This is a genomic window from Streptomyces sp. NPDC001348, from assembly GCF_053597535.1.
This window is the reverse complement of record NZ_JBSFIK010000040.1, coordinates 1-57,671: the sequence shown is the minus strand read 5'-3', so window position 1 is coordinate 57,671 and position 57,671 is coordinate 1. Positions and strand designations below refer to the sequence as shown.

Genomic DNA, 57,671 nt, shown 5'->3' with positions numbered 1-57,671 from the left:
ATCCAGGCGGAGCCGTTCGGCGCCGATCCAGACCAGCTCGTCGTGCCACACGAGCTCGCCCTGCGGGTCCTGCGGACGGCGCTTGGCCAGCACGAGGTCCAGTTTCCCGGCGGCCAGCTGCTCGTGCAGGGTGCCCGACAGCTCCACCGTCAGCTCGAGATCGACCTCGGGGTGGTCGTACCGGAAGTTCTCGAGGATCTCCGGCAACCGGGTGAGGACGAAGTCCTCCGAAGCGCCGAACCGCAGCCGGCCGCGGACCCGCGTGCCGGTGAAGAAGGCCGCCGCCTGCTCGTGCACCGTGAGGATCCGGCGGGCGAAGCCGAGCATGGCCTCGCCGTCCTCGGTCAGTTCCACGGAATGCGTGTCCCGCAGGAACAGCTGACGGCCGACGGCGTCCTCGAGACGACGCACGTGCTGGCTGACGGTCGACTGACGCACCCCGAGCCGTCGGGCGGCCCGGGTGAAGCTCAGCGTCTGGGCCACTGCGAGGAAGGTGCGCAGCTGCACGGGGTCGTACACACCGCCAGCGTATATCACGCAACGTGATGACAGTGAGAGTGGTGTGCGGGTTTCCCGATCGGCCCGTCGGCAGGACCATGGAGAAGGCCCTCCCGGCACGGGGAGTACCAGCGAGGATGGGAGCACTGTGAAACGCCTGCACCGGCCGAGTCGGATGCCGATCGACCCGTACGTCCTGCTGCTGCTCGCGACGGTGGGTGTCGCCGCGCTGCTGCCGGCGCGGGGCGCGGCCGCCGATGTCGCCTCCGGTGCCTCCACGGCCGCGATCGCCTTCCTCTTCTTCCTCTACGGCGCCCGGCTGTCCACCCGTGAGGCATTGGACGGACTGAAGCACTGGCGGCTCCATGTCACCGTCCTGGCCTGCACCTTCGTGGTCTTCCCGCTGTTCGGGCTGGCGTCGCGCGCCCTGGTGCCGGTGCTGTTGACCCAGCCGCTCTACCAGGGCCTGCTTTTCCTCACACTCGTTCCGTCGACGATCCAGTCGTCGATCGCGTTCACGTCGATGGCCCGCGGCAACGTTCCAGCGGCGATCTGCGCGGGCTCCTTCTCCTCGCTGGTCGGCATCGTGTTCACGCCGCTGCTGGCGGCCGGTCTGCTCGGCGGGGACGGCGGGGGCTTCTCCGCCGACTCGTTGCTGAAGATCGTGCTGCAGTTGCTCGTGCCGTTCCTCGCCGGGCAGTTGCTCAGGCCCCGGATCGGGCATTTCGTCACGCGGCACAAGAAGGTCCTCGGTCTGGTCGACCGCGGCTCCATCCTGCTGGTCGTCTACACCGCGTTCAGCGAAGGCATGGTGCGCGGCATCTGGCACCAGGTGAGCGCGGGGCGGCTGGCCGAACTGCTGGCCGTCGAGGCCGTTCTGCTGGCCGTCATGCTCGTCCTGACCTGGTACGGCGCCCGTGCCCTGCGCTTCGGCCGCGAGGACCGGATCGCCATCCAGTTCGCCGGGTCGAAGAAGTCACTGGCCTCCGGGCTGCCCATGGCGAGTGTGCTGTTCGGCGCGCACGCCTCGCTGGCCGTCCTGCCCCTGATGCTCTTCCACCAGATGCAGCTCATGGTGTGCGCGGTCATCGCCAGGCGCCGGGCACGCGACCCGGAGGTGTCGGTGACGCCGCCGGCCGCGCCGGGCCCGGCGTCACGGGCCGCTGCCGGGACCGGGCCGAAGCGGTGAGGAAGGCCTGGCCGTCCGCTGCGGCGGCGACGGGGGTCAGGGCCGCAGCACCACCTTGCCGAGGTTGCTCCGCGACTCGATGACCTCGTGGGCGCGGGCCGCGTCCGTCAGCGCGAACTCACCGTGGACCGCGGGCTTCAGCGCACCCTCGGCGAACAGCCGCCACAGCTCCAGCCGCAGGCGCTCGTACAGGTCCGGCCGTCCGCGGGCGATCCGCGCCATCTGGAACCCGATCACGGACTTGGCGCCCACCAGCAGGTCGTACGCCTGGACGGTGCCGCCGCCCGAGCTGTACGCGACGAGCCGGCCGCCGGGTGCGAGGGCGTCGATCGCGGGTGTGAGCAGGTCGCCGCCGACTGCATCCACTATGCAGTCGACGGGATCGCCCCAGCTGTCGTCCGCATACGCAATGACGTCGTCGGCGCCCAGGGAGCGGACGAAGTCCGCCTTGGCCGGGTCCGAGACGGCGCCCACCACCCGGGCGGCTCCGCGCACCCGTGCCAACTGGACCGCGAGGTGCCCGACCCCGCTCGCCGCCGCCGTGACGAGGACCGCCTCGCCGTGCTCGGGTCGTGCCGCCCCCAGGGCGCCCAGTGCGACCAGCCCGCTGCGCACCAGTGTCACCGCGTCCACCGCGGAGGCGGTGTCGGGCACGGGGGAGGCCATCGTCTCGTGCAGGACCGCGAAGTCGGCGTAGCCGTGTCCGAAGCACAGCCCCGTCACGCGTCGGCCGACCTCGAACCGGGTGACGCCGTCGCCGACCGCCACGACCTCGCCGGCGATCTCGCCGCCCAGAGGGATCGGTTCGGCGGCTTCGGTGACCTTGCGCACGACCGGCAGGGTGACGCCGACGGCCTCGGTACGGACGAGGAGCTCGCCCGGGCCGGGCTCGGGAACGGGGGCGTCCTCCAGGAACAGCGGGCCGCCGGGAGACTCGTACCGGACGCGACGCATCGAACCTCCACGGGCAGCGAAGAGAGTGCGGGGTGCCTTGGCTGTGACCTCGTAATCGTTGGGAGCGCCAACGATATAACGCATTCGTTGGGAAGTCCAATGATTCTTGGGTAGGCTGTTCCCATGCCCGAAGCCCCTCTCCCCGCGATCCGGTCCCTCCCCAGCTGGCTTCTCGGCCGGGCGGCAGCCCGCGGCCGGGCCCTGGTCGCCGAGGCCCTGGCGACGCAGGGCATGAAGATGTGGCACCACGTCGTGCTCTCCGCCGTCCGCGACCTGGGTCCGGTCGCCCAGGCCGAACTCGGCCGCAGCATCGGGCTGGATCCCAAGGACCTGGTGGGTGTCCTCAACGACCTGCAGGCACAAGGCCTCGTCGTCCGCGCGCCGGACCCCCGGGACCGCCGCAAGAACGCTGTCTCGCTCACCGGCGCGGGGGCCGGGCTGCTCACCCGCTGCGAGCAGGCGGCCAGAGAGGCGAACGACACGTTGCTCGCCCCGCTGTCGGCGACCGAACGGGACGAGTTCATGGCCCTGTTGATCCGCATTTCCGGTACCGAGTGCTGACGGCGGCCAACGTGCAGGGAACGCTCGTGGCGCTCGTCCGGGTCGAACGACCCGGCGTCGCCGAGCAGCCGCCCGGCAGCGGGCTGGTGGCCGGCCTCTTCCGGGACGGCGCACGCTGGACTTCCCACGGCCGGGAAGGTGGCGCACGCAGGGGGTGCGGTTCCTGGCCCGACCCGCCGGGCCGGTCCTGATCAGTGCCGGGCGGCCGAGGCCTCCAGAGCGATGCGGTCCTCGCCCGCGTACACGTTCATGGAGCTTCCGCGCAGGAATGCCACCAGGGTCAATCCGGTCTCGGCCGCCAGGTCCACCGCCAGTGAGGACGGCGCCGACACCGCGGCCAGCACCGGTATGCCCGCCATCACCGCCTTCTGGGCCAGCTCGAAGGAAGCCCGGCCGGAGACCAGCAGAACGGTGCGGGACAGGGGCAGGTCCCCGTTCTGCAGGGCACGGCCCACCAGCTTGTCGACCGCGTTGTGCCGGCCCACGTCCTCCCGGACGTCCAGCAGTTCCCCGCCCTCGTCGAAAAGGGCCGCCGCGTGCAGGCCGCCGGTACGGTCGAACACCCGCTGGGCCGCCCGCAACCGGTCGGGGAGGCTCGCGAGCAGTTCGGGTGCGACCCGCAGCGGGGGAGTGTCGGCGATGGGCCACCGGGCCGTCGTACGGACCGCGTCCAGGCTGGCCTTGCCGCACAGTCCGCACGAGGAGGTGGTGTAGACGTTCCGCTCCAGCGTGAAGTCGGGGAGCGCGACGCCCGGCGCGGTCTTCACGTCCACCACGTTGTAGGTGTTGGAACCGTCGGCCGTCGCCCCCGCACAGTAGACGATGTTCAGCAGATCGTCTGCGGTGGCCAGGACGCCCTCGCTCACCAGGAAGCCCGCGGCAAGCGCGAAGTCGTCGCCGGGCGTGCGCATGGTGACCGCGAGCGATCTGCCGTTGAGCCTGATCTCCAGGGGCTCCTCGGCGACGAGGGTGTCCGGACGGGTGGAGACCGCCCCGTCCCGGATGCGGATCACCTTGCGTCGTTCCGTGACTCGTCCCATGCCACTCATTGTCCTGCACGTACGCCGTAAGGATGCGGCCCGCAGTACAGCAGCCCCCGGTACACACGTACTCGGACGCCGACCGTTCACCGCATTCTGCATACCGTTCAGCGCATACGGGCCCCGTCGGCTTGATCAACCACCTTCCCGCACCTACCGTCCGGCACCATGAGCAGCCCCCCTGTCGCACCCCCGGGCTGGAGCCGTTGGCTCGTTCCGCCCGCCGCTCTCGCCGTCCATCTCTCCATCGGTCAGGCCTACGCCTGGAGCGTCTTCAAGCCGGCTCTCGAAGCCGCCCTCCATCTCGACGGCACCGAGAGCGCCCTGCCCTTCCAGCTGGCCATCGTGATGCTGGGTCTGTCGGCCGCGTTCGGCGGCACGCTCGTCGAACGAAACGGCCCGCGCTGGGCGATGACCGTGGCCCTCGTCTGCTTCTCCTCCGGCTTCCTGCTCTCCGCGCTCGGCGCACAGACGCAGCAGTACTGGCTGATCGTCCTCGGCTACGGCTTCGTCGGCGGCATCGGTCTCGGCATCGGCTACATCTCGCCCGTATCCACCCTGATCAAGTGGTTCCCGGACCGCCCCGGCATGGCCACCGGCATCGCCATCATGGGCTTCGGCGGCGGCGCGCTGATCGCTTCGCCGTGGTCGGCCCAGATGCTCGACTCCTTCGGCGCCGACCACTCCGGGATCGCACTCGCGTTTCTCGTGCACGGTCTTTCGTATGCGGTCTTCATGTCGCTGGGTGTCCTCCTCGTCCGGGTTCCACGTACCGACGCGCCCCAGGACGCCGGCGTGCGCTCTCTCACGGGCGTTCAGGTGTCGGCCCGCAGCGCGGTGCGTACTCCCCAGTTCTGGTGCCTGTGGATCGTGCTCTGCACCAATGTCACCGCCGGCATCGGCATCCTGGAGAAGGCCGCCCCGATGATCTCGGACTTCTTCGCCGGCACCTCCACACCCGTGTCGGCCTCCGCGGCCGCCGGATTCGTCGCCCTGCTCTCGGCGGCCAACATGGCCGGCCGGCTCGGCTGGTCCTCGGCCTCGGACATGATCGGGCGCAAGAACGTCTACCGCGTCTACCTGGGCGTCGGAGCGCTGACGTACCTGCTCCTCGCACTGGCCGGCGACGCGTCCAAGCCCGTGTTCGTCCTGTGCGCACTGGTGATCCTCTCCTTCTACGGCGGCGGCTTCGCGACGATCCCCGCCTATCTGAAGGACCTCTTCGGCACCTACCAGGTCGGTGCGATCCACGGCCGGCTGCTCACCGCCTGGTCGACCGCGGGTGTGCTCGGTCCGCTGATCGTGAACTGGATCGCCGACCGGCAGGAAGCGGCCGGCAAACACGGATCCGCGCTCTACGGGCTGTCGTTCGCGATCATGATCGGGCTGCTCGTCCTCGGCTTCGTCGCCAACGAGTTCGTCCGCCCCGTCCACGCCCGTCACCACATCCCCGCGCCGAGGGAGGCCGCCGATGTCCAGCGACACCAGTCCGCCTAGCCGACGGGGGCTGATCGCGTTCGCCTGGCTGTGGGTGGCGGCGCCGCTGGGGTACGGGCTCTACGAACTCGTGCAGAAGGCGGCGCAGCTGTTCACCGGGTGAATGCTCGGGTATCCGAGGGTCTGACGGAAGCCGACAACAGGGGCGCCCGATTCCTGTGGCTTCACCTGCCGTCGTACCCGTGAGTCACTGCCCAGACTGGTGGATCCCGCTGCCCATGTCGAACGAGGGGGATTCCAGTTGAACGGCTCGCGCATCACCGCCATCGGCCACCACCAGCCCGCCAGGGTGCTCACCAACGAGGACCTGGCGGGCATGGTCGACACCAGTGACGAGTGGATCCGCAGCCGGGTGGGCATCCGCACCCGGCATCTCGCCGGCCCCGAAGAGCCGGTCGACGAACTGGCATCGTGTGCCGCCGCCAAGGCCCTCGCGGCGGCCGGCCTGGCCCCCGCCGACATCGACCTCGTCCTGGTGGCCACCTCGACGGCGATCGACCGCTCCCCGAACACCGCGGCCCGGGTCGCCGCCCGGCTCGGCATCCCGGAGCCCGCCGCCATGGACGTCAACGTGGTCTGCGCCGGATTCACCCATGCCCTGGCCACCGCCGACCACACGGTCCGCGCCGGTGCGGCCAACCGTGCCCTGGTCATCGGCGCCGACAAGATGTCCGCGGTCACCGACTGGACCGACCGCAGCACCTGTGTGCTCGTCGGGGACGGAGCCGGAGCCGTCGTCGTCGAGGCGTGCGCCGCCGGGGAGGAGCCCGGGATCGGGCCGGTGCTGTGGGGTTCGGTGCCGGAGATGGGCCACGCGGTACGGATCGAGGGCACGCCGCCGCGGTTCGCCCAGGAAGGACAGAGTGTCTACCGCTGGGCCACCACCCGGCTGCCGGCCATCGCCCGCCGGGCGTGCGAGCGTGCCGGAGTCGCCCCCGAGGAACTGGCCGGGGTCGTCCTGCACCAGGCCAACCTTCGCATCATCGAACCCCTGGCCGAGAAGATCGGCGCCGTCAACGCGGTGGTCGCGCGCGATGTCACCGAATCGGGCAACACCTCCGCCGCCAGCATCCCGCTGGCCCTCTCCAAACTGACCGAGCAGGGCGCGCTCTTCAGCGGGGACCGGGTGCTGCTCTTCGGCTTCGGCGGCAATTTGTCCTATGCCGGACAGGTCGTACGGTGCCCTTGAGATCACCAGTCACGCGCCCGGTTCACGGCCCACGGTCGGTTGTGCGCCGTAGATCGTAGACAAGACGCGATCGATACTGGGCGTCCACTGCATACACAGCGTGCCGTCGACGGCGGACGGTATGCCCAGAAGGGGGACCCGCGATGTTGTCGACCGGACTGCCGCAGGGAGCAGTGCCCAAGCTCGAACGCCCCGGCCCGCTGCGCGACCGCGTCTACGAGGCGCTGCTCGAACTCATCACCACCCGTGCGCTGCAGCCAGGCCAGCACCTGGTCGAGAGCGAGCTCGCCGGGCACCTCGGGGTGTCCCGGCAGCCGGTGCGTGAGGCGCTGCAGCGGCTGAACACCGAGGGCTGGGTCGATCTGCGGCCCGCGCAGGGAGCCTTCGTGCACGAGCCGACCGAGGCGGAGGCCGACCAGCTCCTCACCGTCCGTACGCTCCTGGAGGCCGAGGCGGCCCGGCTCGCCGCCGTCAACGCGGACGACAAGATTCGCGAGGTCTTCGAAGAGCTCCTGCTGCGGGGCAGGTCGGCCGTCGCGAACCAGGACACCGCCGGCTCAGTAGCCCTGAACAGCGTGTTCCACTCCAAGATCATGGAGTTGTCGGGCAACGCGGTGCTCGCCGAGCTGGGGCGGCAGGTCGAGCGCAGGGTGCGCTGGCTCTACACGCCGGTGGCCCGAACTCGCGGCGAACAGTCCTGGAAGGAGCACAAGCAACTGGTCGAAGCCATCGCCGACCGCGACGAGGAGCGCGCCGCCCTGTTGATGCGGCTGCACACCGAGCACACCCGGCACTGCTACCACGAGCGCGACAGGTCCTGACGAACGGGATCCAAGGCCGAGCCCGGCCCTGCTTCGGCCGACGCGGCCGGAGAGTGAGACGGTGTTCACGTGCCGTGAAGGGTCCGGGGCCATGGGCGCGGCGGACCCCGTGGTCCTGCCCACACGCCGCATACGCAGGTGAAACGCACTCCGAAAGCTTGGTATTGTTGTCCATGTCGCCGCGGGGAACCTCCCCGGAAAGGCGGCAGACACCTTGTCCGGGTGGCGGAATGGCAGACGCGCTAGCTTGAGGTGCTAGTGCCCTTTATCGGGCGTGGGGGTTCAAGTCCCCCCTCGGACACTTCACGGAAGGGTGCCGACCGGTAGCGGTCGGCACCCTTCCGCGTCGACGGTGTCCCCACGGCGTCCGCGCCGCCGGCATGGCCGGCCGGTCAGCCCGACGCCTCGCCGATCTTCGCCGGCGACTCACCGAGGAACGGCTGACCCCGGCGGAACAGGCCGAGCGTCGCCCACAGGGCGAAGGCCAGCGGGACGGCACCGGAGATGATCACCTGGCCTCGGCTGGGCACGAGGGCGTTCGGGGTGCCCAGCACGTAGCCCAGGCCGATGCAGGTCCGCGACAGGGCCTGATAGCAGGCCCACGCGCTGCCGTGCACCTGAGCCGGTACCTGAGTGTGCACCGCGTTTCGTAGACCGACATTGCATACACCATTGCCGAACCCGCCCATCAGGAACAGCGGGAAGATCACCGCCGCCACCGGCAGCAGCCCGGCCGTCAGCAGCGCGACGGAGATCCCCAGCACCCCGCCCAGGATGAGTGCCGTGTGCCGCCCGGACCAGCCGGCGCGTCCGGCCAGGAGGGCACCGGGGATGCTGCCCAGCGCCCAGGTGGCCAGGAAGAACCCGAAGAGGGTCTCGTTGCCGTCGGCCACGCCTCGCAGATAGAAGACGCCGGCGACCCCCTCGACACTGGTGGCCAGCATCGCTGCCGCGAGCGTGGGCAACAGCACGCCCACCACCGGGGCGTCGCGCAGGGCGCGGTAGCCGTCGGAGATCTTCGTGGCGGGGCGGCGGCCGACAGCCACGTCCGCACGCCGCGGGACGGCCACCGCCGTGCAACCGGCGAGTACGAGGAAGGACACCGCGTCGACGGCGAGCAGGAACGCCGTGCCCCGCGCGGAGTGCAGGAAACCCGCCAGCGGCGGGCCGATCAGCCCGGCCGTCGACAGTCCCGCGGTGAGGAAGCTGTTCGACCGCCCGGTGTGCTCCGAGCCGGCGACCACCGGCAGCATCTTGAAACCGGCCGTCACCGACGCCACACCGGCGAGCCCGGACAGCGAGATGAGCGCCACCCGCAGGTGGAAACCGTCGACCGCGGCGGCGGTTCCGAAGGACGCCGCCTGGACCGCCAGCGCCGACAGGCACACCGTGCGGGCGCTGAGCCGGTCCACGAGCGCCCCGACGAGCGGAGCGGCGAGGACGGTGGGGATCAGCTCGGCGAGGAACACCTCGGTGACTCCCCAGCGAATGCCGCGGTCGGCCGCGTCCAGCACCATGCCGAGGGAGGCGAGGGAGTCGCCGACGCGGGAGAGGAGCGTTCCCGCGATCAGTACCAGCGCGGGTCCCGGGATCACCAGGCCGCGGCGCAGCATGGTGAACCTCGTCCTCCGCGTTTTGTGCGTGTCCAATCGAGTCCCATCCATGTGCTTGCCGTGATCATTTCAAGGCTGCTGACGGAACAGGCTAGGCCTGCTCGATGAGCGGGAGGGCGTCGACCGGCCACCCCCCGACACCGCTCCGGCGGTGGCGGCGGAGCCTCGGCCGGGGCCCCGGAATCCCGGCTTCTCGGCCATGTCCGGTGCGGAGAGCGGGTTCGCGGCCGGCGTTCCGGTAACGCGGAAGGCCGAGCTCCGACGGCGGCCGGGTTCGCCCGCCCATGGGCGGCCGCGGGACAACTGCCGTGCGCCGGGCGGTGTGATCGCCACCATGGCGACGGGGGACCGGGTGCCCGGCCGCTGGCGGCCGGTGCTCCGTGAACGACCCGTGACCGTCGTTTTTCGGCCAGACGCGGATACGGAGCAACCCTCCCCTTGTGGTGGCACCGGATTGGTGCGCGAGGCGGGACAACGTGCCGCCCGCGTCGCGAAGTTGGCCGATGTCCGTCGGGTGGATGTCCGGAACATGTCGGCGGCGGTGGAAGGAATTCTTGGAAGAGCGAGGAAAAAGGGACGGAAGGGGAAAATCGCGGATTTCTCCGCCGGGTCGCCGGCTTCGGCAATGCCGGTGGTGGAGAAAAGCCCGTGCTGCCGGCCGGTCACCCTCCCTACACTCACGATGCGTCGCGCGCCGCAACCGCGGGTCCGCGCCGTCCATGACGGGTCGACAGGTGAGGGGGGCAGTGCCGTGCGTGACCGTTCCGCCGCCGCTCCCCGTTCCCGGTACGAGGTGATCCTCGTGTCCTCGTCCGCCCGGTGCCCGCAGCGCGGCCGGCACCGGAACCCCGTGGCACACGGCTGACACCTTTCGCATTCGCCCGCCGCATCCGTCACCTTGGTGACCACCGGACCCCCTCGGCGGCCGATCGGCTGTTGCCTGCCCGGGAATCGCGCCGCCCATTCCGTATCCCTTGTATCCCGCGAAAGGCATCGGGCCATGCGCACCGCACCCCGTCCGCACTCTGCCGCCCGGTCGGCCACCGTCCGCAACATCGGCATCCTCGCCCACGTCGACGCCGGCAAGACCACGGTCACCGAACGGATCCTGTATGCGACCGGCACCACACACCGGCGCGGCGAGGTCCACGACGGCACGACCGTCACCGACTTCGACCCCCAGGAACGCGACCGCGGCATAACGATCTTTGCCGCCGCGGTGAGCTGCGCCTGGGACGGCCACCGGATCAACCTGATCGACACACCGGGACACGTCGACTTCGCCGACGAGGTCGAGCGTTCGCTGCGCGTCCTCGACGGGGCGGTGGCCGTGTTCGACGCCGTGGCGGGGGTCGAGCCGCAGAGCGAGTCCGTGTGGCGGCAGGCCGACCGGCACGGCGTACCGCGGATCGCCTTCGTCAACAAGCTGGACCGGGCGGGCGCCGACCTCGACGCGGCCGTGGCGTCGATCCGCGAGCGTCTGCACCCGGCACCGCTCGTCATGCAGTTGCCGATCGGTGCGGAGGACACGTTCACCGGCGTGGTCGACCTGGTGCGCATGCGGGCACTGGTCTGGCCCGACGACGGCGACGCGGCCGCGGAGGGGCCGGTGCCCGAAGCGCTGCGGGAGGAGGCGTGGCGGCGGCGCCGGGCGCTGGAGGAGACCGTGGCCGAACTGCATCCGGCGGCGATGGAGGAATTCTGTATGCAGCCGACGGTCGACACGCCGCAATACCGGTCGACGGTGTCCACGCCCACCCTCGTCACCGCCCTGCGCGAACTCACCCGCACCGGGGACGGCCTCGTCGTCCTCTGCGGCTCGGCCTACCGCAACCGCGGCGTCGAACCGCTCCTGGACGCGGTGGTGGCCTACCTGCCGTCCCCGCTGGACGTCCCGCCCGTGCGCGGCACCCACCACGGAGCCGAGCAACTGCGCCCCGCCGACCCCGAAGCCCCCTTCGCCGCACTGGCGTTCAAGGTGAACGCGACCGCCACCGGGCGGCTGACGTACCTCCGTGTCTACTCGGGCACGATAGAGAAGGGAGACACTGTGCGGGACACGGGTACGGGGTGCACCGAGCGGGTCGCGCGGATCCTGCGGGTGACGGCCGACCGGCACGCCCGGCTGGACCGGGCGGTCGCCGGGGACATCGTCGCCGTGGCCGGACCGAAGTCCGCCCGGCCCGGTTCCACCCTGTGCGATCCGTCCGCTCCGCTCGTCCTGGAGCCACCGGCGGTCGCCGACCCGGTGGTGTCGGTGGCGGTCGAGGCGCGCCGCGGCTCCGACACCGGCCGTCTCGCCTCCGCGCTGGCACGGCTCGCCGAGGAGGATCCGTCGCTGGTGGTGCGTACCGACCCCGAGACCGGTCAGACGGTGCTGTCGGGGATGGGCGAACTGCACCTGGAGGTCGCGGTGGAGAAGATCCGCCGTGAGTCGGGGCCCGAGGTCACGGTGGGCCGTCCCCGGGTGACATACCGGGAGACCGTGGCCGGCGGGGTGTCCGGGCTGGTCTTCCGGCACGTCAAACAGGACGGAGGCGCAGGGCAGTTCGCGCATGTGGTCCTCGACGTCGAGCCACTGACGGCCGAACCCGGCGGTTGCGGTTTCGAGTTCCGCTCGGCCGTCGTCGGCGGCCGGGTGCCGCAGGAGTACGTGCGTGCGGTGGAGGCCGGCTGCCGGGACGCCCTGGCCGAGGGACCTCTCGGCGGTCACCCGGTGACCGGGCTGCGGGTGACGCTGACGGACGGGTCGACGCATGTGAAGGACTCGTCGGAGACGGCGTTCCGCACGGCGGGCCGGCTGGGACTCCGGGACGCGCTGCGGGCATGCGCGATGGCCCTGCTGGAGCCGGTCGCCGAGGTCACGGTCACCGTGCCCGAGGCCGCCGTCGGCGGTGTGCTCGGCGACCTGGCGGCACGGCGCGGCCGGGTCACCGGCTCCGAGTCCCGCGCCGGCGCGGTGGTACTCACCGCCACCGTGCCACTGGCCGAACTCTTCGGCTATGCCACGCGCCTGCGCAGCCGCACCCAGGGCCGAGGCACCTTCACCGCCCGGCCCACCGGTTACGCACCGGCCCCGGCGGTGACAGCGGCGCGGTAGCCGGCCGAACCGTGGGTCACGCCACGTCTCCTGACAGGCGTGGCGTGACCCGTCTTCGCAATCAGGCCGTCCGAGTGCGGGGCCCCTCCGGTAGCCGACCCCGCCTCGGAGCAGGGGCCAGGTACGCTTGATCGCATCGTCATAGCGGCCCGACGGGCTTCCGCTCCGCCTCGGCGGGGTCTCGAAGGACATGCCCCCACCCGCACGAGTGAGTTCGTGCTGCCTGGGGGAAGTCCTTGCTGTTCCGCGAGTCCGCAAAGACCATCGCCGCGAGAGCGCTCGACAGTTCGCTCTACCTTCATCTCACCGAACAGTTCGCCCACATGCACGGCCACCGACCCAGCGCCGGTGAAGTCCGCTCCTGGGAACGGAGCATCCCCGCCCTAACCGCCGCGCTGAACGACGCGGGCCTTGGTGAGGTCGAGGTGATGTTGGAGTACGCGCTGCCGTTGAACAGCAAGCGCGCCGACGCCATCCTCGCGGGAGCGCACCCTGTCACGGGCGAACCGTCTTACGTCGTCGTCGAGCTGAAGCAGTGGAGTCAGGCGGAGCCGGACGAGGACGACCCGGCGCTGTGCCGGATCGACTCCTACGCACACCCGGTCCTCAACCCCATAGAACAGGTACGCCGCTACTGCGAGTACCTGGTCAACTTCAACGGCGCGGTGGCCGAACGCCCGGGCAGGGTCAGCGGCGTGGCCTATCTGCACAACGCCACGGAATTTGGCGTGGGCGGTCTCCGGGCGATCGAACTCGACAATGCCGGTCAGTTGTTCACGGCTGAGCAGCGTGGCGAGTTCATCGACTACCTGCGGGCCAAGCTCAGCGACAAGGTGCCTGGAGCCCGCGCGGCCGACGAACTCCAGTCGGGCAGAACGGTCCCGTCGAAACAGCTGATGTCCGTCGCAGCCCAGGAAGTGCGCGAGCGCGAGCAGTTCGTCCTCCTGGACGAGCAGCAGGTCGCGTACCGCATGGTGCTCAACGCGGTGCGCAAAGCCAAGCGGTCCAACCACAAGGAGGTCGTGGTCGTCACCGGCGGCCCCGGCACCGGCAAGAGTGTCATCGCTCTTTCCCTGCTCGGCGAACTGTATCGGCAGGGCGTCCCGGCCCTGCACGCTACAGGCTCTCAATCGTTCACCAAGACGATGCGCAAGGTCGCGGGCACGCGCAAACGCGAGGTGCAGGACCTGTTCAAGTACTTCAACAGCTTCATGGCGACCGAGCAGAACTCCCTCGACGTCCTGATCTGCGACGAGGCCCACCGTATTCGTGAAACCTCCGCCAACCGCTACACACCGGCGGCCCAGCGAACAGGCAAGCGGCAGATCGACGAGCTCATCGACGTAGCCCGGGTCCCCGTCTTCCTCCTCGACGAACACCAGGTGGTGCGCCCCGGCGAGATGGGCACGGTGGAAGACATCGAGGCGGCCGCGGCGGCCCAGGGCCTCGAGTGTCATGTCGTACCGCTGGAGAGCCAGTTCCGCTGCGGCGGCAGCGACGCGTATCTGCGGTGGGTGGTGCGCCTCCTCGGCCTGCAGCCCGGTGGGCCGGTGGTCTGGGAACCCGACGACCGCATGCAGCTGCTGGTCGCCGACAGCCCCCAGGAGATGGAGGCGTTCCTGGAGGCCCGCCGAGCCCAGGGCTATGGCGCCCGCATGTCGGCCGGCTACTGCTGGCCCTGGTCCCCGGAACCCAAGCCCGGCGCCCCCCTCCCGGCCGATGTCGTGATCGGCGACTGGGCCCGCCCCTGGAACCTCCGTGGTGAGCGCTCGGTCTCCGGGGCTCCGCCGTCCGCACTGTGGGCCACCGACCCGGCCGGCTTCGGCCAGGTCGGCTGCGTCTACACCGCCCAGGGCTTCGAGTACGACTGGTCCGGCGTGATCCTCGGGCCCGACCTCGTCTGGCGCGGCGACCGCTGGATCACGGACCGTACGCGGTCCAAGGATCCGGTCTTCAAAAAGACGACCTCCGACGCCGACGTGGACCGCCTCATCCGCAACACCTACAAGGTGCTGCTCACCCGCGGCATGGTCGGCACGATCGTGTACTCGACGGACCCCGAGACGCGGAAGAAGCTCTGCGAACTCGCGGGCAGTCAGACGGAGCGTGAGCCCGCCATGGGATGAACGGACGACAGTTGGCTCGGCCTTCCTGACTCTCATGAAGAGCGAGTCCGGATTGCTGAGAGTCGCGGACTTCGGCTGGAAACCAAACACGGCGTGAATGATTCGGTCATGAAACCTGCGCTTCACGCCGACATGAGGCGCGCTGTTCTTCGACCAACAGCGGTGCTTCCCAAGATTATCCGTACAGGTTGCGGCCCGACGGGCTTCCTCAAGGACACGCCCCCACCCGCACGAGTCACTCGTGCTCTGGGGGACCCCTCTCGTGTCCATGCTCCTGCTGAAGTTGACGGCGCAGGACTTACTCACTCTGAACGCAAGGCGCCGCATGGTGCCCCATCTGGCCGCAAGGTGGAAACACTTCCGTGGCACGGACGCCTCGGAGAGCGAGCGCTCCGCTTGGGCGGAGAGCTTGGTGAGTCTTGCCAACGATCTGGTCGCGGCAGGTCGTGGCAATGTGGAGATGATCGTGGAATGCGCCGCCACGCTCGATGAGAGCGAACGTCCAGGTGGCCCACGGCTCATCGACGTCGTACTCGTGGGCCAACACCCGAAGGAGCGCCGACTGTCGGTGGAGCTCGTGGAGCTGAAACGCTGGTCGACGGTGACCAGGGTTGAACAGGCCACGGCGGAGCTGGTGCAAGTACCGGGAATGGACAACAAGAAGCATCCAGCTCTGCAACTGCGCGAGTACTACGATGCGTTCAGGAGCGAAAGAGGGCCGCTGCACGGTTACGACTTCGAGTGCCGTGGTTTCGCCTACTTGCACAACGCCACTGACGCATCCGTGCGGCCTCTGATCGACGTGGACGCACCCACGGGCGCTTATGCCCGTGTGTACACGAACGACAGACGCGACAGGCTCATGGCCGACCTTCGGACGAGCTTTGCGGAGGAAGGCAGTGCCTCCGCCGCCGAAATACTTCTGCGCGGCATGGGCCTGCGCAACACACCTCTTCTCGACGCCATGATCTGGTCACGTGGAGAGGACACGGTGTTCACTCTGCGCGGGCGCCAGAAGGAGGTAGCCGACCAGATCCTGGAAACGGCTTCCAAGGTCCTGCCAGATCCATTGAATCCAGCCCTGATACCAGACGAGCGCCGCGTTGTCTTCCTGGTGACAGGCGGTGCCGGCACCGGCAAGAGCGCGATCGGTCTCCAGCTCAAGGCGGAGCTGGAAGCACAGGGCAGGACCGTCAAGTACGCCAGCGGCAGCCGGGCGTTCAACGGCGCGATCCAGGAACATGTGGGATACGGGGACCGGGAGTTCAGGGAGACCTTCACCTACTTCAGCAGCTTCGTCACTCCACCGGATCCACCTCTGGACGTGCTCATCTGCGATGAGGCCCACCGCTTGCGGGACCGCTCGACCAGTCGCTTCTGGAAACCCGAGCAGCAAGGCACCCAGCCCCAGGTGGACGAGCTTCTCGACGCCTCTCGCCTGACAGTGTTCTTCCTCGACGAAGGCCAGTCCGTGCGGCCGAACGAAGTCGGTACCGTCGACCTGATCAAGGATGCGGCGCGACGGCACAACGCTCACGTGGCACAGTACGGCCTCCGCGAGCAGTTCCGGTGCGGCGGCAGTGATTCCTACATCCGCTGGGTCCGCGACGTGCTCGGTGTGTCGGACGCCGGGCCGTGGCAGTGGCGACCCGATGGCCTGATGCACATCGAGGTGGTGGACACCCCGGAGGATCTCGAACAGATCATTCGCACCGAAGCCCGTGCGGGCGCCTCGGCGCGCATGGTCGCCGGCTATTGCTGGCCCTGGACGAAACCTCTGGGTGATGAGAAACGACTTGAGGCGGACGTGCGCATCGGCGACTGGCACCGTCCGTGGAACGCGGACAGCGACAGCTTCTGCGAGAACGACGCACCACCGGCGAAGATATGGTCCGTACACGAGAACGGGCTGGATCAGATCGGCTGCGTGTACACGGCGCAGGGTCTCGAATGGGACTGGTGTGGCGTGATCATGGGTGAGGACATGGTGCGACGGGGCGATCGGTGGGTGTTCCGCCGGGGGAAGGAACGCGAGGACCCGGACTCGGGCGTCAAGCGTGTCGCCGTACCCGGGTCGTTCGATCCGAAGGTGAAGGCCGGCAGCGTCGACGACCAGGAATTCGCCCGTCTTGTCCGTCATGCCTACCACGTACTGATGACCCGGGCGAGCCGTGCCACGGTGCTCTACTCGACGGATGAGGAGACACGGGCCTACCTGAAGAAGGTCGTGGGCGAAGTCGAGATCCACGGACTGCGCCCCACGTGGGAGAACCTTCCCAAGGAAGCACGCGTGCCACATCTGCCCAGGCCTCGGCGAGGACGACGGAACCGTGGACGGCGGCAGAAGTCGGGCGGCCAGCAACCACCTGAGCTGCGGCTGTTCTGACGCATGGTGCTGAGATGCGGAGTGGCGGGCTCTCCGGGCCCGCCACATGCCTGCGTCAGAAGAGCAGGTGCGCTGCCGCGTTCAGAGCCGCAACCACAAGATTGGCAGCGACTCCTGCCGCGACGTCGACCAGCATCGTGCGAAGCCAGATACGACGCGCGGACTTGTACTCGACGGGATTCATGAGTGACCACTCCTCGGCATGAGCTGGGAATGGCAGGGATCGCCCTACCGGGCATCCGCACTCACACCGCGGGTAACACGCGATGGAAACCACTCGCCAGCCGCGGCAGAGGACCGGCACTGAACGCCGCCGACGTACCCTCCGGGAAGGTGCGCAGCGAGGAACACACTAGTGCAGAACCGAGTTGGGACGCGTCGCTTTACGGCCAGGGCCGGGCCTGGGGTGCGTATGACCGCCGGAGTCGGGTCGACTTCAGTAGCGTGTCGTCACCAGCGCAGTCCGCACGACAAACAGGGGGAACCTCGTGAAGCTCACCTATGTCTGCTTCGAAGGGACACCGGACGAGCTGGACGCGTCCGAGTTGGCTCGCCACCTCTTGTCGAACCAGTCGGGATCGGCGGCCACTGCCAGCCGGGAACCCTCGGTCACAGTGCATCCCGACAGTGACGAGGAGGTGGATTTCGGATGGCTCATCGAGGGGGAGGTGCCAGGGGTCGCGGAGGAGGGCCAGGAAGCCGTGAAGGAGCAGCTCGCCTTCAACCCCGCCGCCCAGCAGTTCATCGACTTCTTGACGGAAGCGGTCTCCTGGACGAACGTCGGGGTCCACGGCATCAAGCGCAAGACGTGGCAGGAAGGCGACCCGCTCGACTACACCCGCTACCTCCGGCTCCGCCGCAAGGGCAGCCAGTACGGAGGCTTCGCTTACGCCTTCCCCTCGACGGGGGTGGTCAACTTCCGGTTGCAGCATGGCGAAGCGATCGAGAAGGTGGCCCCTGACGCCTATCCGCTCACGACAGGTCACCATCAGTACAGGGTGAACATCCACATCCGCGACGCCGAGACGCTGAAGCAGGCGCTCGGCCTGGCTGAACTTGCGTACGACGCTACATGATGCCCCGTATGGCCAGTTTGAGGCATCCGTCCCATAGTCCCGTCCTTCACCGCCCCTTTTCATGTCACATGCAGGGACTAAGATCTGCGAACAGGGTCTGACCATGGGGAACGGTGGCCCTCGAAAGACACGACGAGTGGGGACAGGCATGCGGGAAGGCCGGTGGGTCACGGTCACCGAGTCCGAGTTCGATCATGAACGCCGCGGCCTGGAGGCGATCCGGGAGAAGCTGCCGGACTCCGACCCCTGGCGCGCCTGGTCGAACTTCACCTTCACCGCGAACACCGGTCATGTCCGCGAGGTCGACCTGCTGGTCGTCGCCCCCGGCGGCCTCTGCATGATCGAGCTGAAGGACTGGCACGGTTCGGTCACCTCCGAGAACGGCACCTGGGTCCAGACCACGCCCGGCGGCCATCGCCGTACGCACGGCAACCCACTGCACCTGGTCAACCGCAAGGCCAAGGAACTGGCCGGCCTGCTCGCGCAGACCGGCGGCAAGCGGGTCTGGGTCGCCGAGGCCGTCTGCTTCACCGACAACAGCCTGCGCGTACGGCTTCCCGCCTACGACCAGAACGGCGTGTACAGCGTCGACGAGCTGGTCGAGATGCTCAAGCAGCCCCCGCGTGACGAGCGGCGCCGCATCACCGCGATCGGCTCGCGCGAGATCGCGGCAGCCCTGAAGAACATCGGCGTCCGCAAGAGCGACGCGCAGTACACGGTCGGTCCGTACGAGTTGGAGCGGAAGTCCTTCGACTCCGGCCCCACCTGGGCGGACTACCTCGCCCGCCACAGCGACCTGCCCGAAGCCGCCCGCGTCCGGATCTACCTCAGCGAGCGCGGCTCGGACGCCTCGCTCAGGCAGTCCGTCGAGAACGCGGCCCGGCGTGAGGCCGCGGTGCTGGGCCGCTTCAAGCACCCGGGCGTGGTGGAACTCAAGCAGTACTTCCCCTCCGGGCATGCCGCCGGCCCCGCCCTGATCTTCGACTACCACCCGGACACGCTGAAGCTGGACGAGTACCTGGTCCAGTACGGCGAGAAGCTCGACATCCTCGGCAGGATGGCGCTGGTACGCCAGCTCGCCGAAACCATGCGCTCGGCGCACTCCAGCCGCATCCACCACCGGTCACTCGCCGCCCGCTCCGTACACGTCGTCCCCCGGCCGCGCGGCAGGAAGGGCCAGGCCGTCGGGGAGGAGGCCGCCTGGCTCAGCCCGCGGCTCCAGATCTCCGACTGGCAGATCGCCACCCAGCGCAGCGGCGACTCCTCCCAGGGCCAGGGCATGACCCGCTTCGCGCCGACCGCGCTGTCCGCCCAGCACGTGGCCGACGACGCCGACGCCTACCTCGCCCCCGAACTCACCGCCCTCAACCCGGACCCGGTCTACCTCGACGTGTACGGGCTCGGCGTCCTCACCTACCTGCTGGTCACCGGCAAGGCCCCGGCCGCCAGCCAGGCCGAGCTGCTGGCCCGCCTGGAGGCGGGGGAGGGCCTGCGTCCCAGCTCCCTGGTGGACGGGCTGTCGGAAGACGTCGACGACCTGGTGCAGGCGGCGACCGCCTATCGGCCGGGCCAGCGCCTCTCCAGCGTGGACGAGTTCCTGGAGCTGCTGGAGGTCGTCGAGGACTCCCTGACCGCTCCCGCCCCGGCGGCCACGGGTACGGAGGGGTCCGGCGAGGAGAACGGGTCCGTTGCCGACAAGGACCCGCTGGAGGGCGTCGCCGGCGACGTGCTGGCCGGCCGGTGGGAGATCCGTCGCCGCCTGGGCACCGGCTCCACCAGCCGTGCCTTCCTCGTCCGCGACGTCCAGGCCGAGGCCCGCAAGACCCGCCCACTGGCCGTGCTCAAGGTCGCCCTTTCCGACAACCGCGGCGAGATCCTGGCCCGCGAGGCCGAGGCCATGGGCCGCCTGCGCCCACACTCCGGCATCATCCGCCTCGTCGAGCCCGAGCCGCTGCACATCGGCGGCCGTACCGTACTGGCGCTGGAGTACGTCGGTGACGAGCGGGACGACAGCGGCCAGGGCCCGGAGGCCGGTAGTCGTCCGCGCCGCCGCGAGGAGACGGTCTCCCGCCAGCTCCGCGAGAACGGCCGCCTCCAGGTCGACCAGTTGGAGGCGTACGGCGACTATCTCTTCGGCGCCGTCGACTTCCTGGAGGGCGAGGGCGTCTGGCACCGTGACATCAAGCCGGACAACATCGCGATCCGTATCCGCCCCAACCGCACGCGCGAACTCGTCCTCATCGACTTCTCCCTGGCCGGCTACCCGGCGAAGAACACCGACGCGGGCACCGACGGCTACCTCGACCCCTTCGTCGACGTCATCACACGCGGCTCGTACGACTCGCACGCCGAGCGGTACGCCGTCGCCGTCACCCTGCACCAGATGGCCTCCGGCGAGCTGCCCAAGTGGGGCGACGGCAGCCTCCTGCCGCGCATGACCGACGCGAAGGAGTGGCCGTACCCGACCATCGCGGCCGAGGCCTTCGACCCGGCGGTACGGGACGGGCTCGTCGCCTTCTTCCAGAAGGCCCTGCACCGCGACGCGAGCAAGCGGTTCCCCGAGCTGAAGCCGATGCGGGACGCCTGGCGCAAGGTGTTCCTGGACGCGTCGCAGACCGTCCCGTCCAGCCATCGCAGCCGACACCCGGCCGCTGCGACTGCGGGCGAGGGTACGCCTGCGGAGGTCGCCGCCGCCGGGATCGCGGACGCCGAGCCGGAGACCGCCGAGCAGCAGCGCGACCGGCTCGCCGCCGAGGTCACCCGGGACACCCCGCTGACCGTCTCCGGTCTCACGCCCGCCGCCCAGTCCTTCCTGTACGGCTTGGGCATCACAACGGTCGGCGAGTTGCTGGACTACAGCCGGCGCAAACTCGTCAACGCCCCTGGGCTGGGTGCCAAGACCCGTAACGAGGTCCAGCAGCGGCAGCGGGAGTGGGGTGAGCGGCTGCGCGAGATCCCCGTCTCGCCGCTGACGCCGAAGGGGCGGGCGGAGGCGAAGGAGGAGCTGGAGCAGCTCACGGCCGCCGAGTCGGCTGTCGCGGGACAGCTCGCGACGGGGGCGGCGGCGGGCGCGCTGTCCCCCCGCACCCTGCGCTCGGTCAGCCTCGACACTCTCGCCACCGTCTTCGTGCCCGCCGTCAACAACAACGGCTCCAACCGCAACAAGGCGGAGATGGTACGGCTGTTGCTGCGCCTGCCGGACGAGCACGGTGTGCTGCCCGACATCGGTGTCTGGCCCAAGCAGAAGGACGTCGCCGATGTGCTCGGCCTGAGCCACGGTCGTATCCCGCAGATGCTCAAGGAGGAGCGCAAGCGCTGGAAGGCCGAGCCTGCGGTCGAGGCGTTGCGCGAGGAGATCATCGACCTGCTGGAGGGCATGGGGCGGGTCGCCTCGGCGGTGGAGATCGCCGACGCGCTCGCGGTCCGGCGCGGCACGCACCTCGCCGGGCGTGAGCAGCGACGTGCGATGGCGTTGGCGGCTGTACGGGCTGTGGTCGAGGTCGAGCAGCTGCTGCCGCAGGAAGCTGAGTTCCAGCACCAGGCGAACCGCAAGGCGACGGACGAGTCCCTGGGCGCCGGCCTGCTCGCCCTCGACGTGCGCGAGAACGACGGCCCGGACACCCCGACCGCGCCGGGCCTGCTGGAGTACGCGACCCGGCTGGGCAAGACGGCGGATCGGCTCGCCAGGTTGGACACCCTGCCGACGGCGGCCACTGTGCTGGCCGAGCTGGGAGCGTTGACGGTCCCGCCGGGTGCGGTGGACTGGGACGAGCGGCGCATGGTGGAGCTGGCGGCTGCGGCGTCGGTGAATGCGGCTGCCACTCCGCGCCTGGAGATCTATCCGCGCGACTTGCCGCTCGTACGGGCGCTGCGCCTCACGCAGGCCGGGCTCGTCCGCTGGATTCCGGGAGTACCGGAGGGTCGGCAGCCCGGCCTGATGGGCGAGGACGTGCACGAGCGGGTGCGGGCGCGCTTTCCTGAGCTGGTCGTGGTGGATGGGCGCGGTGGCGCCGGTCATGAACTGCCGACCGGTGGCCCGCTCACCAAGGCTCTGCGGGACGCGGGCTTCGAGCTGTCGCTGAGCATGCGTGAGGACACCGGGACGCTGCGCTACCTGCCGACGCGGGTGGACGACGCGTCCAGCTACCTCACGACGGGTGCGTGGCGGCAGTCGACGCGGGCGGGGGCGGTGACGCGGTACGCCGACGACCCGGAGCTCGCGGGCGCCGTGCGGGCGGAGGAACGGCTGCTCGCCTCCGCCCGCCGGGACGGCTACCGGGTGCTGACGGTGCGGCAGCAGTTGGTGCGGGACGCGGTGCGGGAGCTGGGCGCGGAGCGGCTGGGCGCGGCTGCGGTGTCGGTGACGGAGCTGTTCCTGGAGGCTCTGCACGGACAGGTCACGCCGGGGACCAAGCCCACCTGGGAGACCTTGCTCAAGGCGGATGCTGCCGAGCCGGGTTCGAAGGGTGCGGTGCGGTTCGCGGAGTACGCGCGGACGGCGTGGGGCTCTGTGGAGCCCCGGATCGTGGAGCTGCTGGGTAACAGTGGCGGCGGTGGTCCTGTGCTGCTGACGGAGGCCGGGGTGTTCGCGCGGTACGACGCGATGGGCGTCCTGGACCGGCTGGCCTCGGCGGCCCGGTGGGGCGGGCGGGGGCTGTGGCTCCTGGTCCCGCAGAGCGACCCCTCGCGCGAGCCCCGGCTCGGGCAGGTGGCCGTGCCGTACCAGGCCGGCCTGGGGGAGTGGATCCAGCTTCCGGACACGTGGGTGGGCAACGCCCATCGTGGGTCCGGTGAGGTTGTGGCAAGTGGTGTCGAGGGAGACGTCAAGTGATCGACCGCAAGGCTCTGTTGGACGACCTGAAGCAGCAGGTCAAGGCGGTCGAGACCGACCTCGGGCGACAGGTGAAGGCGCTGGGGGATGTCGGCGCGCGGCTGAGGGCCGAGTACGACCAGGCACGCAAGCTCGGGCGTACGGCGGCGACGTGGAACTCGTGGCTGGACGAGCGGGTCACGCAGGTCGCCGTGGCGTGGGTGCTGGGGACTGTGTTCGTGCGGTTCTGCGAGGACAACCGGCTGATTCCGGAGCCGTACCTGACGGGGCCGGAGGGTGACCGGCGGGAGCTGGCGGAGTCTCGGTACGACGCGTATGTGGAGTCGGACGAGAACCCGACGTACCGGGGGTGGCTGGAGAAGGGCTTCGAGGAACTGGGGCAGGGGCAGGCGGGCCGGCTTCTCTTCGACAAGCGGCACAACCCGCTGTACCAAATCCCGCTGTCGCATGACGGTGCGCGGGAGCTGGTCGAGTTCTGGCGGGGGAGGGACGAAGCGGGTGTCCTCGTCCACGACTTCACCGACCCGCTGAATGAAGACGGTACGGAGGGGTGGGACACGCGGTTCCTGGGGGATCTGTACCAGGACCTGAGCGAGGCTGCGCGGAAGACGTATGCGCTGCTCCAGACGCCGGAGTTCGTGGAGGAGTTCATCCTCGACCGGACGATGAACCCGGCGGTTCGGGAGTTCGGGTACGAGGAACTGAAGATGATCGACCCTACGTGTGGGTCGGGGCACTTTGTGTTGGGGGCGTTTCGGCGGCTGGTGCGGCTATGGGCGGAGAACCAGTCGGATAAGGACGTGCACGAGCGGGTAGCGGCAGCGCTGAAATCTGTGCACGGTGTCGATGTCAATCCCTTCGCTGTGGCCATCGCTCGATTCCGGTTGCTGGTTGCAGCGATGGCTGCGGGTGGAGTGCGGACGATGGAGGAGGCCGCGAAGTACGACTGGCCGGTATATCTGGCGGTAGGAGACTCGCTCATCAAGTCCCGCCGCTCCCAGCAGGGCAACCTGTTTGGCGGGCTGGACGAGCAATTCGTGGACGAGTTGGCCGAGTTCAAGTATGCCACGGAGGACGTAGATAAATACCCGGACATCCTGCGTCCAGGGCGGTACCACGTCGTGGTAGGAAACCCGCCTTACATCACGGTGAAGGACAAGAAGCTAAGCGAACTGTACCGAAAGCTTTATCCGGCATGTGCGGGCAAGTACGCGCTATCGGTTCCGTTCGCTCAGCGGTTCTTCGAACTGGCCAAGCGTGGGGACACTGAGGGGCACGGCTATGGAATGGTCGGGCAGATTACGGCCAACTCCTTCATGAAGCGGGAGTTCGGCACCAAGCTCATCGAGGGGTACTTCGGACACGCGGTGGAGCTGACCGAAGTCATTGACACCTCGGGTGCCTATATTCCGGGGCATGGGACGCCAACGGTCATTCTGGTGGGCAGGCAGCGGGGCGGCGACGGGCGATCGCCGGTTATTCGGACCGTTCGAAGCGTGCAGGGTGAGCCGTCTACTCCGGACAATGCCGAGGAGGGGCTGGTCTGGCAGGCGATTGTGGAGCAGATCAACAAGCCTGGTTCGGTGAGTCAATGGGTCTCTGTGGATGACTTGGACCGCAAGAAATACTTCGGTAAACAGCCCTGGATCCTGGCTGCTGGTGGACTAGAACTAGTAGAAAAAATTGGTTCAGAGTCGAATTCGCTCCTCAAGGTCAGCGTTGCAAGGATCGGCCCCTACGGGATCATTGGAGCCGACGACGCGATGACGGCTCCTGGGCACGCATTCAGGCGTTTCGGAGCCGAAGGTGCGTACGTTAAGCGTATTGTGGCTGGCACCGAAGTGCGCGACTACGTCTTTGATCAAGGTGACCATGCGATTCATCCGTACGATGAGAAACGAAATCTTGTAGACCTGGCGAACATGCCAGTCATTGCGAATCGAATTTGGAGTGCGCGCACGGACCTAGGTGATCGCTCCACATTCTCTGGTGGGACGTATTTTAGCGACGGGCGCCCATGGTGGGAGTGGCATCAGATCCCTAAGGATGCGGATACTCATCCATGGTCGATTCTCTTTGCGTTCGTGGCTACTCATGCCAATTTTGCCCTCAATAAGGGGGAGAAAGTTTCGAGCCGTACCGCCCCTGCCATTAAATTGCCGAAGGCTGCGACGGAGGAGGAATACCTGCGGCTGCTCGGGCTGCTCAATAGTTCTACTGCTGGTCTCTGGCTTAAGATGGTGAGTCACAGTAAAGGAACCGAAGGGCATCAGTCGGGCATCAAGACAGAACTCTGGGAGCAATTCTATGAGTTCACCGGTACCAAGCTTCAGGAATTTCCCCTTCCTGTCAGCTACCCCACCTCGCTGGCTACCGCCCTTGATACCCTCGCCCACCAGCTGTCCGCATCCAGCCCCTCCTCCCTCGCGGCCGAGTCCACACCCACCGCGTCCACCCTCCGTGAGGCCAAGGCGGCCTGGGAGTCCACCCGAGCCAAGATGATTGCCCTCCAAGAGGAACTGGACTGGCAGGTCTATTCGCTCTACAGCCTCCACGCGGAAGACCTCCGCGTCTCTGAGGACCCCGGCGACCCCAACATCCCTCAACTCGCCCTCGGCGAGCGCGCCTTCGAGATTGTCCTCGCTCGCCGCGTAGCCGCAAAAGAGGCCAGTGACGAGTGGTTCAGGCGGCACAACTCCACGCCCATCACGGAGATCCCCGCACACTGGCCCGCTCCCTACAGGGAAATCGTCCAGAAGCGGGTCGACGCCATCGAGTCGAACCGTGCCATCGGCATGGTCGAGCGCCCCGAGTACAAGCGCCGCTGGGCTACTGAAGGCTGGGACGCGCTTCAGGAGAAGGCCCTGCGCTCCTGGCTGCTCGACCGTATGGAGAACCGCGACCTCTGGTTCGACGAGAACGGCCAGCCCACCATCCTCACCCTGGCACGTCTCACCGACGCCCTTTCGCGTGACGAGGACTTCGTCTCCGTGGCCAAGCTCTACGCGACCCGCAAGGAGCTTGCGAAGGTCGTCACCGAGCTGGTCACCGAGGAGCACGTGCCGTTCCTCTCCGCCCTGCGCTACAAACCCTCCGGGCTGAAGAAGCGCGCTGACTGGGAAGAGGTCTGGGACCTCCAGCGCAAGGAGGACGCCGCTCCGGACGAGCTAGCCAAGCGGAAGATCCGGGACTCCATCCCCGTGCCGCCGAAGTACACCTCGGCCGACTTCCTCCGCCCGTCCTACTGGAAGGCGCGCGGCAAGCTCGACGTGCCGAAGGAGCGGTTCATCTCCTACGGGCAGACCAACGCCGCCACGCCCGAGCTGTACGGGTGGGCCGGCTGGGACCATCGGGAGCAGGCGCAGGCACTCGCCACGTACTTCACCAACACCGCGCTGTCGGCCGAGGAGATCACGCCATTCCTCGCTGGCCTGCTGGAACTCCAGCCGTGGCTGTACCAGTGGCACAACGAGTTCGACATGCTCTACAGCGGCTCTCCGGCGAACTTCTTCGCCGGTTACCGCCAGCAGATGCAGGGCACGCACGGACTCACCGACGACGACCTCCGCAACTGGCGGCCCCCGGCCGCAACTCGAGGCCGTCGTGCTGTCGTGAAGTAGCCGGAGATGACTCGGTGTTGTGCCCGTACGTCGATGCCGAGTCTGCCGGATGGGGGCCCACCGCGTGCGTTTGCGGACGGCCTCCCTTCGGTACGCGCAGTTCCGCCCAGACCGTCTTGCCAGGGGCGGTCGGGCGAGGGGTGACACCCCAGTCGTCCGCGAGGGCGGCGACGAGATGGAGGCCGAGGCCGGACTCGGACAGGGGGTCCGAGGTCTGGGAGGTGGGCGAGGGCTGTTGCTCGGCGCGGGTGTCGGTCACCTCAATGCGGAAGGTGTCCTCGGCCAGGGTGAGTTGGACGTGGAAGTCCCGGCCGGGGACATGTCCGTGGCGTACGGCGTTGGCGGTGAGCTCGGCCGTGATGAGGGTGAGCGTCTCGTTGGCCGGTGTCGTGTAAGGGTGGCCCCAGTCGTTCAGGCGGTGCGAGACGAGTCTGCGGGCGAGACGCGCACCGCGTGGGGTTGAGGTGAACCGCATGGCGAACTCGCGTGCGGGTGCGGGGTGCTGTGGCATATGCCCGTTCGGGGGAGTTGCTGACTTCATGCAGTCAACGGTCGTGGACTCTGCGTAGCGTTGAACAGAAGCGACCTGCTGACGGTGCGGGCTGTACATGTGGGCAGTGCGCTTGTACGTGGTGTTGGGCGTGACCGGTTTCCGGGCCGTGCGTTGGGCGGGGGCGGGGCGGGGGCGGGTGACCCTGGTGGTCGTACGGGAGGAGCTGCGGCGTGGGCGACGAGGTTCGGCAGCCGGAGTACGAGGTTGGGACGGGCGTGCTGTGCGTGTTCGGGCGGCAGTTGAAGCTATTCCGGGATCGCGCAGGGCTTGACCGCGCCAGGCTCGGGTCACTGACGGGGTACTCGGCCTCGACGATCGCTTCCTTCGAGCAGGCGAGACGTATTCCGCCGCCGAAGTTCATCGACCAGGCGGATGAGGTGCTGGAGGCTGGTGGGGTGTTGAGCGCGAGCAAGGAGGAGGTGGCTCGGGCTCAGTATCCGGCGTTCTTCCGGGATGCGGCCAAGTTGGAGGCCGAGGCGCTGGAGCTTCATGTGTACGACACTCAGTTGGTCAATGGTCTGTTGCAGACCGAGGAGTACGCGAGAGCGGTGTTTGCCATGTGGCAGCCGCTGCTGGACGAAGCGCTCATCGAGCAGAGGGTGGCCGCACGACTGGCCCGGCAGGAGATCTTCTCTCGACACCCGGTGCCGCATCTGAGCTTTGTGATCGAGGAGGCTGTCCTGCTCCGGCCGCTCGGCGGGGAGGCCGTCTGGCGAGGCCAGTTGGAGCATTTCAGGTTGGTCGCGGAGAAGCGCAACGTGGTGATCCAGGTGATGCCGTTGTCTCGCCAGGAACATGCGGGACTCGCTGGCCCGTTCACCTTGATGGAGACCAAGGATGGGCGCAGGATGGCGTACACGGAGGTACAAGGCGACAGCCGTGTCCACACGGAGCGTCTGAAGGTGCGAGAACTTGAGCGTACGTACGGGATCCTTCGCGCGCAGGCTCACACTCCGACAGAATCGTTGGCGTTGATCGAAAGGTTGCTGGGAGAGAGATGAGCGGGGAAAAGGCCGGGCCTGACACTGATGGTCTGGAGTGGTTCAAGAGCAGCTACAGCGCCGGTGACGGCGGCCAGTGCGTTGAGGTTGCGGCCGGGATCGGCGCCGTCTACGTCCGCGACTCGAAGGACACAACCCGCGCCGCCCTGGCCGTAGAACCCACGGCCTGGACCGCGTTCATCGAGTTCGCGGCCCTCTGACAGGGGCAGAGCCCTCGGCAACCGTGTGCTTGCCGAGGGCTTCCCTATGTGTCCGTCTCGCGTAGGGCCTGACCCAGCCGACGTAAGCCTGAGGGGCAAGGGTGGCAGGTGACACCGCGCACCCAACTCGGCCGCACAGACCGCACCTTGCGGTCGATCCCGCCTGCGAACCGTCACTCACATGAGGGAGCCCGAACTGAGTGGGCGCAACCAGGTCCACTGGAGGTCAGAGCTACTGTAAGTTCCTGCTATGAATCAGGGCAAAGTGAGCGAGACTCCCGAGTCGCGATTCTCCGCGGTGCTGGTGGGCGCAGCCAGGCTTCCGGGCGTGCGTATTGACAGGGAGGCGTACCTCCGGAGGGCGCTGGCACGTTATTGCTCCGAGGACGAGATCCGCATAGCCATAGAAGAGACCCCCGCGGCGGCGAGTATCCCGGTCGACCTTCTGGACAAGGCGGCCAACGACTCCATCCGCTACGAAACCACCAAGGCCAGCGCTCTCTCCGCCGCTGCAGGGCTACCCGGTTTCATGGCCCTTCCCGCCACCGTGCCCGCCGACATGGCCCAGTACTTCGGCCATATGCTGCGTATCGCGCAGAAGCTCGCCTACCTCTACAGCTGGCCCGATCTGTTCTCCGACGGCGGCGATGACGTCGACGACGCGACCAAGGCGGTGCTCACGCTGTTCTTCGGCGTGATGTTCGGTGCCCAGTCGGCGAACGCCGCTGTGGGGAAGGTCGCGGGGATCATGGCGGAGCAGGTCGCCAAGAAGCTGCCTCAGAAGGCACTCACCCAAGGTGTCGTCTACCCCATCGTGAAGAAGGTCGCGGCCTACATCGGCGCCGACATGACGAAGCAGACCTTCGCGAAGAGCGTCTCGAAGGCCATCCCCGTCGTCGGGGCCGCTGTCTCTGGCGGTCTCACCTTTGCGACCTACCGTCCCATGGCCAAGCGGCTGAAGAAGCACCTCTCCGACTCGGAACTGGCGAGGCCGAGGCACCGAGTAGTGGTTGTGGAAGCAGAGGAAGTGCACGAGTCCTTCGTCGCGGAACACGCTGAGAGCCATGCCGCGGACGGAACTGCCGTCACGGCAGAGGGCCCCTGATCCTCGTAGTTCGCCCGCGGTGAGGGGCGGTGGGGGAGTCCTTGTCCCTCCCCCTCTGCGTGACCGTTTCCCGCGCCGTGAGGTGGACGGCCGGCGTCGGCCGTCCCGCTCGTGTGCGTGTCGGTGCCCTGATCACCGGGAGCCAGCCGCGCCCGTCCGCATACCGGAAACTCTGGGCGGGTCGAGTGGCAGGATTTCCCGGTCGAAGAACGCGTGAAAGCCCTCGGCGCGCTCGTAAAGCGCGTCGAATCCACGGGAGGTTTCCCGGATCAGTTCCCGGTCTGTGAAACGGTTGGCGCCCGCCGCGTTCCCGTCGTCGTCGTAAACGACTTCGTACATGACGGCGTCCCCGAGAATGACTACCTCGGGAGCCGGACGGTTCTTCTCGATGTCCCTGATTTTCCGGGCGTCGAGTACCTTGATGTCGTCACCCTGATCCACCCGCACGCGAAGCACGAACATCTCCCACTGCACGTACGGTGTGACAGGAAATTCCACGACACGAAGGCGACGGTGCGAAATTCCCAGCCGGGCCGCTTTCTGGATTTCCTGCGCGTAGTCGTCGCGCCTCTCCTCGGCCAGGGACAATGCTCGTGTCCAGTCGCCGGCGGCGAAAGCCTCCCAGCTGGCGAAGCCGCGCTCCTTGAAGTGCTGTCCGCGTTCGAGCTTGTTCAGGAAGTCGATGCCGCTGGCGTAGGCCCGGCCGAAGTCCTCGTGGTACGTGGGGCGATCCATACGCTGGGAGACGCCGCCGGGGAAGGAATCAAACACTGGGGATATCCGGCTTCGCCGCGACGAGCATGTTCCGTGGGATGACGACGAGGCGTTCGTCCGAGCCGATCGAGACCCCGTCGGGCAGATTCTTGCCGAGCGACTGGGTGAGGTCTCGGCCGATCACGGCAATGTCTCCGTTGGTGAGTTCCCAGATGTCCGGGCAGTCAGGGGTACCGGTTGTGTTCCCGAGTTCCTGCGGTGATTTCCCCAAGCGTTGTTTGAAACTGGTGTCCGGATCGGCTTCCCATGGCCTGGTCATCTTCGTCTCCCCCTCAGTCGGCTCGGGTGTGTCACTGTAGCGTGCACCCAGGGTGCCTGACCATGTGTTGGACGCGGGTGGTGAGGGTAATGGCGTGGATTGACTCATCCTTGTCCGACGCCGTTCAGGAGTGAGATGATATTGGTCGGGAAGAAAATCATGTAAACGCCTGGCAGGCGGGACGTTTTTTCTGTGCTGTAGGGAATATCGGCGAATGGAGGGGTGCAAGTGGACCCGGAAGTGACCTCACTAGCACAGAGCGCGGGAACCACCTTGGTCACGTTGATGGCGGCCGACGCCTGGCACCGCACGCGGGACGGACTCGTCCAGCTCTGGCGCCGCGTGCAACCCGAGCGTGCCGAGACCGTGGCCGCCGAGTTGGAGGTGGCTCGCGAGGACGTTCTGGCCGCCACGGCGGCCGACGACCACGAGACCTTGGACGAACTGCGCGCGCAGTGGCAGGGGTCGGTACGGCGGCTGCTCGTCGCCCGGCCCGCCGCCAGAGAGGAATTACGCAGGCTGCTGGACGAACTCGATCCCGGCGGCTCGGCCGCCCGGCAGATCACCCAGCACGCCACCGCGTCCGGCCAGGGCCGGGTCTACCAGGCGGGACGAGACCAGCACATCGCCGAACGATGACGGGCGGGATGGACGGTCACGCCGAGGACCAGGGACGTGTCTACCAGGCATCGGGGGACCAGCACATCAACGAGCATCACCATTACGGCGGTGACGGGCCAGGGCCCGGTGGGCCGGACTCGGTGCGCCGCCCGGCAGTGGGGCGGCCTCCCGTCGTACTGCGCGACCGCAACGAGGTGATGGAACGCCTGCGGGCGAGTGTCGAGGCAGAGCGCGGTGGCGAGGTCTACGTGCTGTACGGCATGGGCGGATCGGGCAAGACAGCGGTCGCGTACACCCTCTTCCAGGAGATCGCCGACGAACAGTGCCGGGTGGCTCTGTGGGTCAACGCGGCCGACCGTGCGAGCCTGCGGGCCGGCATGCTGGCCGTCGCAGCCGACCGGGGAGCGGGCGACGGCGAACTGCTGGCTGCCCGCAACGGTCTCCGTCCCGCAGCGGATCTCGTCTGGCAGTATCTCGACCGCTCCGCCGAACCTTGGCTGCTGGTCCTCGACAACGCCGACGAGCCGGAGATCCTGCGGGACGGCAGCTGGCTGCGCACCAGCCCCCGCGGCATTGTCCTGGTGACCACTCGGCGAGCAGCCGCCCGCTGGTGGCCAGGGGCCGAACTGCAGCACATCGGTGTACTGCCGCGGGAGGATGCCGCACTCGTGCTGTGCGACCTCGCCCCGCGCAGCGGTACACCCGAGCAGGCGGCGCAGATCGCGGACCGTCTCGGGCGGCTGCCGCTCGCCCTCACCCTGGCGGGCGGTTTCCTCTCCCACCAGGTGCTCGACCCCTGGACGATGGATGCCTACGAGCGCCATCTCGACGAGGACGAACGAGTCCAGCTCATCGACCGAGGAGCTGACGCCTTGTCCCAGACGGACCCACGGCACCTGGTCGGCCTGACCTGGCAGCTGACACTCGACACGTTCGAGGCGCGCGGGCTGCCTGAAGCGGCGGCCCTGCTGAGGCTCCTGGCCAGGTTCGCTCCGGAGCCGCTTCCGCTGTCCCTGCTCAACCAGGCCGACATCAGCGACGTCCTGCCCCGCGCCCGTACCGAAACAGCACTGAGAGCCCTGCTCGACCAGTCGCTGACCGAACTGGTCGACGTCGGCGTGCGCTGCGCGCAGAGCCATGGAGTGCTGCTCGACAGCGTCTCGGCGGCGACCCCCGCGGAACGGATGCCCGTACTCGACAGGACGGCCGTCCGGCTGCTCGACGCCGCTGTTCCCGGCGTACCCGACGCGGGCCCCCACGATCCGCGGCTGCGAATGCTGGTACCTCATGCGCTCGCCTTGCTGCGGCGCATCGGTGAACCGTCGGCTCTGGCCGATGCCCTGGCCGTCGCGACACGGCTGTCGGTCGCCCTGCACCGTACCGGCGACTACCTCTCGGCCTGGGAGACCTCCCGTACCGCGGCCGACCTCGCACAGCAGCTGCTCGGCGCCGATCACCGTCTGGTACTGGCTGCCCGTTCCAGGGCCGGCCGGGCGCTGTTCCGGCTGGGGAGGTACGCCGAAGCCGAGTCATCGCTCAGCGATGTCCGAGCTGCCCAGGAGAGACTGTTCGGGGCTGAGGACCCCGACACCCTGGACAGCGGCTACGGCCTTCAGCTCGTGCTGGCGAACCTCGGCAGGCGTGAGGAATCGCTCGCGCTCCTCAGGGCCACCGTCACCGGCCGGCGCACGGCACTGGGCCCTGCGCATCCGCTGACCCTGCGCGCTCGCGCCAGTCTGCTGGAGATGTTGCTGGCCGCTGAGGTGGTCACCGAAGAAGGCGGAGCGCTGCTTTCACTGCCGGCGGAATGCGCTCGGCTCCTCGGCCCCGATCACACGGTGACTCTGGGCGCCGGACACAACCACGCCTGGGCGCTGTACGTTCTGGGCCGATTCGACGAAGCCGACGAGGAAATAGGGCTGGTCGCCGAAGCGTATGTGCGGCGCTTCGGCCCCGAGTACCCGATCGTGCTCGCGGCCCGGCAGCTTCTCTCCCGGACCCGGTCCGCGCTCGGCCACGTGGATATGGGGATCGAGCTGATGACCGATGTCGTCGCACGACGGGAACGCGACCTGGGCTCCGAGCACCCCTTCACGGTTGCGAGCCGTCGACTTCTGGACGAGTACCGATCGGGCCGATGGCGTCCGCCGCAGCCTCCTGGCCGATGACAGCGACGTGCTTCGATCCGGGCTTGGCTGGAATGGTCTCTGCCGCCATGGCAGGGCTCGTCGAGTCCTGTCAGAGCCCAGCTGGGCGAATCAGCCGAACGGCCCTTTCGTCGGAGGGAACTGCCATCGAAGGGGCAGCCGACACTGCGGACGCCGACAGTCTCACGATGCGGCAAGCGCCCCTTTGCCCACCTTGATCGGAACTTTGCCGCCCCTTTAACGGGATCGCGGCAGCAAACCGGCTCGGTGATCTACCGTCTTCGGGCCGGTCAGCCGACTCAGGGGGAGCAGAAGACGCCATGGGCGACCACAGTGACGGCAAGATACTCGACATCAAGATCGCCGTTCTGAAGGCGACGGCCCCGCAATTCCATACGCACAGCTCCGACCTGGCCAAGGCGCTGACCAAGCTCAAGACCGCTCTGGCGGCGGCCGGTTCGCCGTGGGGTGACGACGAACAGGGGAAGAAGTTCCACGAGTCCTACGGTCCGCACGTCGAGAGGATGGAGGCCGCCGCCGGGATTCTCGCGCTCGGCCTGGCCAGCATCGAAGCGGCCATGATCGACATGGCCGACGGTCACATCGACAACGAACTGCTGGTCCGCTCGATGTTCAGCAAGATCCAGCCCGCCCCGCACCACGGCAACGGGAGCGGGCAGTGAGCGCGGCCGACAAGGCCAAGGAGATCGTCCAGGACCTGACCGGCATGTGGTGGCCGGACGCCGACGAAGAGGGTCTGCGCGACGCGGCCAAAGCCTGGCGGGACTTCGCCGACGACCTGGAAGACGTGACGGCCGCCGCGAACAAGTCGGCGCGCGGCATCATCGAGCACAACAAGGGCGAGGCGATATCCGCCTTCGACGACCCGTTCTGGCGCCGCTACTACCACGACGGCCACGGCTGGCTCCAGGACATGATCGATGGCGCCCGCGACATGGCCAAGGCCCTCGACCAGTACGCCGACGTCGTCCACAAGGCCGTCAAGCATCTGGAACACGAGCTGGAGATCGTCGGCGCCACCATCGTCGCCGGCACCGCCCTCGCGGTCTTCACGCTCGGCATCTCCGAGGGCGCCGCGGCAGCCGCCACCGCCTCCATCGTGGAGCTGTCCGCCACGCTCGGCGTGACCGTGTCCACCGAGATCGCCACCATCGCCGGCACCACCCTCGCCACGGCCGCCATCGGTGGGCTCGAATCGATCACCGTCGACCTCGCCGTCACCCAGCCCGTCGCCATGGCCACCGGCGAGAGCTAGGGCCTCAGCCTCGACGAGGTGAGCGACTCCGCCCGCTACGGCATGGCGTTCGGCGGCGCCTTCGGAGCAGGTGGGAGCACGGCCCGAATCGTCGCCGAGAACGGCGGAATGGAGGGCCTGTTCAACGGCTTCCGGCTGAACAGCGCGGCCCTCGACGAGATGGGCAAGTCCCGTACGTGGAAGCTGATCCAGTCTCCCGACTCGAGGATTCCCGCCGCACCGGCGCGGCCCGGCGATTACGAGTTGGTCTCGGGTGACCCGGTCTACTTCGGCAAGAGCACCACCACGGTGGGCTACGACGAACGTACCCTGAACAACCTGCAACGGGTCGCCCGTGTCCCCGGCGTACACGACGTGATCGTCCACGGCACGGACAAGGGGGTGTTCGTACCCGGTCGTATCAATGCCGCAGGAAAAACCCTGACGGACTTCGAAGTTCACCCCAACCACATCGCGGATGCCATCCGCAGCAACCCCAACTATCACGGTGAGCCCGTACGTCTTGTCTCCTGCTATTCCGGGGCTGATGCGAAGCCGCCCGAGCTGCCCCTGGCCCAGTCCGTCGCCAACGAGCTCGGCGTGCCCGTGACCGCACCCACGAGCAAGGTGGGCACGTCCCCCGATCTCGGCCTCAATCAGATCCCCACTATCGGCAACAATGGCTACTGGCGCACCTACCTGCCCATGGCCCACTAGCGGCAGGCACACAGGAGTGAAGATGACCAAGCGAGCGGGCTTCTACCGCGAGACCGGCGGTCTGGACGCCGCGGTAGGCGACGCGCCGTCCCTGCGAGCTGCTGTGCGCAGCAGCGGGCCCTCGGACGAGGACCGCATCCTCGCCTATCTGGAATCGGCTCGGGAGATCTACAGCACGATGGGCGCTCGGCGCGACGCCCTCACCGACGACGAGTGGATCGTGGGCTCCGAATCCCTGCTGACCGACGGCACCTGGATCTGGCCGATCGACCTCATTCACTACGTGCGCCGTCACCACGTTGCCCTCCCCCAGGAACTCCTGGACCACATCCGGGCCAACAACTACACGGTGCCTGTCGTGCCCGACGAACAGGCCAGGCGCATCTTCCAGGAGGAGTTCCCGGACCACGCCCCCGCTACGGCCCCGTCCAAGGCCGCGGGCTTCTTCACCTGGTACGTGCCGAAGCTGGACAGCGCGGGTGCCCATCAGCTCCTCGCGCACCTGGGGAACGCCGGGCTCTCCGCCGTGCATCCGCTGACCAATGCCCTCTTCGGGTTCCGTGAGACGCCGGTCGGACACCGTGAGCCGCTGATGGGTGATGGCGCGGCCCTGGCCGCCGCCTTGGCCGACGATCGATACTCGAAGGCTGAGTTCACTTGCTGGAAGGGCTACGACCAGTCCCTGACCGGCATCGTGCGACGCACGGACGAGACGACACAGAGCATCACGCTGCGCCTCACCGACGTCCCCGTGCCCGACCGCGAGGAAGCGGTCGCGGCACTGGTGCGCACGCTCGACCAGGATGCGGCCGACTGCCGTGGGTTCGTCATCGACCGAGCCGGCGTTTCGGCCTCCCAGGACTGGGACCGCATCCTCGTGGGCACCGGAGGGCACTTCACCGTGTGGCCCGACACCGTCGGCATCCTCCGGGACCGCGTGGGCAACCACCCCGAGCTGGCCGACAGCAAGCCGACTGCTTACGGCCCACTCGACGTCTTCCACCGCGCGTGACCGCCCTGCCGGCCCCGCACTGGTCCCACGGTCATGGGTGGTCCGTCCTTGCGGCCACGAGTTCCGCCAGGGCGGGCCGGGCTACCACGGATTCCCGCACGACTGCGTGTCATGGGCGCTGTCCCGGAGGCCGTCGGCTCCGCAGGGTCGGGTCACGGGAGGCGGCGGTACGGGAACGTGGCGGCCGGTCGGGAGCGACGGGTCAACGGGTGAAGGTGACCCGGTGCTCCTTCAGGGCGCTGCAGTTGGAGTTGTTCACCTGTACGTACACGTTGCTGATGTTGCCGCCCCAGGTGACGCAGTGACCTTTGCCGTAGACGTAGGTCGGCCCCGCGTACGACGAGTACTGCCCGAAGTCGTCGCTGTTCTGCTCGTTGTCGGGGACGTAGATCCATGCGGACATGTCCAGGACGGTGCCGGGGTTGCTTCGGATGGTCGTGACGCAGTTCTTGCCGTTCGCGGAGTTGTACGTCAGGTAGACGGTGCCCAGCGAGCCGACGGCCGCCGAGTTCACGGTCTTGTAGCCGCTTCCGCAGACCTTCTGCGGAGTGGTGTCGGCCGCGGCGGAGGCCGGCGCTGCCAGAGCTGTCATGGTCCCGAGCGACAGGGCCGCTAACGCGGAGGCAACCAGGACGGAACGGTTCGATACCACTTTTCCCCCTTGTGGTCTTTGGCGGTGATTGCTTCGTCTCGTATGACCCGTGAGGCATTCGCATGGTTGTACCGCGTTCGCAAGAGATGTGAGGTCAAGAGCGACCGGGTCTCGTGCGGGGAGGCAAGGGCTTCCAGATCCTCGCCTACGATCTGACCAGCAAGTGCGTACAAGCGGCGGCGGAAGCCGCCAGACGGGGAGCGTGACAGGTAATGGCTCAGCCGCCGCTGCTCCGCGATGTCATCGACATCAAGGAGTCCATCTCCACCTCGGACTTCGTGCTGTCCCTCGCCGAGGCGACGACGCCCGAGGGCGCCGAGCACGCGCTCAAGGACTACGTCGTCACCGAGCGGCTGCTGGAGAACTTCGACGAGGCGCTGAAGCTCATCAAGTCCTCTCTCGACGGGCACCGCTCCAAAGCGGCCTACCTGCACGGATCGTTCGGTTCCGGTAAGTCGCACTTCATGGCCGTGCTGTACGCGCTGCTCAGCGGCAACCCGGCCGCCCGCGCCCGTACCGAGTTCGACCCGGTGCTGACCAGGCACGAGTGGCTGACCACGGACGGCAAGAAGTTCCTGCTCGTGCCGTACCACATGCTCGGTGCGAAGGCCCTGGAACAGCGGGTGCTCGGCGGGTACGTCACACACGTCAAGAAGCTGCACCCTCAGGCCCCGACCCCGCAGGTGTACCGGACCGACTCCCTCTTCGACGACATCCGGGCCAACCGCGCCACCTACGGTGACGAGGCGGTCATCCGGGGTCTGGGCGGCGGCGACGCGGACGACGGCGAGGAGGACGAGTGGGGCGAGGGCTTCGCCTGGACTCCGCAGCTCCTGGACACCGCACTCGCCGCCGAGGAGAACCACGAGGCGGGCGTCCTGCTCAACCTCCGTACCCCCTCCACCCCCGCCGAGCTGCGCGCGAAACTCGTCAACGACGCCGGCACGAACCTCTTCCCCGGCTTCGCCAGGAACGCCGCCGAGGACGAGCACGGCTTCATCTCCCTGGACGCCGGTCTGTCCGTCATCGCCGAGCACGCCAAGTCGCTCGGCTACGACGGCCTGATCCTCTTCATGGACGAGCTGATCCTCTGGCTCGCCACCCTCATCCACGACCAGAAGTTCGTCGCCCGCGAGGCCAGCAAGATCACGAACTTCGTCGAGGGTGGCGACGCCCGCCGTGCCATCCCCGTCGTGTCCTTCATCGCCCGCCAGCGTGACCTGCGCGAACTGGTCGGTGAAGAGGTCTCCGGTGCCGCGGAGTCGTCCATCCAGGACACTCTGAACCTTGCCTCCGGCCGGTTCGACAAGATCACCCTGGAGGACCGTAACCTCCCGCAGATCGCCCACGCCCGTCTCCTCAAGGCGAAGGACCCCGAGGCGGAACGCCTCGTCGACGCGGCCTTCGAGCAGACCAGGCGGGTGGGTCCGCAGGTCTGGGACACCCTCCTCGGCTCGGAGAAGGGTACGACCGGCGCCGACGCGGAGTCGTTCCGGCTGACGTACCCGTTCTCGCCGGCGTTCATGGACACCCTCGTCCACATCTCGTCCGCGCTGCAGCGTTCCCGTACCGGTCTGAAGCTCATGGGCCAGCTCCTCGCCGACCACCGCAACGAGATCCGTCTCGGACAGCTCATCCCCATCGGTGACCTCTATCCGGTGATCGCGGAGGGCGGCGACAAGCCGTTCACCGACAGCCTGAAGGTCGTCTTCGAGGCCGCCGACAAGCTCTACAAGACAAAGCTGCGGCCATACCTGCTCAGCTCGTACGACATCACCGAGGACGACGTCGAGCAGTACGTCAACCGGCCCGAGGCCATCACCGACCCACAGCGCGCCAACCGCTGCCGCATGTTCGCCGGCGACAACCGGCTCGTCTGCACGCTCCTGCTGTCCGCGCTCGCTCCCAGCGTGCCCGCCCTGTCCGAGCTGACCATCCGGCGGCTCGGAGCGCTCAACCACGGGTCGGTCCTCGCGCCCATCCCGGGCGCCGAGGTCGGCATCATCAAGAACAAGGTCGCCGAGTGGGCGGCCAGGTTCCCCGAGATCAAGGAGACCGGCACCGACGCCAACCCCGGCGTACGGCTGGAGCTGTCCGGCGTCGACGTGGACTCCGTCATCGCCAACGCCCAGGTCAACGACAATCCTGGCAACCGTGTCGCGCTCGCCCGGCGCCTGCTGTCGGAGGAGCTGGGCGTCGAGCACGGCCAGTTGAGCGACCAGCTCAGCTTCACCTGGCGCGGCACCGCCCGCACCGCCGAGATCGTCTTCGGCAACGTCGCCGACGAGGACGAGCTGCCCGACCACGACCTGATGCCGCAAGAGGAGGGCCGCTGGCGCATCGCCATAGACCTCCCCTTCGACGAGGGTGAATGGGGTCCCGTCGAGGACGTCAACCGCATCCGGCGGCTGCGCGAGCGCCAGCAGGGTGAGCGGTCCCGTACCGTCGCCTGGCTGCCCGCGCATCTGTCCGCGCAGCGCTTCGCCGACTTCCGGCGCCTCGTCGTCATCGACAAGGCCCTCGCCGACGAGCACCGCTTCGACACCCAGTACGCCGGTCACCTCAACGCCGACAACCGCAGCCGCGCCAAGGGCCTCCTCGAAACGCAGCGCGAGGCCCTGCTCAAGCAGGTCAAGGGCGCCTTCAAGCAGGCTTACGGGCTCGCCCAGAAGCAGGCCGCCGACGTCGTGCCCGACTTCGACGACCACCTCGTCCCGGTCCCGGACGTGGACGGGCTCACCCTGTCCTTCGGGCAGAGCCTGCACGACGGCATCCGGCACGTCGCGGGCAAGCTGCTCGCCCACCAGTACCCGGCGCACCCGGACCTCGACCCCGACGCCACCGGCATCGCGGTCAAGCCCACCGACACGAAGAAGGTCTTCGCGCACGTCCGGGCCGCCGCCGAGGCTCGCGACGGGCGGGTGGAGGTCCCGGCCGCCGATCGCAAGCTCATGCAGCGGATCGCCGGGCCCCTGCGGCTCGGGCAGCAGAAGGAGGCCTACTTCGAGCTGTCCCGCTACTGGGCCGACCACTTCCGCCGGCTCGCCAGCGCCCAGGGCGTCACGGGGGACCTGTCCCTGATCACGCTGACCGACTGGACCGACAAGCCCGACCCGCGTGGCCTGCCCGACTTCCTCGCCCGGCTCGTCGTCGCCGCCTTCGCCGAGATGGACGACCGGGTGTGGGTGCGCGGCGGCACCGTACTCGACCCCGCGCCCGAACTGTCCGCGATCAAGGACCACGACGCGCTGCGCAGCCAGCCGCTGCCCGCCGAGTCCGACTGGGACACGGCGCGGCAGCGCTTCGAGACGGTGTTCGGGCAGAAGGCGCCCGCCCTGCGGCGCGGCCGTATGGTCAACCAGTTCGCCCGCCAGATCATCGAGTCCGCCCGCGCCCACCGGGACCACGCGGCCGACCTGGTGCACCAGTTGGAGGCCCACGCCTCCTTCCTCGGGCTCGACCAGACCGCCGACACCGGACGGCTCGCCCTCGCCCGCCGCTCCCTGCAACTGCTGGACGCGCTCACGGCCGAAGCCGGCAAGGGCGCGGCCGGGGCGAAGAAGACCGTGGAGGCCCTCGCCTCCTTCGATCTGGGCGAGACCAGCGCCGACCGGTACGGGACCTCCGTCAAGCAGGCCCGCAGCGTCGCGGAGGCCGTCGCCTCCGCGCCCTGGAGCACCCTCGAACTCGCCGCCGGACTGGGTCCCGAGGGCGCGGCGCTGCTCGACTCGCTGCGCAACGTGGCCCGCGACGACCAGCGCACCGCGGACCTGCGCGAGGCCCTGACCCGCACCCAACGCGAGGTCGTGGCCCTGGTCAAGCGCAGCCAGGCCGCCGCCACCCCGCCCCCCGCACCCATCACGCCTCGGACCTCCACGGCTGACGGCCAGTCCCTGGACACGCCGACCAGCGACCCGCGGATCCCGTACACCCCGCAGGAGACGCCGCCCACGAGCAGCGGCCTCGCGGGGAAGTCGGGCCGCCGCAGCACGACCGCGGCGCGGGCCGCCGCCGATCTGCAGTCGGAGCTGTCCGAGCTGGCCGCCCGCCACCCCGACGCGACCATCGAGATCACCTGGAAGGTCGTCGAATGACGGACACCGTCGCTGTCGCCCCCGGCGCCGTCCGGCTGAACACCGCGACCGTCACCCAGTACCTGTCCTCGCAGTCCTCCCTCGCCGACTCTCTCGCGGGAGACGGCGGGGGCAGGCGCCGGGTCGTGCTGCTGCGGTCCGCACCCCGGTGGGACGGCCCCGCCGCACCAGCCTGGGGCGAGGGCCGGACCGCCGGTATCGCGGTGGCGCCATCACCGCTCGCCGTCCACGAACTCGTTCTCGACCATCTCGCGGGTCGGCGCCCCGGCCCGGCCGTGCTGGTCGTCCTCACCGACCGCGAGCAGAACGAACTCGATCCGGCGATCCTCGCCCGAGTCCACAAACTGCGCATCGACACCGTCGACAGCTGGGACGTGGTCCGTGAGGCGTTCGGCGCCCGGCAGATCGACCCGCGGCTCAAGGACGTCAACTGGGCCGCCGAACCCCTGCTCGACGCCACCCCGCCCGGCGGCTGGCCGCCCGTGCCCGGCGGCTGGCTGTCCAAGCAGTACGCCCTCACCGCGCTCGCCCAGCGCCGACTGCGCCTCGGTCGCTACGACACCGAGGGCGGCCCGTCGCGCCTGGGCGACGACCGGCTCGACGCGCAGACCCTGCTGCACTGGTCGACCCGGCCCGGCGCACCTGAACGTCTGCTGGGCCTGCGCGGCCTCGAGCGCGCCGGATTGACCGCCTTCCTCGGTGAGGAGGACCAGGCCGGTCTCGCCGGACGACCCCTGCTCGCCCTCGTCGACGCCGAACGCGGCGCGGACGCAGCCGCCTTCGGCCTCGTATGCGCGGCACTGTGGCAGCACGCCGAGCCCGCCCCCGGGACGTACCAGGCGCGGGGCCGCGCCGAACGTTACTTCGGTGACCAGCCCCCGGCCATCGGCGAACAGCTCGACACCCTGGTGACCGTCTTCGGCCGGTCCGCCGAGGAGTACGTGACCACGCTGCTGACAGTCGGGCACCGCAGCGGCGGCGCCGACGCCGACCAGGCCCGCGAGGCACGCCGCACCACCGGCATCGTGCTCGACCGGGCGGCCGTGCTGGCCCGCCAGTTCGGCGCGGAAGCGGCCGTCGCGGCGAGCCCTGTCTTGCGCGGCGGACTCGACGCCCGGTTCACGGCCGTCGGCCATGCCCTGACGGCAGGCGACACGGCCACGGTGGCGGAGGCCGTACGGCGCCTGGCGGACCACCGGCTTGCCACCGACCCGGAGCAGTCCGCCCGCATCGAACGCGCCCGCATGGGACAGCGCCTCGCCCGCTGGCTGGCCACCGACCCGTCCACCGAAGCGCCCACCGTCGCCGACGTCATACAGCGGCACGTCGCCGAGACCGGCTGGGTAGACCTCGCCCTGGAGCACATCGAAGCCGGCGGCGACCCGGACCCCGTCATGAAGGCCGCGTACGACACCATCGGCACACGCGTCAGGGACCGGCGGCGGCAGATCGACGCGTCCTTCGCCCGTTCACTGGCCGCCTGGACCGAGTCCGGCACCCAGCCCGGCGGCATGCTCACCGTCGAGACCTTCCTCGACCGCGTGGTCGGACCGGTCGTCCGGCGCGAAGAGGAACGGCGGGTGCTGCTGCTCGTGATCGACGGCATGAGCGCGGCCATAGCGAACGAGCTCGGCGAGGAACTGCGCCGCTCCTGGGCGGAGTTCGACCCGCTGCCCGAGGGTGCCCCGCTCCGGCGGGCAATGGCCGCCGCCCTGCCCACCGTGACGGCCGTGTCCCGCACCTCGCTCTTCGCGGGCACCCTGATGAAGGGCACCCAAGCCGACGAGAAGCGGCTCTTCCCCACCCTGAAGCTGTGGGGTGGGACACCGGCCGCCGTGTTCCACAAGGACGACCTGCGCACCGAGACGGCGGGCGACACTTTCGGCCCGGCGCTGACGGAGGCGCTCAACGACGGTCGGACCCATGTCGCCGTCGTCCTCAACGCCATCGACGACCGGCTCGCCAAAGAACAGAAGCTGGGCGACGGGGCCTGGCGGGTCGATGAGGTGCCTGGCCTTCGCGAGCTGTTGGGAGTCGCGGCGACCCAGGGCATGGCCGTCATCATCACCAGCGACCACGGCCACGTCATCGACCGGCACGGTACGAAGGTCGAAGCCGCCGCGGATCCGGCGTCCGCCCGGCACCGCCTGCCCGGCAGCGGTCCGCTGGCCGAGGGGGAGATCGCGTTGTCCGGACCGAGGGTGGTGTGGCCCGAGTCGGGCGCGTCCGTCGTCGCGCTGTGGGACGCCGACTCCCGCTACACCGCCCTCAAGGCCGGTTATCACGGCGGTGCATCCCTGGCCGAGTTCACCATTCCGGTGCTGGCCTTCCTGCGATTCGGATCCGAGCCGCCGAAGGGGTGGCGGGAGCTGGGCGACCAGAGGCCCACCTGGTGGGCGCCCGAGGAGGCCGGCAGGCCGCTCCCGGAAGAGCATGCGGCTCAGGCGGCCGTCGCTGCCGCGAAGAAGTCGCCTGGGAAGTCCCGGAAGAAGCAGCCCGAGCCCGGCACGTTGCCCGACGCGCTCTTCGACGTGGGGCCGACGGCCGGGGGAGACGAGGCCCTGCCCACCCCGACGCCCGTCTCCCGGACCGAGGCGCTCGTGACAGCGCTGCTCGACTCGGAGACGTATCAGGGGCAGCTCGGCGGTCTGGCCCGCAAGCCTCAGCAGGAACAGGTCCACAAGGCCCTCGCCGCCCTGCTCGACGCGGGCGGCACCCTGCCCGTGACTGCGCTCGCCCAGCGCGCGGGCATGCCCACCACCCGGGGCGACGGCTTCGCCGCGGTCCTGCGGCAGCTCCTCAACTACGACGGCGTCCAGGTGCTGGAGACCCTGCCCGACGGGCGCACCCTGCGGCTGCATGAGGCGCTGTTGCGGGAGCAGTTCGCCCTCAAGGCCGGCTGACGGCGTTCGGGGTGCCTCCGGCGTTCGACCGGAGGCACCCCGAACGCTGGACTGAGTTCAAAGAAGCGGGCCGGGGGCGGCCCAGTCGAGGGCCGCCCCCGCACGTGCTACGAGTCGCGCCTGACGTGCTTGAGCACGTTCATGCCCGCGGAGAGGACGGCCATGAACGCGGCACCGCTGGTCGTCAGAGTCGCCAACGGGCTCGCGTGGAGCGTCATCGTCACCACAGCAGTGCCGAGAGAAACCACTCCGGACGAGAGAGTGATGATGGTGATGTCACGCGCCGGGTGGTTACACACCTGCTGGGTCGAGTGGACCGACACCGTTCCTCCATGAAGATACTCGCTTGCTGCAAATGGGCACGCCTGACCGAGGTCAGTCATGTCTCATCTCCAGCGCTGCGCGTACGGGCCCTACGGAGCCCGCAACCAGCTGGTCGCTGGTAGGTACGCGTGCAGCGAGTAAGACAAAGAAGCCTCCGAGAATGGAGAGACAGGAGCACGCGTAGAGTATCCCCAAGATGCCTTCAGGGCAACCGAATTGGTCCTCACGCCACGAACTCCCGCAACACCTTGGCGAAGGTCGTCAGCTCGTCGAGCAACTCCTGCGGCAACGGCTTCTCGTCGAAGTGGGCGATGCGGTTGCGGATGTCCTTCACCCGTTTCAGCCGGCCGATGAACTGCTGCCGCGGCATGCTGGGCCACTTCAGGGCTTCCCAGTTGGCGTCTGCGCGCTCCGCAAACGACTGCTTCGTCTGGTCGCCGTCCAGCAGCTTCAGATAGTCGCCGAACATCAGGTCCGACACCTGGCCGCTGCGGTGGTCGGGCTTCTTGTTCGTCTGGACCGCCTTGATCGCTTCCTGGTCCAGCGCCGCGCCCAGGCAGCGGCGCAGCAGCGACTCGATCTCGCCGACGATGAAGAAGGGCCGTGCCGCGCCCTCGAAGCGGTCGGTGATGTCCGCGGCGGTGACGATGCCCGACAGGCAGCCGTCGTCGCCGCGGACCAGCAGATAGCCGTGCTCACGGATGACCGGGAGGGCCGAGAAGAACTCCTGGCGGGCATCGGCGAGGGGCAGGGAGTCCTTCTCCATCGCGTTGTCCAGGGTCGGCGGCTTGCCCGCTTCGTACATCTTGGCGACGGAACCCCAGGTGACCACGCCGTGAACCTGGGCCATGCCGGTCGTCACCGGGATCTGCGAGACACCCTCGGTCTTCATGAGGAACGTAGCTTGCGCCAGGGGTGTGCCAGGACCGACGGACACCAGGCCGCGCCGCGCCGACGGAATGTCGCCGAGCAGGAGACGTTGCGGAAGGGCGTGCGAGGGCAGTGCTTCCTCTTCCTCCTCGTCGTCCGGGGTGGCCGGTGTCGCCTGCGCGGGGACAGCGGCGAGCGGTACCACGTCGACGTTGCTGCGCAGCCCGCAGACCGCGAAGTCGGGCAGCGTCGTCAGGCCGGCGTCCGTCAGGGCCTGGGAGATCAGGTGTACCGACCGGTGGTCGCGGACCCGCACCTGGAACAGGTCGAGGATGTCCTGCACGGGCACGGTCCTGCCCTTGAGCGAGGCGAGGTCCCGCTCGCTCGGCCTGGTGGTCATCGGGCGTCGCCCTCCGGGAGGTCACGCAGCATGGTCTTCTTGCCCATGGCGTCGTGCACCAGGTCCTGCAACTGCTTGGAACGGTCGTTGTAGAAGCGCTCGTAGTCGTTGTCGCGCAACGCCTCCGGATCGATCAAATGGGTGGCGAGCACGTCGTCGAACCACTCGGGCCGCATGTCGGAGGCGGCGACCATCGTGGACAGGTAGGAGGCCGGCGGTCCCGTCATGTCCATCGCGGCACGGTAGGACAGCGGGGTCTTGTTCACGATCGAGTTCGTCGGCAGGCCCTGGCTGTTGCCCCGTTTGAGCCATGCCTTGTGGAAGATCTGCCGCAGGTCCACGCTGTACTCGTCCAGGCGCCCGGGGTTGAGTGGGGCGTCGGTGAAGTGCCAGTCGACCGCGCCCTGTTTGATCAGCAGGGCGTAGATCCCCTTGTAGGCGGCGCTGTTGCGGGTGGTGAGGCTGTCGAGGCGGTCGGCGAAGAAGAACGCGTCGGTGACCGTGTCGGGTGCCCGGTCGTTCTGCCTGATCCAGGGCACGAGTTGTTCGACGTCCCGGGTGAAGCGGGTCTCCGTGGACCCGCCATACATCTCCCCGAGCACCCCGCACCAGTACCACTGCTCGATCCTCTGCTCCGCCCCCAGACCGTCCGCGGCGGTGTCGAGAATGGCGCGGACGGCCGCGAGCGGCACGAGCTGCGTCTTGTACGGCAGGTCACCCGGGCGGACGATGCACTGCCGTTCCAGGAAATCACCCACCCACGCGAAGGCATCGGTGAGCTTCGGCGCCAGGCGGATGAAGTCGGCCAGTGGGAGGTCCAGAAGGTCCCGTCGCTTGCACGACACCGTCGTACCGACACCCTGCTGCTTCCGCTCCCAGGTGCGCACCAGCGCGATGGCCTGCAGGAAGTCGATGCTGCTCAGCCCGTTCTCGATACCGCTCTCCAGGCGGCCGAAAACCGGGTACTTGCTCGCCAGCCCCTGCTTGATCTCCCCCCACACCTGGGGGAGCTGGTAGTAATCCCCGGTCCGTTCCACGTACTCGCGGTCCCCGGCGTAGGTCGCGGTGAGCAACTCGAAGACGTTCAGGGGAACGCCGCCGGTGTTGACGCGCTCGAACACCGCGCAGACGGCGTCCATGGAGGTGGAGGCGGCCAGCCGGATCATCGGCACCTGGAAGGCCCGGACCTGCTGCAGGACCAGCTCGTCGAACTGGCCCCACAGGTCCCAGTTCCGCTCTTCGTCCGCCTTGATGTATGCCCTCTTCCACTGGTTGACGCGCTGGGCGTCGAAGACCAGGTGCAGGGGGAAGAGGCCGGCCGCGCACTCGTTGTCCGTGGTGCTCAGGTCCAGCACCACCGTGCGGTTGAAGTCCGTGCGGAGCACCTTGTCCACCGGGACGGAGAGGATCGCCTCGTCGCGGTCCGCGGGCGGTCCGACGGCCTTCGCGATGTCGACGTAGTACCACCGCTCGATGGGCTTTCCCCGGGCGTCCGCCGTCTCCACGGGGGCGTCCAGCCAGAGGGCTTGGAAGAGGGAGGTGAGGCGCTGCTGTCCGTCCAGCAGCAGGAGCTCGGCTGAAGGATCCCCGTCCGGACGCGCCCCGGTGAGCGTCCGGGAACGGAACCGGGTGGCGCCGCCGGTCTGCAGAGTCATCACCACGCCGAGGGGATAGTCCAGCGTCACGGTCGCGATGATCGCCCGGATACGGTCGTCGTCCCACTTCCAGTTCCGCTGGAAGTCGGGCAGCTGTAACGCGCCCGAAGCGACGTCGGCCAGTACGTCCTTCAGTTTCACATTGTCGAGCGCCGCCATGCGACCTCACTCCCCACCCTGTGCGCCTTTACGGAGAGTGATTCCAGCAGCGCCTTCCGGTGACCGTCAACCGATTCGCCGAAGTCCGACGGTCCGAGGTGGATCATTCCTTCGCCTCAGGACGGCTGAACGCTCACCGCTCCTTTTTCCGGCGGCCAGGGGAGAAATGGAAGACTGGTGCACGTGAGTACCACCGGATCCCCACGCCTCGCCCAGGTGAGCGCCGCCCGCCGCCGGACCGTCATCGACGCGCTGCGGCGCGGTGCCGTGCCCGAGAGCGGACTCGACCTGCTGGCCACCGGACTCGACCGGTTCGAGGCGGCCCTCGACGCGGAACTGGACGCTGTGGCGTCCGGGGGATCCGTCTTCAAGGCCGTACGCGGTGAGTACGGGTCCGGCAAGACGTTCTTCACCCGCTGGCTGGGAGAGCGGGCCAAGCGCCGCAACTTCGCCGTGGCCGAGATCCAGATCTCGGAGAACGAGACCCCGCTGCACAAACTGGAGACGGTTTACCGGAGGCTGACCGAGCGTCTCACCACCTCCAGCTTCCCGCCCAGCGCCCTGCGGCCCGTCGTCGACGCCTGGTTCTACGCCCTTGAGGAGGACGCCCTCGCGGCCGGCGCGACCGAGGACGAGCTGCCCGGCGAGGTGGAGAAGCTGCTCGTCGCGCGGCTCGCCGAGGTGTCCCGGCACGCCCCGTCCTTCGCCACCGCCCTGCGCGGCTACCGGGCCGCCCTCGCCGAGGGTGACGAGGCGACCGCCGCGGCCGTCCTGGCGTGGCTCGGCGGCCAGCCGCACGTCGCGGCCTCCGCCCGCAGGTCCGCCGGGGTGCGCGGCGACCTCGACCACTTCGGGGCGCTCGGGTTTCTGCAGGGACTTCTCACCGTGCTGCGCGACTCAGGGCACACCGGGCTCTTCGTCGTCCTCGACGAGGTGGAGACGCTGCAACGGGTCCGGTCGGACGCGCGCGACAAGGCACTGAACGCGTTGCGGCAGCTCATCGACGAGGTGCACTCCGGCCGCTTCCCCGGGCTGTACCTCGTGATCACCGGTACGCCCGCCTTCTACGACGGGCAGCAGGGCGTGCAGCGTCTGGCCCCGCTCGCCCAGCGGCTCGCCACCGACTTCACCACCGACCCGCGCTTCGACAACCCGCGCGCCGTGCAGATCCGCCTTCCCGGCTTCGACCAGGAGTCGCTGGTCGGCCTCGGCGTCACCATCCGCGAGCTGTACGCCGAAGCCGCCGCATCGCCCGAGCGCGTGAGGACGGTCGTCGACGACGCGTATGTCGCCGACCTCGCGCGAGCCGTCGGCGGGGCGCTGGGCGGGAAGGTGGGGGTGGCGCCCCGGCTGTTCCTGAAGAAGCTCGTCGGAGACGTGCTCGACCGTGTGGACCAGTTCGAGGACTTCGACCCTCGGCGGCACTACCGGCTGACGGTCGCGAGCAGCGAACTCACGGATGTGGAACGGAACCTCGCCGCCACGGTGTCCGGCGGTGGATCCGCTTCGGCCGACGACATCGACGTGGAGCTGTGATGGCGGACGCGGGGAACGCGGCCGAGACAGCACCGGGAGAGGAAGGAGCTGACGTACTCGACCGGCTCGACCCCGTCGTCCTGCACCACATCGTCAACACCCTCGGCTGGCCCGACCTGCGCCCCCTCCAACGGGCAGCTGTCACGCCGCTCATGGACGGACTGGACGCCGTACTGCTGGCACCGACGGCGGGCGGAAAGACCGAGGCGGCCTGCTTCCCCCTGCTGTCGGCGATGACCGAGCAGCGTTGGACCGGAACTTCGGTGCTGTACCTGTGTCCGCTCAAGGCCCTCCTGAACAACCTGGTGAGCCGCGTCGACACGTACGCCCAGTGGCTTGGGCGGCGCGCGGCACTCTGGCACGGCGACACCAAGGAGTCGCAGCGGCAGCGCATCCGCACCGAGTCGCCGGACGTCCTGCTGACCACTCCCGAATCGCTCGAAGCGATGCTGATCGGCGTCAAGACCGATCACGCGCGGCTGCTGGGAAGCGTACGGGCCGTCGTCGTCGACGAGGTGCACGCCTTCGCGGGCGACGACCGCGGCTGGCACCTGCTCGCCGTGCTCGAACGGCTGGAAAGGGTCAGCGGCCGGCCCATCCAGCGGATCGGGCTCTCGGCCACCGTGGGCAACCCTGATCAGCTGCTGCACTGGTTGCAGGGCGCGGGCGCCGGAAAGCGGGCCGGGCAGGTGGTCGCTCCTGGAGTACAACTGCCGTCCGCGTCCGACGCGGCCGGGCGATCGGAGAAGGCCGCCGCCGAGCCACTGGCCAGGCCTGCCGGCGAAGTGGAACTCGACTACGTGGGCTCCCTGGACAACGCGGCCAAGCTCATCGCAGCCCTGCACCGGGGTGAGAAGCGGCTCGTGTTCTGCGATTCGCGCCGTCAGGTCGAGGAACTGGGGGCCGCGCTCCGGGCACGCGACGTCACTGTCTTCCTGTCCCACGCATCCCTGTCCGTCGACGAACGCACCCGCTCCGAGCAGGCCTTCGCCGAGGCCCGCGACTGCGTCATCGTGTCCACCTCCACCCTCGAACTCGGCATCGACGTCGGTGACCTGGACCGTGTCATCCAGATCGACTCACCGGCCTCCGTGGCGTCGTTCCTGCAACGGATCGGCCGTACCGGCCGGCGCTCCGGTAGCGTGCGCAACTGTCTCTTCCTCACCACCCGAAAGGACACGCTGCTTCAGGCAGCGGGCCTGCTGCTGCTGTGGTCGCGCGGCTGGGTCGAACCGGTCCTGCCACCGCCCGAGCCACGCCATCTGGTGGCCCAGCAGCTGCTCGCCGTCACCCTGCAGCAGCACAAGCTCGGCGATCAGCTTTGGGACCGGCAGTGGAACGGCCTCGCGCCCTTCGACAAGTCCGCCGCGCCCGTCCTGCGCTTCCTCACCGAGGAGGGCTTCCTGGACAGCGACGACGGCATGCTGTTCGTCGGACCGGAGGCGGAACGCCGTTTCGGCAAGCGCCACTTCATCGAACTCACCGCATCCTTCACCGCACCGCCCCAGTTCACCGTCCTGTCCGGGCGCACGGAGATCGGCCGTACCGATCCGAGCGTGCTCACCGAGGAACGCCCCGGCCCCAGGAGGCTGCTGCTCGGCGGACGCAGTTGGCAGGTCACCTACATCGACTGGGTGCGCAAACGCGTCTTCGTCGAACCGGTCGACGGCGGCGGGATCGCCAAGTGGATGAACGGCGGGATCGCCGGACTGTCGTACGCCCTGACGCGTGCCATGCGCGAGGTGCTGCTGGGCGCGGACCCACCCGTCTCCCTCACCCGGCGTGCCAAGGCCTGCCTGGTCGAGCAGCGCGAGACCGACGCGCCCGACACCGTGCATCCGGGCGGCACATTGGTGACGCGCGTCGGCGGGGACGTGCGCTGGTGGACCTGGGCCGGCTACCGCGCCAACTCCACCCTCGCCGCCACACTGCAATCGGTCAGCGACCCCCTGCAACGCCCCGGCGACTGCTGGGTCCGCCTGCGCGAGGACCTCACCCCGGAGGCCTGGCGCCAGGCGCGCGAGAACGTCGGTGATGTCCTCGTCCTCCCGGACGTGGACCGGCGGGCCGTACGCGGCCTCAAGTTCTCGGCCGCCCTGCCCGAACGCCTCGCCATCGCCACGGTCGCGGCCCGACTGGCGGACTTCGGCGGCGCCGGTGCGGTCCTGCGCGAACCGGTGCGCCTCCAGCACGGTTACTGACCGCCCGGGCCGGTCGAGGTTGCACCAGGCCAAGCGTCTGTGGCTCGCGGAGATCGATGCCGCCGAGTTGCTCTTCCGACACGAGGCACCGTAGGCGCGATTCCACGCTGTGTCGAGCCGGTACTGCACCAGGGTGATGCTGGTCCGGAACACGGCCGAAGAACGGGTCCCGGACGAGGATGACGTCGAGCTGGCGGCCCCGGAAGCGGTCGGTAGTGTCCACAGCAATCGCTGTCAGAGTGCGGCCGGCGAGCCGGTTCCCAAGGGCCACCCAAGACGTTTCCGCTGGTGGGTAAGCTACTCGGCTTCAAGTGTGGTGGTTTCCTGCACTACCATCGGCGGATCATCGTGAGCCGGTCCATGGGGAGTGAGCCGGGTCTGCACGGGAGGAGGGGGGACTCTTCGATGACGACCGAGCCGCTTGCCATGGGCAATGTGGAGGATCTGCGACGCGCGGAGATGGAGCGTCGGGCGCAGCGGCGCCAGGCACGAGAGAACGGTACCGCCGCGCCGCTCCGTGCCCGGCGACGTTCGCCGGGCAGTGACACTCAAGCCGCGTCAACGAGTGTTCCTACAGCGGAGGGCGTGGCTGCTCAGCCGTTCCAGTTGCCCCTACGCGTGGCCCAGGTTCTTGGACGGGTCGCCGATGAACTGGGCGAGAGCTCTGCGGCTGTCGAGGGCCTGTCGCAGCGGGCGGCCACGGCAGCCGATCCGCTGCGTGCCGTGGCAGCAGAAGCGGTCGAGCTGCTGGGCAGGATGACTGCCCTGCCCGCTCTGGGGTGTCTACTTGACCTGGCGGCCGGCGGACTGCCCGTCCTCGTCGAGGACGACCGGGTGCGTGCCGAGGCGATTCGCTCCGGCCGAGTACCCGCGCCGCAGACCGCACCGGAAGCCGTCGACGCCTGGCAGCTGCACCTGGAGGCTCTTGAGGCCCAGGGCAGGGCAGTGCTCTCGACGGCCTCCTGGCAGCGGCTCGTCGAACGGCTTCCGCTGCCCGTCGTCGACGACCTGATCGACCAGGGTGGCCTCCGCGTGAACGACGCGCCGCACATCTGGCCGGAGCAGACGGAACGCGTCCGGTACGTGCGAGCGCGCCTCGACCCCGGGCGTCTCGACGACGACGACGTCGAGGCTCTCGACTGGCAGGACGAGGAATGCCGCCGTGCCTTGGCGGCAGGCGGCACGGTCCAACCCGTCGACGGACGGCACGACGAGTGGAGCCTGCGCTCGGCACTGCTCAGCGGTGACATCTCCGTACTGGACACCATCCGATCGGCCGAGTGCGAGGAACTGCCCCGCGACCTCGCCGACCTGGTGTTGTCCCTGCAGCGCATCCGCCGGGGCGGAGGAGTGGACAACCGCCTGGGCCACGATCGTTCGTTGTTCGGGCTGCTGGAGGACTGCCTTCCCGGCGGGCGTCTCGTATCAGGAGGTACGGCCTTTCATCACTGGGCCGGCACCCGACGTCTGTACCGGCTCCTCGACGACATGCACTGGGCCATGGCCTGCGAACCGCAGGAAACGGAACGCGTGGTGCGGGCGATCCTGCAACAGGCCGCGGCCTTGCGGAATCCCGAATCCCGAGGAACAGCCGGCGCTGCCGACCGGGAGGCACGGGCGGTGCAGGCGTACTTGGCCTACCTGTACGCGCGTCCAGGCGAGCGCGATCGGCTCGATCAGGGAGTAGGCCTTCTCGAAGAGATCCTCAAGCGTGGTGGGAGACGGCGGGGTGGAGTGGACGGGGAGCCGCGGCGACGGATGCGCGCGCTCAGCGAACTGCTCCAGGCCTTGCGGTTCAAAGGCAAGCCGCACGACGTCCTCAACCCCTACTTCGCTCTCTGTGTCGAACACGGCTCGAGCGAGTGGGGACAGGGCTGGCGAGACCTGCGCCGGCAAGTACCGCCGGAGCAGCTCGAGTACATCAACGGCGCCAAGGACCGCATCCGGCGGATCGAGACGGCGCGACGGCTGGGCGATGACGGGGAGGCGCTCTACGAACTGCCCCTGAACGAGGAGTTCCTGTGGGTGCCCGATGTGCGGGGCGAACTGCTCCACCCCGCGCCACGCCCCCTGGCCCGCCGTACCCCTCCGAGTACCGAGCAGGAAAAGTCCTGGACCGCCGACCAGGCGGCACAGGAGATCATCGGCCGCTGTGCCGCGAGACTGAGGATCGACCACTGATGCCCCCGAAGAAGAAGTCCCAGAGGCCCGCAGCCGAGCCCCGGCGCATTCCGGAGTTCGAGGGGGTGCGTCCCAAACCCGTCAAGAGCGGCACGCGACGCGTCCGACCGGACGACGGGGAACGACGGGTCACCCGCAACGAAGACACCGCTTCGGGGGCGAAGCCGACGGTACGCACGCGAGGCCGGGACCAGAACGAACGCGTGGAAGACCGGTCGGCCGCAACCGCCGGCGCGGAGCCACTGCTGGACCCCCGGTCGGACCCCGAGGTGATGTTCCGACTCCTCAGCGAGAAGATCGCGACAAAGGTGGACCGGGCGGCGATGAAGGCAGGCGCCAGCGCCGCCCAGGAGGTCAGCCGGAGACTCACGGCCGAACTCGACGCAGCGATCGCGGGAGCGCAGGCGACCGCCGGGAAGATGGGAACCCTCGTGCAACAGGCGGTGCAGGCCGCGGTGGATGAGGCGCTGCGTACGGCCGTACTCAACGCCACGCGCGTGCACGAGGAGCATCTGGCCCAACTGGCCCTGATCGACCGCACGGCCCAGACGGCGAGGCACATCAGCGCTGTCAGACTGCGTGTGGAGGAGGAGATGCGCCGTTCGGGCCTGACTCGCGTCACGGAGCCGGACCCGGACTGCTTCAACCTGGTCAACCCGACGGAGCACGCCGGGAGCGTCAGCTACGAGGTGCTTGCTCCTGCTTACACGGACAGCCGCTCAGGCCGCGTCATTCAACGGGGTGAGATGAGGCGCGTACCCGCCGACACCGTCGCGGGCTCCGCGGGAGGTGACAAGGAATGACCTTTGGTATCGACTTCGGTACCAGCAACTCCGTCGTCGCGCGCTGGACGGGCAGCGGCACCGACGTGATCCGGGTCGACTCCGCCGCCTTGCCGGCGGAATGGAACCGGCCCGGCTTCGACGAACTGTTCCCGTCGGTGGTCTCCCTGCGGGACATCCAGCGCACGCTGTGCTTCGGCTGGTCCGCCAAGTGCGAGACGGCTGAGCCGCAGGACGCGGTCAAACGGATGCTCGCCTCGCGGCCGCGAGCCATGGACGAGGGCGAAACCGCACCTGCCGGCACTGTGCCGGAGGAGCACGAGGTCTGGCTCGGCGACGAACCCTTCCGCAGCACCGCTGTGGCCGCCGCCCTCTTCGATCAGATGCGGTCCGGAGTGCGCCGGAACCTGCGGGAGATGGACGAGGCTGTCGTCACGGTGCCGGCGAACGCAACCGGAGCCGCGCGCTACCGGACCAGGGCTGCGGCACGCCTCGCGGGCATCAAGGTGAAGGCACTCATCAACGAACCGACAGCCGCAGCCATCAGCTACGCCCACGACTTCCCCGGCGAAGGCAGATTCCTTGTCTTCGACTGGGGTGGCGGCACGATCGACGTCACCGTGCTCGAGCATTACGACGGCATCTTCGACGAGATGGCGTCGCGCGGCATCACCGCGCTCGGCGGCCTTGAGTTCGACGAGGAACTCGTGAAGCTGGTGCTGTCCAAACTGGGCAGCCACCCGGGCAGACTCACCCGGCAGGAAGCCCGCCGCTGGAGACGGCACGTCGAGCTGACGAAGATCGTGCTGTCTCAGCCGGGGACGGAAGAGGTGCTCTTCGAGCCTCTGGGCGGCTTCGCACCGGTGGTGATCAACCGGCAGGAGTTCGAGGAAGCCGTGCAGCCCTTGGTGCGCCGCGCCCTGATTCCCCTGGAGGAGTGCCTGGAGGACGTGGGCCTCACCGCGGATGACCTGGACGCCGTGCTGATGATCGGTGGCACTTCCCAGATCCCGCTCGTACGGAGTGAAGTCGAACGGGCCCTGGGCAGAGAGGTGGTCGACCCCCGGCTTTGCAAGCCGATGACGGCGGTTGCCAGGGGCGCTGCCATCACGGCGGCCGAGATCGACGGACTCATTCCGGAGACGACGATCTCGGTGGCAACCAGTCACGATCTCGGTCTGTCCTTCGAGGCGGGCGGACGGCGCGGCTTCGCCACCTTGATCCCCAGGTACTCGACCCTGCCCGCACGAGGGACCCGAAGCGCCATGCCCGCCGTCCGCGGAGCCTCGAAGGTGATTCTGGAGATCGTCGAGGGAGACGGACAGCGAGCCGCGGATGACGAACGGACGTTTCCGTTGGCCCGGCTCGAACTGCCGGTACCGCAGCCCAATGCCGAGCCCTCAAGCAATGTGTTCGACGTCGATTACCATTACGACCGCAGCGGCATCCTCAAGATCCACGCCAAGTCCCGTCACGCCAACACCGTCATCCTCGACGAGGAACTGGACTGCTTCGGCCCTGACGGCACGCCCATCGCGCAAGGACTCGACAGAGAGTTGGAGCGACTCCTACGGCGCATCGAGGAGCCCGCGGTGCCACCAGCCGCCTCGACGCCCGCTCACACCGAGACGCCACCGGTCTCCGAGACAAGCAAGCAGGAGGAGCCCGGAGGTGGCGACACGCCCGTACTCGTCGTCGACGGCCGCGGCATCATGACCGCCGGACGCACGCCCGCCTCCCCGCGTCCTCCGAGCATGCGGTTGCTGGGTTCAGCACTGGCGGAGATCAGACGTCGCTTCAACGACCGGCACGTAGTGACCGTCATCGGGACCGACCTGGTCGACGCCGTCGAGTACGACGAGCAATCCGTCCTCGACAAGGCGATCGAGGAAGGACTGGTCGTGACCGTTCCGTCTTCCTCGCCCCAGGCCGTTCTGAGCGTGGCGCAACAGCTTGACGCCATGGTCGTCTCCATGGACGACCTGACTCGCCTCCGCGCCCCGTACCCGTGGGTGACGCAGAGGGGGCGTTTCGTGAAACTGGCCAAAGTCGAACGGAGCTGGGTCTTCGTGTAGCCCGGATGTGAAGGACATACAGCGGGGCGGTCAGTGCGACGATGTGACGATTTCCGGGTTGCTGCGGCGGCCGGTGCGTACCACTCCCGCCCGACCGCTGAACGGGCATCGGTGCCATCCGTATCTCCCCAGCGTGGGAGGATCCCTCACCATGAGCGCGTCCCCGGCCGTACGGAGTCTGCGTGCGGCGGTGTTCGCCGCGGTGTGTGTGCTGCTGGCTGCCGCCGGGCACGGGCTCGCCATGGGGCACATGCCGCCCGTGCGGATCGACGCCGCCGGGTTCCTCGGCGTGTTCGCGCTCGGCTGGCTGCTCGGTGGACGGGAGCGGACCCTGTCCGGGATCGGTGTGGCCATGCTCGCCACCCAGGCGGGGCTGCACTTCGCCTTCGAAGCGGGCCATCCGGCGGCTCCGATGTCCGGGCGGGCCATGGCCGCCACGCACGGCCACGCCATGGCCGCCACGCACGGCCACGCCATGGCCGCCATGCCCGGTCCGCACGCGGTGACCGAGCACGCCACCGCCGCCCACGTCCTCGCGGCCCTCGTCGCGTCCTGGTGGCTGAGGCGCGGCGAGGCCGCGCTGTTCTCGCTGCTGCGCCGGGCGGCCGCCGCCCTGGTCCCCCGTTTCGCGGCCTGGTGGTGGGACGCACGCCTGCCCGCCCTCCCCGACGGACCCCTGCGTGCCCCGGTCGACCCCGGCGCGCCCCGTCTGCTGCCGCTGCGGCACGCGGTGCACCGTCGCGGGCCCCCGGCCCGGATCCCGTACCCGATCCGACCCCGACACTTCACCGTACGTACGGAGATCCACTCTTCCATGCCCACGAACAAGTCCAGGAACGCGCGTCGCGCCGGTCTCGTCACCCTTCTCGCGGCCACCGGCGTCCTCGCCGCGGCGGGCGCCGCCTCCGCGCACGTCACCGTCCACCCCGAGAGCTACGCCAAGGGAGCCACGGACGGGGTGCTGACCTTCCGCGTGCCCAACGAGGAGAACAGCGCCGCCACCACCAAGGTGCAGGTCTACCTGCCCACCGACCACCCGGTCCTCGGCGTGCTCGTCTCCCCGCGGGACGGCTGGAGCGCCAAGGTGACCACCACCAAGCTCAAGAAGCCGGTGAAGACCGACGACGGCACCATCACCGAGGCCGCCTCCCTGGTCACCTTCACCGGCGGGAAGATCACCGCCGGGCACTACGAGGACTTCGACATCGCCTTCGGGCAACTTCCCGACGACACGGACGAGCTGACCTTCAAGACGCTGCAGACGTACTCCGACGGCAAGACGGTCCGCTGGATCGAGCAGCCCGCGGAGGGCGACGACGAGCCGGAGGACCCGGCGCCGACGCTGAAGCTCACCGCCAAGGCCGCGGCGGACGGCGAGAGCGGTGACGGCGCCGCGACGAGCTCGCCCACCGGCCTCACGAGTCCCGGCAGCACCAAGTCGGTCACCGCCTCCGGCAGCGACTCGACCGCGCGTGGCCTCGGTGTCGCGGGTCTGATCGTCGGCGTGCTCGGCCTGGCGGCGGCGGCCTTCGCCCTCGTGCGGGGACGGTCCGCACGCTCGTAGGGCCGGACAGGGAGAGGGCCCCGGACCAGTCGCTGGATGCTGTTGGTTAATCCGGGGCCTGGCGTGACGTCGGCCTTCAAGACCTGGTTGTGGTCTTGAAGGCCGACGTTGTCGTATGGGGTGGGTGCGG

At 68.9% G+C, this 57,671-nt stretch carries 40 protein-coding genes and 1 tRNA gene (1 of these 41 running past the window's edge); 30 read left to right on the top strand and 11 right to left on the bottom strand.

The window, feature by feature from the left end:
* Positions 1–519, bottom strand: partial view of a LysR substrate-binding domain-containing protein gene (locus ACWC21_RS32365; RefSeq protein ID WP_450887006.1) — the 5' portion only. 357 nt of this gene lie to the left of the window's left edge; only the first 519 of its 876 coding nucleotides appear in the window; the start codon lies at positions 517–519; the stop codon falls past the left edge of the window.
* Positions 520–673: 154 nt separating this feature from the next.
* Here ACWC21_RS32365 and ACWC21_RS32360 point away from each other — a divergent pair, with 154 nt between their 5' ends.
* A complete protein-coding gene (locus ACWC21_RS32360) occupies positions 674–1,687 on the top strand; it encodes a bile acid:sodium symporter family protein (RefSeq protein WP_450887046.1) in 1,014 nt (337 codons plus the stop codon).
* Between the two features lie 36 nt (positions 1,688–1,723).
* On the opposite strand, the gene ACWC21_RS32355 is transcribed toward ACWC21_RS32360, so the two are convergent.
* Positions 1,724–2,641 (bottom strand): quinone oxidoreductase family protein, encoded by a 918-nt coding sequence (locus ACWC21_RS32355; protein ID WP_450887004.1) that lies wholly within the window; start codon positions 2,639–2,641, stop codon positions 1,724–1,726.
* A gap of 123 nt (positions 2,642–2,764) precedes the next feature.
* On the opposite strand from ACWC21_RS32355, the gene ACWC21_RS32350 reads away from it, so the two are divergent.
* Positions 2,765–3,202, top strand: coding sequence for a MarR family winged helix-turn-helix transcriptional regulator (locus tag ACWC21_RS32350; protein WP_450887002.1), 438 nt, complete (start codon positions 2,765–2,767; stop codon positions 3,200–3,202).
* Positions 3,203–3,393: 191 nt separating this feature from the next.
* Here ACWC21_RS32350 and fdhD read toward each other — a convergent pair whose 3' ends face one another.
* On the bottom strand, positions 3,394–4,242 hold the full coding sequence (gene fdhD, locus ACWC21_RS32345; protein WP_450887000.1) for a formate dehydrogenase accessory sulfurtransferase FdhD: 849 nt from the start codon (positions 4,240–4,242) through the stop codon (positions 3,394–3,396).
* Between the two features lie 168 nt (positions 4,243–4,410).
* Between fdhD and ACWC21_RS32340 the strand changes: the two genes are divergently transcribed.
* The 5 genes from ACWC21_RS32340 to ACWC21_RS32320 all read left to right on the top strand — a co-directional run bounded on the left by ACWC21_RS32340 (position 4,411) and on the right by ACWC21_RS32320 (position 8,050).
* Positions 4,411–5,739 carry an OFA family MFS transporter gene (locus tag ACWC21_RS32340; protein WP_450886998.1) on the top strand — a complete coding sequence of 443 codons (1,329 nt, stop codon included), beginning with the start codon at positions 4,411–4,413 and terminating at the stop codon, positions 5,737–5,739.
* Positions 5,714–5,842: an MFS transporter small subunit gene (locus ACWC21_RS32335; RefSeq protein WP_450886997.1), complete on the top strand. Its 129-nt coding sequence runs from the start codon at positions 5,714–5,716 to the stop codon at positions 5,840–5,842. The genes ACWC21_RS32340 and ACWC21_RS32335 overlap by 26 nt, the downstream gene beginning before the upstream one ends.
* A gap of 138 nt (positions 5,843–5,980) precedes the next feature.
* Positions 5,981–6,928 (top strand): beta-ketoacyl-ACP synthase III, encoded by a 948-nt coding sequence (locus ACWC21_RS32330; protein WP_450886995.1) that lies wholly within the window; start codon positions 5,981–5,983, stop codon positions 6,926–6,928.
* A gap of 143 nt (positions 6,929–7,071) precedes the next feature.
* Positions 7,072–7,749 carry a GntR family transcriptional regulator gene (locus ACWC21_RS32325; protein WP_450886994.1) on the top strand — a complete coding sequence of 226 codons (678 nt, stop codon included), beginning with the start codon at positions 7,072–7,074 and terminating at the stop codon, positions 7,747–7,749.
* 216 nt (positions 7,750–7,965) lie between these two features.
* A tRNA-Leu gene (locus ACWC21_RS32320) sits at positions 7,966–8,050 on the top strand.
* 91 nt (positions 8,051–8,141) lie between these two features.
* Here ACWC21_RS32320 and ACWC21_RS32315 read toward each other — a convergent pair.
* Positions 8,142–9,362 (bottom strand): MFS transporter, encoded by a 1,221-nt coding sequence (locus tag ACWC21_RS32315; protein ID WP_450886992.1) that lies wholly within the window; start codon positions 9,360–9,362, stop codon positions 8,142–8,144.
* A gap of 1,000 nt (positions 9,363–10,362) precedes the next feature.
* Here ACWC21_RS32315 and fusA point away from each other — a divergent pair.
* From fusA to ACWC21_RS32300, 3 genes are all read left to right on the top strand, one after another.
* The gene (gene fusA, locus ACWC21_RS32310) at positions 10,363–12,462 is read left to right on the top strand and encodes an elongation factor G (RefSeq protein WP_450886990.1); all 2,100 of its coding nucleotides are present in this window, start codon (positions 10,363–10,365) and stop codon (positions 12,460–12,462) included.
* A gap of 236 nt (positions 12,463–12,698) precedes the next feature.
* Positions 12,699–14,588, top strand: a complete 1,890-nt coding sequence (locus tag ACWC21_RS32305) for a DUF2075 domain-containing protein (RefSeq protein WP_450886988.1) — start codon at positions 12,699–12,701, stop codon at positions 14,586–14,588.
* Between the two features lie 268 nt (positions 14,589–14,856).
* On the top strand, positions 14,857–16,974 hold the full coding sequence (locus ACWC21_RS32300) for a DUF2075 domain-containing protein (RefSeq protein WP_450887044.1): 2,118 nt from the start codon (positions 14,857–14,859) through the stop codon (positions 16,972–16,974).
* A 55-nt stretch (positions 16,975–17,029) separates the two neighbouring features.
* Here the strand turns inward: ACWC21_RS32300 and ACWC21_RS32295 are convergent, their stop codons facing one another.
* Entirely contained in the window at positions 17,030–17,158 is a 129-nt protein-coding gene (locus ACWC21_RS32295; RefSeq protein ID WP_450886987.1) for a DUF6408 family protein, read from the bottom strand.
* 304 nt (positions 17,159–17,462) lie between these two features.
* Here ACWC21_RS32295 and ACWC21_RS32290 point away from each other — a divergent pair, with 304 nt between their 5' ends.
* The 3 genes from ACWC21_RS32290 (at position 17,463) to pglX (ending at position 26,501) form a co-directional block, all read left to right on the top strand.
* Positions 17,463–18,050: a hypothetical protein gene (locus ACWC21_RS32290; RefSeq protein ID WP_450886985.1), complete on the top strand. Its 588-nt coding sequence runs from the start codon at positions 17,463–17,465 to the stop codon at positions 18,048–18,050.
* A gap of 148 nt (positions 18,051–18,198) precedes the next feature.
* On the top strand, positions 18,199–22,881 hold the full coding sequence (pglW, locus tag ACWC21_RS32285; protein ID WP_450886983.1) for a BREX system serine/threonine kinase PglW: 4,683 nt from the start codon (positions 18,199–18,201) through the stop codon (positions 22,879–22,881).
* Complete coding sequence (gene pglX / locus ACWC21_RS32280) at positions 22,878–26,501, top strand: BREX-2 system adenine-specific DNA-methyltransferase PglX (protein ID WP_450886981.1); 3,624 nt, start codon at positions 22,878–22,880, stop codon at positions 26,499–26,501. Before pglW ends, pglX begins: the two co-directional genes overlap by 4 nt.
* Here pglX and ACWC21_RS32275 read toward each other — a convergent pair.
* Complete coding sequence (locus ACWC21_RS32275) at positions 26,431–27,012, bottom strand: ATP-binding protein (RefSeq protein WP_450887043.1); 582 nt, start codon at positions 27,010–27,012, stop codon at positions 26,431–26,433. The two genes, pglX and ACWC21_RS32275, sit on opposite strands and share 71 nt — an antisense overlap.
* Before the next feature lie 212 nt (positions 27,013–27,224).
* On the opposite strand from ACWC21_RS32275, the gene ACWC21_RS32270 reads away from it, so the two are divergent.
* From ACWC21_RS32270 to ACWC21_RS32260, 3 genes are all read left to right on the top strand, one after another.
* Complete coding sequence (locus ACWC21_RS32270; protein WP_450886979.1) at positions 27,225–28,055, top strand: helix-turn-helix domain-containing protein; 831 nt, start codon at positions 27,225–27,227, stop codon at positions 28,053–28,055.
* Positions 28,052–28,255 carry a DUF397 domain-containing protein gene (locus ACWC21_RS32265; RefSeq protein ID WP_450886978.1) on the top strand — a complete coding sequence of 68 codons (204 nt, stop codon included), beginning with the start codon at positions 28,052–28,054 and terminating at the stop codon, positions 28,253–28,255. Before ACWC21_RS32270 ends, ACWC21_RS32265 begins: the two co-directional genes overlap by 4 nt.
* 250 nt (positions 28,256–28,505) lie before the next feature.
* Positions 28,506–29,360 (top strand): hypothetical protein, encoded by an 855-nt coding sequence (locus ACWC21_RS32260; protein WP_450886976.1) that lies wholly within the window; start codon positions 28,506–28,508, stop codon positions 29,358–29,360.
* Between the two features lie 132 nt (positions 29,361–29,492).
* On the opposite strand, the gene ACWC21_RS32255 is transcribed toward ACWC21_RS32260, so the two are convergent.
* Both ACWC21_RS32255 and ACWC21_RS32250 read right to left on the bottom strand, forming a co-directional pair.
* The gene (locus ACWC21_RS32255) at positions 29,493–30,131 is read right to left on the bottom strand and encodes a DUF6879 family protein (RefSeq protein ID WP_450886974.1); all 639 of its coding nucleotides are present in this window, start codon (positions 30,129–30,131) and stop codon (positions 29,493–29,495) included.
* Positions 30,124–30,393 (bottom strand): hypothetical protein, encoded by a 270-nt coding sequence (locus ACWC21_RS32250; protein ID WP_450886972.1) that lies wholly within the window; start codon positions 30,391–30,393, stop codon positions 30,124–30,126. Before ACWC21_RS32250 ends, ACWC21_RS32255 begins: the two co-directional genes overlap by 8 nt.
* 228 nt (positions 30,394–30,621) lie before the next feature.
* On the opposite strand from ACWC21_RS32250, the gene ACWC21_RS32245 reads away from it, so the two are divergent.
* The 6 genes from ACWC21_RS32245 to ACWC21_RS32220 all read left to right on the top strand — a co-directional run bounded on the left by ACWC21_RS32245 (position 30,622) and on the right by ACWC21_RS32220 (position 36,145).
* Positions 30,622–31,032 carry a hypothetical protein gene (locus tag ACWC21_RS32245; protein WP_450886971.1) on the top strand — a complete coding sequence of 137 codons (411 nt, stop codon included), beginning with the start codon at positions 30,622–30,624 and terminating at the stop codon, positions 31,030–31,032.
* Positions 31,029–33,182, top strand: a complete 2,154-nt coding sequence (locus tag ACWC21_RS32240) for a tetratricopeptide repeat protein (RefSeq protein ID WP_450886970.1) — start codon at positions 31,029–31,031, stop codon at positions 33,180–33,182. The genes ACWC21_RS32245 and ACWC21_RS32240 overlap by 4 nt, the downstream gene beginning before the upstream one ends.
* Positions 33,183–33,481: 299 nt before the next feature.
* Positions 33,482–33,844 carry a hypothetical protein gene (locus ACWC21_RS32235; protein WP_450886968.1) on the top strand — a complete coding sequence of 121 codons (363 nt, stop codon included), beginning with the start codon at positions 33,482–33,484 and terminating at the stop codon, positions 33,842–33,844.
* Positions 33,841–34,437: a WXG100-like domain-containing protein gene (locus tag ACWC21_RS32230; protein WP_450886966.1), complete on the top strand. Its 597-nt coding sequence runs from the start codon at positions 33,841–33,843 to the stop codon at positions 34,435–34,437. Before ACWC21_RS32235 ends, ACWC21_RS32230 begins: the two co-directional genes overlap by 4 nt.
* A gap of 18 nt (positions 34,438–34,455) precedes the next feature.
* Positions 34,456–35,133 (top strand): hypothetical protein, encoded by a 678-nt coding sequence (locus tag ACWC21_RS32225; protein WP_450886965.1) that lies wholly within the window; start codon positions 34,456–34,458, stop codon positions 35,131–35,133.
* 22 nt (positions 35,134–35,155) lie between these two features.
* Positions 35,156–36,145, top strand: coding sequence for a hypothetical protein (locus ACWC21_RS32220; protein ID WP_450886963.1), 990 nt, complete (start codon positions 35,156–35,158; stop codon positions 36,143–36,145).
* A 202-nt stretch (positions 36,146–36,347) separates the two neighbouring features.
* Here ACWC21_RS32220 and ACWC21_RS32215 read toward each other — a convergent pair whose 3' ends face one another.
* Positions 36,348–36,737, bottom strand: coding sequence for a spore-associated protein (locus ACWC21_RS32215; protein ID WP_450886962.1), 390 nt, complete (start codon positions 36,735–36,737; stop codon positions 36,348–36,350).
* A gap of 272 nt (positions 36,738–37,009) precedes the next feature.
* On the opposite strand from ACWC21_RS32215, the gene pglY reads away from it, so the two are divergent.
* Both pglY and pglZ read left to right on the top strand, forming a co-directional pair.
* A complete protein-coding gene (pglY, locus tag ACWC21_RS32210; RefSeq protein WP_450886961.1) occupies positions 37,010–40,891 on the top strand; it encodes a BREX-2 system ATPase PglY in 3,882 nt (1,293 codons plus the stop codon).
* Positions 40,888–43,794 carry a BREX-2 system phosphatase PglZ gene (gene pglZ, locus ACWC21_RS32205; RefSeq protein WP_450886959.1) on the top strand — a complete coding sequence of 969 codons (2,907 nt, stop codon included), beginning with the start codon at positions 40,888–40,890 and terminating at the stop codon, positions 43,792–43,794. Before pglY ends, pglZ begins: the two co-directional genes overlap by 4 nt.
* A 547-nt stretch (positions 43,795–44,341) precedes the next feature.
* Here pglZ and ACWC21_RS32200 read toward each other — a convergent pair.
* Together ACWC21_RS32200 and ACWC21_RS32195 are read right to left on the bottom strand one after the other, a co-directional pair.
* Positions 44,342–45,388, bottom strand: a complete 1,047-nt coding sequence (locus ACWC21_RS32200) for a CBS domain-containing protein (protein ID WP_450886957.1) — start codon at positions 45,386–45,388, stop codon at positions 44,342–44,344.
* Positions 45,385–47,202, bottom strand: coding sequence for a GmrSD restriction endonuclease domain-containing protein (locus tag ACWC21_RS32195; protein ID WP_450886955.1), 1,818 nt, complete (start codon positions 47,200–47,202; stop codon positions 45,385–45,387). Before ACWC21_RS32195 ends, ACWC21_RS32200 begins: the two co-directional genes overlap by 4 nt.
* 183 nt (positions 47,203–47,385) lie before the next feature.
* Between ACWC21_RS32195 and brxD the strand changes: the two genes are divergently transcribed.
* From brxD to ACWC21_RS32165, 6 genes are all read left to right on the top strand, one after another.
* Entirely contained in the window at positions 47,386–48,738 is a 1,353-nt protein-coding gene (gene brxD / locus ACWC21_RS32190) for a BREX system ATP-binding protein BrxD (protein ID WP_450886953.1), read from the top strand.
* Positions 48,738–50,939 (top strand): DEAD/DEAH box helicase, encoded by a 2,202-nt coding sequence (locus tag ACWC21_RS32185; RefSeq protein WP_450886952.1) that lies wholly within the window; start codon positions 48,738–48,740, stop codon positions 50,937–50,939. The genes brxD and ACWC21_RS32185 overlap by 1 nt, the downstream gene beginning before the upstream one ends.
* A gap of 585 nt (positions 50,940–51,524) precedes the next feature.
* Positions 51,525–53,120 (top strand): hypothetical protein, encoded by a 1,596-nt coding sequence (locus ACWC21_RS32180; protein WP_450886951.1) that lies wholly within the window; start codon positions 51,525–51,527, stop codon positions 53,118–53,120.
* Positions 53,120–53,923, top strand: a complete 804-nt coding sequence (locus tag ACWC21_RS32175; protein WP_450886950.1) for a hypothetical protein — start codon at positions 53,120–53,122, stop codon at positions 53,921–53,923. Before ACWC21_RS32180 ends, ACWC21_RS32175 begins: the two co-directional genes overlap by 1 nt.
* A complete protein-coding gene (locus tag ACWC21_RS32170) occupies positions 53,920–55,977 on the top strand; it encodes an Hsp70 family protein (RefSeq protein WP_450886948.1) in 2,058 nt (685 codons plus the stop codon). The genes ACWC21_RS32175 and ACWC21_RS32170 overlap by 4 nt, the downstream gene beginning before the upstream one ends.
* An 814-nt stretch (positions 55,978–56,791) precedes the next feature.
* Complete coding sequence (locus ACWC21_RS32165; protein ID WP_450887041.1) at positions 56,792–57,541, top strand: YcnI family copper-binding membrane protein; 750 nt, start codon at positions 56,792–56,794, stop codon at positions 57,539–57,541.
* The last annotated feature ends 130 nt before the right edge of the window (positions 57,542–57,671 follow it).

Coding starts and splice junctions, on each gene's coding strand:
- ACWC21_RS32360 (WP_450887046.1), top strand. CDS start 674: ATGCCGATCGACCCGTACGTCCTGCTGCTGCTCGCGACGGTGGGTGTC.
- ACWC21_RS32355 (WP_450887004.1), bottom strand. CDS start 2,641: ATGCGTCGCGTCCGGTACGAGTCTCCCGGCGGCCCGCTGTTCCTGGAG.
- ACWC21_RS32350 (WP_450887002.1), top strand. CDS start 2,765: ATGCCCGAAGCCCCTCTCCCCGCGATCCGGTCCCTCCCCAGCTGGCTT.
- fdhD (WP_450887000.1), bottom strand. CDS start 4,242: ATGGGACGAGTCACGGAACGACGCAAGGTGATCCGCATCCGGGACGGG.
- ACWC21_RS32340 (WP_450886998.1), top strand. CDS start 4,411: ATGAGCAGCCCCCCTGTCGCACCCCCGGGCTGGAGCCGTTGGCTCGTT.
- ACWC21_RS32335 (WP_450886997.1), top strand. CDS start 5,714: ATGTCCAGCGACACCAGTCCGCCTAGCCGACGGGGGCTGATCGCGTTC.
- ACWC21_RS32325 (WP_450886994.1), top strand. CDS start 7,072: ATGTTGTCGACCGGACTGCCGCAGGGAGCAGTGCCCAAGCTCGAACGC.
- ACWC21_RS32315 (WP_450886992.1), bottom strand. CDS start 9,362: ATGCTGCGCCGCGGCCTGGTGATCCCGGGACCCGCGCTGGTACTGATC.
- fusA (WP_450886990.1), top strand. CDS start 10,363: ATGCGCACCGCACCCCGTCCGCACTCTGCCGCCCGGTCGGCCACCGTC.
- ACWC21_RS32300 (WP_450887044.1), top strand. CDS start 14,857: ATGCTCCTGCTGAAGTTGACGGCGCAGGACTTACTCACTCTGAACGCA.
- ACWC21_RS32295 (WP_450886987.1), bottom strand. CDS start 17,158: ATGAATCCCGTCGAGTACAAGTCCGCGCGTCGTATCTGGCTTCGCACG.
- pglW (WP_450886983.1), top strand. CDS start 18,199: ATGCGGGAAGGCCGGTGGGTCACGGTCACCGAGTCCGAGTTCGATCAT.
- ACWC21_RS32275 (WP_450887043.1), bottom strand. CDS start 27,012: ATGCCACAGCACCCCGCACCCGCACGCGAGTTCGCCATGCGGTTCACC.
- ACWC21_RS32265 (WP_450886978.1), top strand. CDS start 28,052: ATGAGCGGGGAAAAGGCCGGGCCTGACACTGATGGTCTGGAGTGGTTC.
- ACWC21_RS32260 (WP_450886976.1), top strand. CDS start 28,506: ATGAATCAGGGCAAAGTGAGCGAGACTCCCGAGTCGCGATTCTCCGCG.
- ACWC21_RS32250 (WP_450886972.1), bottom strand. CDS start 30,393: ATGACCAGGCCATGGGAAGCCGATCCGGACACCAGTTTCAAACAACGC.
- ACWC21_RS32240 (WP_450886970.1), top strand. CDS start 31,029: ATGACGGGCGGGATGGACGGTCACGCCGAGGACCAGGGACGTGTCTAC.
- ACWC21_RS32235 (WP_450886968.1), top strand. CDS start 33,482: ATGGGCGACCACAGTGACGGCAAGATACTCGACATCAAGATCGCCGTT.
- ACWC21_RS32220 (WP_450886963.1), top strand. CDS start 35,156: ATGACCAAGCGAGCGGGCTTCTACCGCGAGACCGGCGGTCTGGACGCC.
- ACWC21_RS32215 (WP_450886962.1), bottom strand. CDS start 36,737: ATGACAGCTCTGGCAGCGCCGGCCTCCGCCGCGGCCGACACCACTCCG.
- pglY (WP_450886961.1), top strand. CDS start 37,010: ATGGCTCAGCCGCCGCTGCTCCGCGATGTCATCGACATCAAGGAGTCC.
- pglZ (WP_450886959.1), top strand. CDS start 40,888: ATGACGGACACCGTCGCTGTCGCCCCCGGCGCCGTCCGGCTGAACACC.
- ACWC21_RS32200 (WP_450886957.1), bottom strand. CDS start 45,388: ATGACCACCAGGCCGAGCGAGCGGGACCTCGCCTCGCTCAAGGGCAGG.
- ACWC21_RS32195 (WP_450886955.1), bottom strand. CDS start 47,202: ATGGCGGCGCTCGACAATGTGAAACTGAAGGACGTACTGGCCGACGTC.
- ACWC21_RS32185 (WP_450886952.1), top strand. CDS start 48,738: ATGGCGGACGCGGGGAACGCGGCCGAGACAGCACCGGGAGAGGAAGGA.
- ACWC21_RS32175 (WP_450886950.1), top strand. CDS start 53,120: ATGCCCCCGAAGAAGAAGTCCCAGAGGCCCGCAGCCGAGCCCCGGCGC.
- ACWC21_RS32170 (WP_450886948.1), top strand. CDS start 53,920: ATGACCTTTGGTATCGACTTCGGTACCAGCAACTCCGTCGTCGCGCGC.
- ACWC21_RS32165 (WP_450887041.1), top strand. CDS start 56,792: ATGCCCACGAACAAGTCCAGGAACGCGCGTCGCGCCGGTCTCGTCACC.